Consider the following 56,758-nt stretch of genomic DNA (forward strand, 5'->3'; position numbering starts at 1 on the left):
GATGCCCGGCGCGTCATACATGGTTTCGAACATGTCGTCGATCAGACGCTGCAGATCGTCGTCGATCGCCTCTACGGGGGTCGAGATGGTACGCAGGCGCGGATCGGGCGCCTCAAGGATCGGAAGAATGGCCATGGCGAAAACATAGGCGGAACGGGGGAAAATTTCAAGCGAGACGGGCGCGGCCCCACGCGCCGCTTGCCGCCCCGCCCGGCGGGGTCTAGGCGAAGGGGCGTGACCGACGAAACCGCACAGCAGCGCCGCTACAAATCCTTCGAGGATACCCACCAGATGCTGATCGAGCTGGCGGTCGGGCTGATCGCCGATCGCGGCATCGATGCGCTGTCCCTCTCCGCCCTCGCCCGCGCCGCCGGGGTCAACCGCACCACCATCTATTATCATTTCACCGATCGTGACGCCCTGGTCGCGGCGGTGAAGCTCTGGTCCTCGCAGCAGATCGTCGCCGCCTTCCGCCCGGAACTGCCGCGCCAGGCGCGGATCGACTATGTCACCCGCTTCGTGCTCGACAATCCCGCCATCATGTCGCTGTGGATCGAGGATTTCATCGCCCCCGGCGACATCCGCGCGAGCTATCCGCATTGGGACGCCCTGGTATCGGGCATCGGCACCAGCCTTGCCGCCGCCTTCCCCGACGAGCCGATCGACGCCGAAGTCTATTGCGTGATGCTGCTCACCAGCGCGCTGATCGGCCCGCGCGTCTTTCGCCATCGCGTCGCCCCTGATCTCGACACCGAAGCCACCATCGCCCGCTTCCGCCAGGAACAGCAGCGGGTGTTGCGCCGGGATGGCATCGCCGACGACTGACGAAATTTACAACAATAGTGTTGCAAATTCAGACTGACCCGCTCATGCTGTCGAAAAGACAGACAGCGGAGAGCGATGATGCACGGCGAACGGCCCGGCTTTCAGGGCATGAGCGACGACAGTCTGGCTTGGCTCGGCACCGCGCCGATCCCCGCCGCCCCCTATCATGATCCAGCCTGGTTCGAGCTGGAACGGGAAGCGGTGTTCCGCCGCTCCTGGTTGCAGCTCGGCCATGTCTGCGAACTGCCCGACATCGGCAGCTTCATCCGCCGCGAGATCGAGGCACTCAATGTGTCGCTGCTGATCGTGCGCGGCCGCGATGGCGAGATTCGCGCCTTCCACAATGTCTGCACCCATCGCGGTACCCAGTTGGTCGAGGAGGAAAGCGGCAGGCGCGGCACCTTCTCCTGCCCCTATCATCGCTGGTCCTTCGGCACCGATGGGGCGCTACTCGCTGCGCCCGACTTCGATCGTTTCTTCGTCGACAAGGCCGACTGCGCCCTGCCCCGCGTCGCGCTCGACATCTGTGGCGGGCTGATCTTCGTCCATCTCGGCATGCCGGACAAAGGCCTGCGCGACGATCTTGGCCCCTATGCGACGATGCTCGACGGCTTCCCCGCGGCGCAGGCCACCACCTTCTCCGAATATGTCTATGAGATCGACGCCAACTGGAAGCTGACCTACGACAATTTCCAGGAAAACTACCATCTCCGCTTCATCCATCCCCGCTCGGGCGCACCCGCCGTGGGAGAGGATAATCCGTTCGGCTATCCGGTGAAGATGGGCTTTCACGGCCCCCACCGCACCCAGACGATCTGGACCAATCCCGCCCCCGCGCCCAAACCGGTGCAGGCGCAATCCTTCGGCCGCGCCGCCCGCTTCGCGATGGCCGACGGCACGGCAGGAGCGCACAGCCGCGACTATCTCGCGCTCTTCCCCAATTTCTTCATCCTCGGATCGCCGGCTCAGCCCTTCTCCCACACCGTCTGGCCGATCGACGCGCGCCGCTCGCGCGGCGTGATCCGCCTCAACTGGAAGGGCGAGGATGACTGCGCCAGCCGCCGCTATGCCCGCGAATATGCCATGGCCAGCGCGCGCGACATCCATGCCGAGGATCGTGACGTGATCGAGGCGGGGCAGCGCGGCCTCAACAGCGGCGCGCTCAAACATATCCATTTCCAGGCGCAGGAGGCGCTTTGCCGCCACCTCTTCAACGCCATCGACGAAAGGGTGCAGGCTTATCGTGTCGACCTGGCCGGCACTGCGCCCCGGCCCGTCTCGCGGGCGGAGGCAATGGCATGACCACGCTCCTTCCCACTGGTTTCGAGGCGCTTGCCCCCTTTGCCGATCGCTGGGCGATCGACGGCTCGATCACCCGTGCTGCCCGGCGCGGCGATGCCGCCCCCGCCGACCGCACCGCCTTCTTCGCGGCGGCCGCGCCCCTGCTCGACGCCGCCCTCGCCCATCTCGACCGCTACCCGCTCGACGCCCTGCCGCCGGCCGAGCAAAGGCTGATGGACATGATGCTGACCCTCGCCCATGTCTCGCTGACCGAAGAGATATTGGGCGACCAGGAACCCGCCCACGCCCGTCAGCGCCAATCGATGCGCATTACCCTGACCCCGGCGGGGGCCTGAGAGACACAGGTCCGCCCCGTCATTCCGAGCGCAGCAAAGCAATGACGAGGATCGGGTTTTGACCGCTGACGACCATTTTTTGCCATTCACATGGTCGATTCCCTTGCTTGTAAGCGGACGTTGCAGCGCGATCTATTACCGGGTTAAATGGATCGGCCAGCGTGACGGAATTGGTAGACGTATCGCTACAGCGATCCTCGCCAGAAGGTGAAGGTGCGGGTTCGATCCCCTGCCGCTGGCATCAATCGAACAGAAGCTGTCCTTTAACACCTTCTTGCTATCAGGCATTCCGAAGGGGACGCCATGTCATTCCGAATGCCAATTCTTGCATATGTGACGCTCCTCGCAGGGTGCGGCCCAAAGCCGCCGGAAACAGTTCACGTTGGCAATGCGCATCTCCGCTTTCCCCGACACGACTTTTATCGAAGTATCACGGATGATGGGGCGTCTCGCCCCTCTTTTGTTGCCTATGTGACGCCCGAGAAAGACCGACGCCAAAGCATTGGACTCGAATACGACGGCAGAGAAAATATCACCGACAGGATTAATGCTGAACGGAACGGGTTACCCTATATTTTCCGAGGGAGCTTTCAATTCAGGTATGCGCCTGATGCCTTCATAGTTACGCGCGAATGGGGAACATCGATCTGCCTGAGAGACTCGATAAAGGTCGGATCGCTTGGCAACTGCGCGACCAACGTGACCTATCGAGCAGCGCGTTGGAACGTATATTTCCAATATGGAATGTTAGACGACCGAGTGAACGTAAAGGAGCGCGGTCTGTCCGTTTTAAGAGCCTACACTATCAAATCCTGATGTCGTAAGCCGCCATTCCGGTAACCACCCATCCTGACCATTTAGCCGGCATCGTGCCGATGCCCTCCCATATCCGGGGCAGTCGCCCCATGGCTCCGGATGTTGCTTGCTCCGCGCCAGGGACGCTGGCCTTCGGCTTCGTGACTGCGCAATCCGCTATTTCTTCGGGAACAGCAGGGTGAAGATCATGCGAATGCCCCATTCGGGGCCGCCGTCGGGCGAGACGGCATAATATTTGCCGCCAAGGCCCACCTGCACCGCCTGATCGCCGACCTTGGTCAGTTGCGTGACGGTGAGATTGACCGGGATCAGCCAGTCCTTGCCCTTCCAGTCATAGGCGGCTTCGGCATTGATGCCATAGGTGGTGGCGTGGGACGTGGTGTGGCTGAAGAAGGGTTGCATGAAGCTGGCGCTGACGTCGGAACGGTCGTCCTTGCCGGCGATCGACCAGATATGGTTGCCGAGGAAACCAACCGTGTTCTGGCCCATCTGCTTGAGCAGCACGACGGTCGGGCCAGCGCCCCACTTGTCCCCGCCCAGATAGCGATCGGTTGCCGAGGGATAGAGGATGGCGGGGCCAACGCCCCAGATGATGCCCTTATTCTCCTTGGGCGAGAAGAAGAAGCTCTGGGTGATATCGCCAAGGCCGAAGGCATCCGTGCCCGGTCCCTGATAGCTATTCTGCGCGACGACCGGCACGATGGTGCGCACGATCATGTTCCAGTCCTTGCCGACGCTGATCGGCACCACCGGCTGGATATTCAGCGTCGACTTGATGCCGTCATCCCCGGCGCCGAAGTCGAGATTTTCCTGGAACGGCACGCTGATCAGCGAGGCGACCGGGTTGGACAATTGCAGCGCCAGATCCTGATCACTGCCGCCGGCCGGCGGTGGGCCGGAGGTGATGGCAGGCGCTGCCGACGATCCCGCATCCTGCGCGATCGCCGGCAGCGGCGCCATGGCGACCAGGCCTGCGAGCCAGGCGATCTTGCGATGATATCCGGTCTGCATGGCCAAGCGCCTTCCCCTTTCGAACATTCTGCGCGGGGACAGAATGGCCCGAACGAGAGCGGGGGCCAATCGCGGGCTTTGCGGAGATCGGCCGGGAATAATCCCTAGGGGCGCTCGTCCCAGCGCAGCAGCCGCACCTGCCCCGGCGCATCGACGACCAGTTCGCTAAAGGCCCCGGTGCGCAGCTTGAGCTGGTCATGGGTGAGGCCCAGCGCGAGCAGGGCGAAGCGGGCGGCGCCGTTGCTGGTGACCAGCAATTCCGTCCCCTCCCCTTCTGCGGCGAACCAAGTGCGCCAGGCAGCGATGCGCGCGGGGGCGTCGACGGTCCAGCCATCGGGCACGATCCCGTCCCGGTCCCAGGCGGCGATCGCCGCTTCGCCAAGACGCGCCACCACGGCCGCCTCCGGCTGCCCTTCGTCCGGGCCATGGTCGATCTCGTCGAGCCAGGGCAGGATGGCATCAACCGGATGGTCGAGCGCAGCCGCGATCGGCGCCGCGGTCTGGCGCGCGCGCTGCAACGGGCCGCTGTAGAGGCGCACGGGGTCCAGCGACCGGGCCGCGAAATAGCTGGCGAGACGCTGGGCCTGGGCCATGCCGCTGTCGACCAGCGGAATGTCGGTGCCGGCCCCGACCCGGCGCGCATCGGCGCTGGAGGCGAAGGTGTTGCCGTGGCGGATGACGAAGATGCGCCGGCTCATGACAGGGCCGGCGTCGGGTCTCCATGGGCGGCGATCAGCGCCTCGACCCGCTGGATATCGGCCTCGGTATCGATGCCGCTGCTGTCAAAGACGGGCGGATCAACCGGGACGGTCATGATATCGATGCCCAGTTCCAGCAGCCGCAACTGCTCCAGCCCTTCCAGATTTTCGAGCGCCGTGGGCGGCGATGCCTCAAACCGGGCGAGCGCATCATGGGCATAGCCATAAAGGCCGACATGGCGCCAGACGGGGGATATGGGACCGGCGGCACGCAGCCTGTCCTCATCACGGATGGCGGGAATGATCGTCTTGGAGAACCAGAGCGCCCGGCCATCCGCACCGCGCGCGCAGGTGGTGCCGCTGAAGGGCGAGCGTTGCTTATGGTCGCGCAGCGCATCGAGCGCGGCCCAGTCGAGCCCGATCACCGGGGTCGCGACCTGCGCGCCGGCATCCAGCGCCTCGATCACCGCGCCCAGCGCTCCCTTGGGCTGGAAAGGCGAATCCCCCTGGAGATTGACGACGAAGTCGGGCTGGGTGGCCTGCGCGCGGGCAGCAGCGAGCGCGCGGCCGGAGCCGGTAGCGATCGCGCTGTCGGTCATCACCGCGTCGCAGCCGGCGGCCTGCGCATGGGCCGCAATCTCGTCATCATCGGTGGCGACGACCAGAGCGACGCCAGCGCGCACGCCGATCGCCGCGCGCGCCATGGCGATCGTGCGATGCAGCAGGCTGCGCCCCGCAATGAGGCGCAGCGGCTTGCGCGGCAGGCGGGACGACCCCGCCCGCGCCGGAATGACCACCAATATGGTCAGGCGACCCCGGCGTGCAGCAGATCATGCATGTGAAGCGCGCCGACCAGATCGCCATCCTCGCACACGAACAGCAGGGTGATGTTGCGATCGTGCATGATGCGCAGCGCTTCCGACGCCAGTTCGTCGGGACCGATCGACTGCGGCGTCACGGTCATGAAACGGCCGACCGCATCGGTCAGATTCTGCTTGCCGGTCACGGCTCGGCGCAGATCGCCATCGGTGAAGGCGCCGATCAGCTGGCCACCCTGGTCGACGATGGCCGTGCCGCCAAGGCGCGCACGCGTCATCTCGATCGTGGCGTCGAGCAGCGAGGAATCCTCGCACACCCGCGGCACGTCGCTGCCCGCCGACATCAGTTCGCGCACCTTGACGAGCTGCGCCCCGAGACGGCCATTGGGGTGGAATTTGTAGAAATCGTCGGCCGAAAAGCCGCGCATTTCCATCAGCGACATCGCCAGTGCGTCACCAAAGGCCATCTGCAAGGTGGTCGATGTGGTGGGCGCCAGCATATTGGGGCAGGCTTCGCGCACCGCCGGCATCAGCATGCAGACATCGGCAGCCTCGGCCACGGTGCTCTGCGCCTGCGCCGTCATCGCCAGCAGCGGGACGCCGAAGCGCTTGCAATAATGGATGATCGGCCCGAGTTCGGTGGATTCACCCGAATGGGACAGCATCAACACGACATCGTCCGGCGTCACCATGCCCAGATCGCCATGGCCGGCATCGGCCGGATGCAGGAACAGCGCCGGCGTGCCGGTGGAGGTGAGCGTCGCCGTCATCTTGCGCGCGACGATGCCGCTCTTGCCGATGCCGGTGACGATCACCCGTCCCCGGACATTGATGATGATACCGACGAGCCGCAGGAAGGCGGCGGAAAATTCCCGGTCGGAAAATTTGGCTTCGAGTGTATTGAGCCCCCTGGCTGCCAGGGCGAGACTGCTGCACGCCGTCTCCACAATATGCGCACCCGAGCCGAAAGGAACGATCTTCGAAACTGTCGACACGCTTCTTGCCCTTTTTTCCGCGTATCGCCGCCGACATGCTCCGGCTGACGCCCGCGGTGTCGATGCGCCTTGCCAGCGCAGCGTCCATCCCTTGTTCCGCGACCCCAGGCCGATTTCGCAATCAGCACCCTGCAACTGTCTACGCCGTTTCAGGCACTTATGGCAATCCATTTCGCAAGTGCGGCAAGGGGCACTGAAGTCGGAAGGCAGGGGGAATGGGGCAGAAATACAAGATGAAATGAGCTAAATTATCGACAAGCCGAGGAACTTTTCGACAGCTCGACATATGCCGCAACACTCAGAGGCGATGATAGTCGCGATACCAGTTGACGAATCGGGGCACGCCCGACTCGATCCCGGTGGTGGGCGCAAAGCCGATATCCTGGGCAATCGCACTGATGTCGGCGAAGGTCGCCGGCACGTCGCCCGGCTGCATCGGCTGGAAGTCCAGCTGCGCCTTGCGCCCCACAGCCTCCTCCAGCACGGCGATCAGGTGCATCAGTTCCTCGGGCCGATTATTGCCGATATTGTAGAGCCGATGCGGCGCCCGGCTGCCGCCCGCCTTGAGCGCGCCATCATCGCCCGGCGGGGAATCAAGACAGCCGATCACCCCGGCGACGATGTCGTCGATATAGGTGAAGTCGCGCTGCATCCGGCCATGGTTGAAGACCGGGATCGGTTCGCCGGCGAGGATTTTCTGGGTGAAGATCCACATCGCCATGTCGGGCCGGCCCCAGGGACCATAGACGGTGAAGAAGCGCAGTCCCGTCATCGGCACGCGGAACAGATGGGCATAGGTCTCGCTCATCAGCTCGTCGGCCCGCTTGGTCGCGGCATAGAGGGAGACCGGATGATCGGTGCGATCCTCCACCCGGAAGGGCAAGCTCTCGTTGCCGCCATAGACGGACGAGGAGGAGGCGTAGACCAGATGACGCACCCGCCGTTCCCGCGCCAGTTCGAGCATGTTCACATGGCCGGCAAGGTTGGAGCGGACATAGGCATGGGGGTTGATCAACGAATAGCGCACGCCGGCCTGGGCGCCGAGATGGACGATCGCCTCGATCGGATGATCGGCGAGCAGCGCCTGAAGTGCCGGCATGTCGGCAAAGTCCAGTTCGGCGAAGGTGAACAGCTTGCCATGGCGCTGTTCGAGCGCTGCGATCCGATCGCGCTTGAGCGAGACCTGATAATAGTCGTTGAGATTGTCGATGCCGATCACGGCGCGCCCGTCGGCCAGCAGCCGGTCGGCCACCGCCATGCCGATGAAGCCGGCCGCGCCGGTTACCAGGATCGTCAAAGCGTCATCCTCCTTGATCGGGCCGACAGGCGGGTCGCCGCCAGAGCCATGGCGGTTCACAGACAATCCGACGCGCGATGTAAAGCCCTTTCCCTCATAAGCCGTTCGATACAGGCTTCCATGCGGCGGAATACTTAGGCATTCCCTAATCTTTCCCGGCTAAGGCGAGGCGATGGACATGGCAGCGCACCCATCTCCCCCCTTTGCATCCGACAGCCTGGCGCTGACGGACCCGCGCGCGCGCTGGGCGGCGCTGGCGGAGGGTGCGGCCGAACCCAATGCCTTCTACGCGCCCGACCTGCTGGCGGCGGCGATCGACCATCTGGCCGGCAGTGGTGACGTGCGTTTGATCGAGGCGCAGGCGGATGGCGAACTGATCGGCCTGTTGCCGGTGACGGTGCAGGCGCGCCATGGCCGCTTGCCGATCGGCTGCGTCGCCAACTGGATGCACGACCATTGTTTCTTCGGCGCGCCGCTGATCCGGCGGGGCCAGGAGATGGCGGCGTGGCGCAGCCTGCTGGCGCAGCTGGACGCGGCGGAATGGGCGCCCCATTTCCTGCATCTGCGCGCACTGGATGCGGCCGGCGCCAATGCCGCCGCGCTGGAAGCACTGTGCGTCGAACAAGGGCGCGGCCGGCGCGAGGTGCATCGCCATGACCGGGCGATGCTGCGATCCGACCTGTCGGCCGACGCCTATTGGGAAACCCATGTCCGCGCCAAGAAGCGCAAGGAAATCCGCCGCTTGCAGAAGCGACTGGCGGAACTGGGAACGGTCGAGCAGCGATTGCTGGACGATGGTGCCGACCTGCCGCGCTGGTGTGGCGACTTCCTGGCGCTGGAAGCGTCCGGGTGGAAGGGTCGCGAGGGCAGCGCACTGGCGAGCAGGCCCGATGACATCGCCTTCTTCCGCGCCGCCTGCGCCGCGGCCTTTGCGGCGGGACGGCTCCATTTCCTGCGCATCGACCTGGATGGCCGGGCGATCGCGATGCTGGTCAATTTCCGCCATGGCGACGGCGCCTTTTCCTTCAAGATCGCCTTTGACGAGGAGATGGGCCGCTTTTCGCCCGGCGTGCTGATCGAGATCGCCAATCTGCACGCGGTGCAGGATGATCCGGCGATCGGCTGGATGGACAGCTGCGCCGCCGCCGATCATCCGATGATCGACAGCCTGTGGGCCGAGCGCCGCAGCATCGTCCAATATCGTATCGCCCTGCAGGGCAAGGGCGCGACGCGCCTGCGCCGGACAGCGGCCTTTGCATTGGCCGGCGGGGTCGAACGGATCGCCAGCCGCATGAAAGGACAGGAATGACCGTGCATAGCCCGATGGCGCCGGCCACCGACGCGCCGCATTTTTCGGACAGCGCGCGCGCCGCCTTTGCCGCCGCCTATCCCGACCAGCCGACCAAGCTGACGCATCAACTGGTCGGGCATGAATTGCTGACACTGGATGCGCTGGCGACGCTGGCCGAGCGGATGCCGGCAAGCGCGGTCGAATATAATCTCGGCAAGCTGCCGCTGGGCGTGCGGCCGGAGGATACGCCGTCCAATGGGCTGAGCCTGGGCGAGACGATCCGCACGATCGAGAGCAATGGCAGCTGGGCGGTGCTCAAGAATGTCGAGCGCGACCCGGCCTATGGCGCGTTGCTGGACGCGGCGCTGGCGGAGCTGGAGCCGATCGTCGCGCGCAGCACCGGGCCGATGCTGCACCGCGAGGCCTTCATCTTCCTGACCTCCCCCGGCAGCGTCACCCCGTTCCACATGGACCCGGAGCATAATATCCTGCTGCAGATCATGGGGACCAAGGTGATGACCGTGTTCCCGGCGCGCGACGAGGAACTGGTGCCGGCGCGCAAGAGCGAGGAATTTCACAATGGCGGCCATCGCAACCTGATCTGGCAGGACGGGTTCAAGGCGCGTGGCACCCCCTTCCCGCTCAGCCCCGGCGAGGCCGTGCATGTGCCGGTCAAGGCACCGCATTTCGTGGAAAATGGCCCGGCCGTGTCGATCAGCCTGTCGATCACCTGGCGGTCCGACCGCAGCGTGGCGGAAGGCGAACTGCACAGTTTCAACGCCCTGCTGCGCAAGCGCGGCTTGCCGACCGGCGCGGTGAGCGAACGCCCCGAACAACAGGGCATTCGCCGCTTCGTCTATCGCGTCATGCGGAAGCTGGGCGTTTAAGCAGCTTGCGCGCCAGCGCCTCGGCCTCCAGCCGGGGACTGAAACGCTCCACATGCCACCATTCCAGCGCTTCCTCGCGCGTGGAGAGGCTCTGCTTGTAGCGATCCTTGCCGGCGAGCAGCGAATAGAGCCGGAAATCCTGCGCGGCATAATGGCCGACGGCGGCGGCGTGACAGAGCAGGCCCGGCTTGTCCTTGGCCGTGCGCGGCTGGGCAAAGGCGGACTGATAGTTCATCGCCTGCCCGTCCTGCACGAAATTGACCAGCAGGCCGACCGCGCCGCCGACATCGGCAAAGCGCAGCAGTTCGACCGCGCCCGACGGCAGGCCGCGGGCCGCGATGGTGGCGACGAACTGGCGAAAGCCCTGATCATCCCAGGCATTATCGGCGTGACGCCCCATGTTGAGCGCGGCCATCTCGTCCAGCCAGGGGGCGATGTCATCCAGCGTGCCGACCGTGACGTCGGGCAGCGGCCCGCCATGATCCTTCATCGCGCGGCGGATCTGGCTGCGCGTATTGCTGCTGAGCAGCGCGAGATAATCGCCGTCGGCGGCGCGCACGGCGTCAAGATCGACCTGGTAGACGGGCGCGGCATCGACCCGCAATTTCCGCCGGGCCGGCAGGTCAAGCAGCGGCGAATCCGGGGCGATGCCGCTCAGCCGCAACACACGCCAGTCACGGCGCCGGGCGATGGCGTCGAGCGCGGCAGCGACGGCCGCCACCTCCTGCCCGCGCGCGGCGAGCAGGCCATTATATTCGACATAGGGCCGGTCGATCGCCGGATCGCCCGACTGGTTGAGGCTGAGCGTCGCCACCGGGCCGAGCAGGCGCGGGCGCATCGCATGGCCGACCAGCGCCAGCGCGACATCCTGTCCGCTTTCATCGGTGACGGCGAGCAGTTCGGGCCGCACGCCATAGCTGTCGAGCCAGGCGCCCACCCAGGTCCAGCGCAGGAAGAAGGACGCATCGCTACGCGCCTCCAGCGCCTGCCAGCGGGCGGCCAGCGCCGACCGGTCGGTCGGCAGGGAGAATGTCGCGGTGAGCCCCATCGCGCCCCTCTTGTGACAGAGCGGCGGCGGGAATCAAGCGCTTGCGCGGTGGCTAAAGCCTGTTCCCCCGCCCAACCACCCGATCCAATATCATCCTGTCGGGTGGTTGGGCGGGGGAGCGGGCTGGAACCGGCCTCCTCAATCGGACTCTCAGCCGCGAATGCGGCGCTGCGGATCGACCGTGCCGTCGGCGCGGATGCCGGCACGGACCAGATCGCGGCGCATATGACCGGTCAGGAAGCGCTGGAGCATCACAAAATCGGCGCGCAGCGACCAGAGCGGGTAACGGAAGGTGGCCGGGCGATTGCGCTCGATCAGCATATGGCTGACCCAGGCGAAGCCATAGCCGGCGATCGGCAGGGCGGTAGCCAGCCACCAATGTCCCGTCACGGCCGTAGCGGCGGCAAGGCCGACCACCAGGCTGGTCCCGGCATAATGCATGGCGCGCGTCGCGGGCCGGGCATGTTCCTGCAGATAATAGGGCCAGAAGTCCCGGAACCGGGTGATCTGGGTCATAAGGGGCATCCTCTCTGTTATGCCCCATCTTTTATACGTGGACGTTCAACTTGTTAAGCGCCACGCGCCGCTTGGGCGCAAAGAGGAAATAATCATAGGCCGCGCGGGCGGCCTGGGCCATGATCTGGTCTCGCAAGACATGGCCCCGGCTGTCCTTCATCACGAAGACGGTGATGGCGAAGCGGCGACCATCGGGCAAGCCGATGATGCCGACATCATTACCGACGCCGTTGAGCGACCCGGTCTTGTGCGCGACCGGGGTGCCGGGCGGCAACATGCCCGACAGGCGCAGCTTGCCGGTCTGGCAATGGCCCATGATGGTGAAGAGCAGCTGCGTGCTTTCCGGCTTCAATGCCTTGCCCGATTCATAGGCGACCAGCAGCTGGTTCATCGCCAGCGGCGTCGCCGTGTCGCGCGGATCGAGCATGAAATCCATGTTCGGCAGGTCGCGCACGTCGCGCCGCTGGATCATCGGATCGGCGCGGCGGGCGGCGCCGGCATTCTGCTGGAAGGTGCCGGACTGGGGATTGATACCCATGGCGCGGTAGAGAAGATGCGCGGTATCGCTGTCGACGCGCAGGCCATGGATGCCGAGGCCAGCGACGAAATCGCTGACCGCCTTCGGCCCGCCGGCACGGGCGACCAGCACGTCGGTCGCATTATTGTCGCTGCGCGTCAGCATCAGGTCGAGCAACTGGCTGACCGGCAGGGTCGCGCCGGGGCGCGAGAACATCCAGGCGATGCCGCCCTCGCTCGCCAGCGCGGGATCGAGTGCGAGCCGGTCGTCGAGCCTCAGGCTGCCGGCATCGACCAGCGAGAGGATACGGCCCGCGACCGCAACCTTGTAGGCGCTGGCCATGGGAAAGAGCGTGTCGCCATTGCGCGACTGGACCTCGCCGGTCTGCAGATCCTGCACCGCGACGCCGACCGTGCCGTCCGACAAAGCGGCGAAGCGATCAAATTCGGCCAGGAGATGCGCCTCCGCCGTCAGCAGCACCTGTGGCCGGGGCGGCGGACCGAAGGCATCGGCGCTCGGCAAGGGCGCAAAGAACAGGCCAAGGGCGGCGCAGCTGGCGCCAATTTGACGGAGAGACGGCATGGCCCGTCTGTCGCCCATCATGGGTCGGGTGGCAAGATATTTGATCGGCTTTTCCCGCGGTTGACGCAGGCATGCCGGGGGTTCATCACGCCGGCCATGAACGACACCATCAAGCTGCACGAAAGCTGGCGCGCGCCGCTGCGCGACCAGTTCGCCAGCCCCCATATGCAGGGCCTGAAACAGTTCATCGAAGCGGAAAAGGCGGCCGGCAAGCGCATCTTCCCCAAGGGGAATGAATATTTCCGGGCGCTGGACCTGACGCCGCTGGACCGGGTGAAGGTGGTGGTGCTGGGGCAAGACCCCTATCATGGAGAGGGCCAGGCGCATGGCCTGTGCTTTTCGGTTCAGCCCGGCGTGCGGACGCCGCCATCGCTGGTCAATATCTACAAGGAGCTGGAGAGCGACCTCGGCCTGCCCCGCGCGCGGCACGGCTTCCTGGAGCATTGGGCGCGGCAGGGCGTGCTGCTGCTCAACAGCGTGTTGACGGTCGAGATGGGCCGCGCCGCGTCGCACCAGGGCAAGGGCTGGGAGACGTTCACCGACGCGATCGTCCGGCTGGTGGCGCAGAAGGAGGAGCCGGTCGTGTTCCTGCTGTGGGGCGCCTATGCCCAGCGCAAGGCCGGCTTCGTCGATTCCGGGCGCCATCTGGTGCTGAAGGCCGCCCATCCTTCGCCGCTGTCGGCGCATAACGGCTTTCTGGGATGCCGCCATTTCTCGCAGGCCAACGACTTTCTGGAGGCCAAGGGGCGCGGCGCGATCGACTGGCGCCTGCCGGAGGTGGTAGCATGAGCGGGCCGGCGGTCGCCCTTCTCTACCAGGCGCTGCCGCCGCCGGTGATCGACGGGCTGCGCAAGGATGCCAAGCCCGGCGGCTATTCCGACGGTGGGGCGGATATCGGCTTTGCATTGAAGGGGCTGGGCCGCACGGTGGTAACGCCGGTGCCCGCGCCCGATCCGGCGCAGGCGATGCAATGGGTGTTCCCCGACACGGCGGACGGCATAACAGCCGTGATCGCGGCGGGCGCCGACACGATCTGGGCCAACAGCGTGCTGTTCGAGGGGCATCCGATCGAGGCCGTGATGGGCCAGGTCGCGATCGTCGGCCAGACCCCGGCCGCCACGCAGAAATATGACGACAAGTTCGCCACCAACCGGATGCTGGAACAGGCCGGCTTGCCGGTGGCGCGCGGCTTTGTGCTGGCTGATCGGCCGAGCGAAGGCGTGCATGCGCTGGCCGATGTCGGGCAGGTTCTGAACGATCTGGCCATCCCCTTCCCGCTGATCGTGAAGCCCGTGCGTGGCCGGGGCAGCCAGGGCGTGACGCTGGTGCGCGATGGTGATGCGCTGAACGCCGCGGCCCGCAGCCTGATCGACGAGGGCAAGTTCGGCACGCTGCTGATGGTCGAGGAATTTCTGGACGGCGAGGAAATGACCATCACCGTCCTGCCGCCCACCGCGCCGCGCCCGTCAGGCGAAAGGGGCGACCGCCATTTCGCGCTGCGCCCGGTGCTGCGCTTCGACCAGAAGGACGGTGTCGCCCCCTATAATGGCGATGTCGCGGTGACGCAGAACAGCGTCGCGATCAGCCCGGAACGGATGGAGGAAGCCCCGGTGCTGGCGATGCTGGATGCCTGTGTGAAGGCGGCGGAGCTGGTGGAATCGCGCGCAGTGATCCGCATCGACTGCCGCGCCGATGCCAGCGGCCAGTTCAAGCTGTTCGACCTCAACATGAAACCGAACATGACCGGTGCGGGCCGGCCGGGCCGCGCAGACCAGGATTGCCTGTCGGCGATCGCCGCGCGGGCCGATGGCTGGTCCTATGCCGACATGCTCGACGCGATGCTGGCGACGGCCTGGAAATAACGCACCAGAATCCAGTGCCCAGAATCATTGAGGCCCGGTCCCGCTTGCGCGGGCCGGACCCCTTCCCTCTCCAAACCGGAAAGTGGAAAAATCAGCCGTCGTAATCGCCGCCGATATTCTGGTTGCGCGGCGGAGCCGCTGCGGTCAGGCGCAGGGCCTCCGCCGACTGGGCGATCGAACCGATTTCATCGGGCGTATCGTCGTCGTCAATCTGGACCTTCTGCAGCGACGCAACGACCGAATCATGCAGGTCGGCGGGCAGAATGGTTTCCTCGGCGATTTCGCGCAGGGCGACGACCGGATTCTTGTCGCGGTCACGCTCAAGCGTCAGCTCGGCGCCACCGGAAATTTCACGCGCGCGCTGGGCGGCGAGCAGGACGAGATCGAAACGGTTGGTAACCTTGTCGACGCAATCTTCGACGGTGACGCGGGCCAATCGGGCCTCCTGAAAAATCAATAGGGAATCTTGAACTTGGCGCCTAGCAGTGGCGGCCTGTCGAGTCAATGAAAAGCCCATAAAGCCATGGCGCGCCGCGGCAAAGCGGCGCATGAAGGGGCCATGGCGTCGCGACAACAGGAAGCCCCGACCAGCCCGATCAGCGTCACGCTGAACGGCAACCGACTGACCGTCATCGAAGAAGGCGCGGCGCTGCGCGACGCGCTGGTCAGACTGATCGACGGTGCGCGCACGAGCCTGAAACTCTATTATTATATCTTCGCCGACGATGGCAGCGGCCGGCTGATCTGCGAGCGGCTGGTGGCGGCGCGGGCGCGCGGCGTGGCCGTGACGCTGATGATCGACGGTTTCGGATCGTCCGATACGCCCGACAGCCTGTTCGCCCCGCTGATCGCGGCGGGCGGCCATTTCGGCCGGTTCGGGACGCGCCGGTCGACCCGCTACCTGATCCGCAATCATCAGAAGATCGCCCTGGCCGACGACAAAAGGCTGATGATCGGTGGCTTCAATGTCGAGGATGGCTATTTCGGCATACCCGCCGACGATTGCTGGCGCGACCTGGGGCTGCTGCTGGAAGGGCCGCAGGCCGAGGCGATGGCGCGCTGGTATGGCCAGCTATGGCGCTGGGTCACGAGCAAGGGGCAAAGGTTCCGCACCCTTCGGGCGATGGTGCGGCACTGGCACCCATCGCTGCACCATGATCCGGCCGATCCGTTCCGCTGGCTGATCGGCGGGCCGACCCGGCGGCTGAGCCCCTGGGCACAGGTGGTGAAGCATGACATGGACCGGGCGCAGCGGCTGGACATGGTCGAGGCCTATTTCTCGCCCGGCCGGGGCATGATGAAGCGGATCGCCCGCGCTGCCCGGCGCAAGGGCGCGCGCCTGATCCTGCCGGCCCTGTCGGACAATGGCGCGACGATCGCGGCGGCACGGCTGCTCTATGGTCCGCTGCTGCGACGCGGCGTCGAGATACATGAATATCAGCCCTGCAAGCTGCACATGAAGCTGATCGTGATCGACGATGCGGTCTATATCGGATCGGCCAATTTCGACATGCGCAGCCTGTTCCTGAACCTGGAGCTGATGCTGCGGGTGGAGGATGCCGGCTTTGCCGAGGCGATGCGCGGCTTCATCACCCAGCGGACGGGCGAGAGCCGGCAGATTTCGCTGGAAACCTATCGCGCCAGCCGCACCGGCCTGACGCTGATCAAGCAGTGGATCAGCTATCTGCTGGTCGGCGTGCTGGACTATACCGTCACGCGGCGGCTGAATTTTCGCGATCCCGACGCGGACTGAGCGGAATATCGGGCGCGATGTTGCGGCGCAGGCTGGTGAGCGCCAGCAGCGCCAGCCGCCGATCATCGACCGCGCCGTTCCGGCCGATGGTGGCGAGCGCCGTGTCGATGGCCCGCACCAGCGCCGGGTCGGGGTCGCCCTGCCCCCTGGCGCCAAGCCGATCGAAATGCTGGCGCACCCGCCCCAGCACGACATCGAGCAGCCGATCGTCGCGGGCATGGGCGCGCACCCGGAAGCGGTGGAGATCGTCGAGCGACATGCCCACGCGCGTGTCGCGCAGGATATCGAGCAAGGGCGCGGTGGTGTCGCTGCCCAGTTCGGCAAGCCGCGGCGTCAGCAGGCCGATACGGTCGAGCATGGTGTTGATCCATTTGACCGTGTCAGGCTGCTGCCGCGGATCGGTGCGCAGGGCAAGATCGCGCCAGCCCGCGCGCAATAGGCGCAGTGCGGATTGTTCGGCGCCCACGGTGCGGACCATCTTGAGCGCCCAGACCGCGAGCAAGGCGCCCAGCATCTGGGCGATGGCGGCATTGGCGAAACTGTCGAATTGCCCGGTATAATAGCCATCGAGGCCCATCAGGCCGGGCAGCGAGAGGATCATGCCGATCGCCATCGCCGCCAGCCGCCGCCGCACCATCATCGCACCGACCAGCAGGAAGGCCGGCGCCAGCACCGCGACCAGCACCGGAAAGTCGGACACGCGCGGCAGGATGGCAAAGGCATAGGGCGCGGCCACCAGCACCGCGCAGCAGGTGCCCTGCCACACTTTCCAGGCAGCAGGCGCGGGATCATCCATATTGCTGAACAGGGCGCAGATGATGCTGGCGATGACGACCGCCCCTGCCCCGGCCGGCCAGGCCGACAATATCCAGAGCAGGCAGCCGATCAGCACGGTGAGGCTGGTCGCCAGCGCACCGCGCAGCGCCAAGCCATAATCGCGGTGCAGGACGCGGCGGCGGGCGTTGCGGATCGCTTCCCGCGCGGGCGGTGACAGGGGGATGCGGTCGGCGCCCATCGCCGCCTGCAACTCGCGGCAGATGGCATGGACGGCGACCAGTTCGGCCAGCCGGTCGAGCATGCTCAGTTGCAGCGCCGCATGCCAGGCGAAGGGCAAGCGGCAATCGGGCTCGCAGGCACGGGCGCGGGCGCGCAGCGCTTCAGGCGAGCCCCCCTTCCCGTCCGGCGCGCCCAGCCAGGCGACGACATCGTCCAGCAGGACATGGACGGCCGGCGGCAAAGCATCGGCGCGCTGCAACTGGCGACAGCGATCCTCGACCGCGCTGGCCAGCGGCAGCAGCAGGCAAAGCTGCGTCTCCAGCGCGCGCAGCACCCCGGCCTTCAGCCGCAGCGCGCTGCTTTCGAACGGCAAATGGGTGGCAAGCTGGTGCAGTTCGTGGATGTCGGTCGCCAATTGCCGGCGGTCGCGGGTCACGATCGCATCGCCATGGTCGACCCGCAGGGAATCGCGCGACCAGCGTTCGGCGTCGATCATGATCGCGTCGATCCGCGCCTGGAGGCGAGCCGACACGGTGCGCGGGAAGACGAGGCTGTGGACCAGCGTGGCCGAGGCGATGCCGATGCCGATTTCCTGCGCGCGCAGGCTGGCGGCGGTGAAGATCGTCGCCTGCGCCTCGACCGCCGGGAAGGCGACGATGCCGGCGGTATAGCCCGCCAGCAGGAAGGTATAGGCGCGCGGGGTCCGGTCGAGCAGCGCGACGAAGGTGCAGAGCCCAAGCCACAGCGCCAGCGCGAGCGAGAGAAGTTCGGGGGCATTGCCGAGCAACGGCACCAGCAGGATCGCCACGCCCGCGCCGATGACGGTGCCGAGCAGGCGGAACATCGCCTTCGACGACACCGCGCCAGCGAGCGGCTGGGCAACGATATAGGCGGTGATGATCGCCCAATAGGGCCGCTCCAGCCCGATCCGCAGCGCGATATAATAGGCCAGCATCGCCGCGAGAAAAGCCTTGAGCGTGAACAGCGCGTCATGGCCGCCGTAGCGATCGGCCATCCAGCGCGCTTGAGGCAAGGCAGGCGTCACGCGGCACATCCAGCATCATCGGGCGGGGCCAGGCAGGGCGGCGACGCCGGTCGGGAGAATGAAAGCCGGACGCGTCGGCCCGCCACGCCGGATCGGGCGCGCATTGCTGGAGCTTCAGGCAAACCCTCTATGCGCCTGTCCATGTGGCGAAACAATATGAGCCCAAGGCACAGCCATTGTGCATGATATGCACAACCAAACAGGGCCGGCAGGCATCAATCATCCCCTTGCCGCCGCCCCCGGCTTTCTGCACAGTCGCGCCGCCCAGCCGGGCCAGGGAGACGCATTTCCAAGCGTCGAACAATCAGAACAAGGACATCGCCCCATGCCATCCCGTCGCTTAGTTGCCGCCTTGCCCGCCGCCGCGCTGCTGGCCGCCAGCCTCAGCCCGCTGCACGCCGCTACCGCGGCCGATACGCAGGCCCGCGCCGGCGAGGCCGCCTTCCGCACCCTCTACAAGGAACTGGTGGAGACCGATTCGAGCTGGCCCAATGGCAGCTGCACGCTCGCCGCCGAACAGATTGCGACGCGGCTGAAGGCGGCGGGCTACGCCGATGGCGACCTAAGCGTCGTGGTCGATCCGGCCCATCCCAAGGAAGGCAATCTGACCGCCGTGCTGCGCGGTTCCGATGCCAAGCTGCCCGCGCTGCTGCTGCTCGCCCATATCGACGTGGTCGCGGCCAAGCGCGCCGACTGGACCCGCGATCCCTTCACCCTGATCGAGGAAGGCGGCTACTTCTATGGCCGGGGCACGTCGGACGACAAGGCGATGGCGGCGAGCTTCGCCGACGCCATGATCCGCTTCAAGCAGGAAGGCTACAAGCCCAAGCGCACGATCAAGATGGCGCTGACCTGTGGCGAGGAGACGGAGAAGGCGCTGAACGGCGTCGAATATCTGCTGAAGAACAAGCCCGATGCGATGGCGGCCGGATGGGCGCTCAACGAAGGCGGCGGCGGGTCGCTGGACGAGAATGGCAAGCCGGTCAGCCATGGCGTGCAGGCGGGCGAGAAGGTCTATCAGGACTTCACCTTCACCGCGACCGCGCCGGGCGGCCACAGTTCGCGCCAGGAACCGCATTTCAACGCGATCGGCTGGATGGCGCAGGCGCTGGCCAATGTGAATGCCTATGACTTCCCGGTGAACCTGACCCCGGCGGCCAAGGCCTATTTCGGCGCGTCGGCGCCGCTCTATCCCAAGCTGTCGCAGCCGATGGCGGCGGTCGGCGCGGGCAAGGCGACCGAAGCGGACTATGCCGCGATCTCGGCCGCCAATCCGAGCTGGAACGCTACCCTGCGCACCACCTGCATCCCGACCCTGATCAATGGCGGCCATGCCCCCAATGCCCAGCCCCAGTCGGTGACCGCGAACGTCAATTGCCGCATCATTCCGGGCGAGGATGTCGAGGCGGTGCGCGCGAAGCTGGCGCAGGTCGGCGGCGACGAGAAGGTCAAGGTGACGCTGGCCGATCCGCCGCAGCCCAAATCGTCGGCGCCGCAGCTGACGCCGCAGATCATGGCGCCCATCGAGGCGCTGACCAAGGAGATGTGGCCGGGCGTGCCGGTGATCCCGCGGCTCGCCACCGGGGCGACCGACGGGCGCTTCACCAATGCGGCGGGCATCCCCACCTATGGCGTGTCGGGCATGTTCGCCGACCCCGATGGCCAGGGGGTCCATGGCCTCAATGAGCGCATCCGGGTCAAGTCGCTGCTCGACGGCCGCGCCTTCCTCTATCGCCTGACCAAGGCTTACACACAGTAATGCGAAAAGGGCTGGCCCGGATGACCGGACCAGCCCTTTCTATATTTGGATCAGCGCCGCGCGGATCAGCGGCCGCTGCTGCCCAGCACCCGGACTTCGCCGACCGGATAGCCCTTCTCGGCCATTTCCTTGGCATAGTCGCCACGGGCATCGGCCAGTTCGGTGCGATATTCCTCCCAGGCGTCGCGATTATCCTCCGCATCGCTGGAATGGCGCAGATCCTTGGTCAGTTCCTTGCGCGCCTCGGCCAGGTCGGTCTTGTAATTGAACCAGTAGTTGTTCTCCACGCCGGCGATCGGCGCTTCATAGACAAGCTGGTCCTCGACCGACGCCAGTTGTTCCTCATAGCTCACCGGGCCTTCACCCGGAGCCGGGCCACGCGCCTGGGGCTGGGCCATGGCGGCGATCGGGGTCATGCCGACCATGGCGATGGCGGTCAGAAGCATCGAACGGTTCATGACGTTTCTCCTCTTTCCTCATCGAACCTGCGGCAATAACGCACCGGGACCGGCATTTTGCGCCTGAACGGATGTGCAGAATGGACGAAGCGAGGCGCGGCGGCGGTGGGCCGCAGCGCCCAAAAGGGCCTAATATCGGGCTTTTCCGCCCTGTTTTCAGGTGATTGGGATCAGATCAGCGGATCACCAGATAGAAGGTCGCCGGCGCGCTGCCGCCATTTTCTATCTCGATCGCATAGCGTTCGGTGAACAGCGGCAGCCAGGCGCAATCGGCCTGCGGCGCGGCCACCGGCTTGGCGCACAGCGTGCCGCCATCGGCATTGCGCACCCGGACCGACAGGGATGCGGCGATGCCGGTGGCGCGTGCCACCGAAATCTGCGCGCGCTGGCCGGCAAGGAACAGCTGGCGCAGCGTCACCCGCCCGCCCGCCGCCAGAGACCCGCGGCGATAGGCGGGGCCGAGCGCGCGGCCGCGATAGACTGGCCCGGCATGGACGGCACCGCCGGCCTGCGCCTGCTGCGACCAGAGGGTGGACAGGTCATCCTGCCCCTCGGCCGGGCGCGCGCCGAGCAGCTTGAGAGTGTCGGCCGCCGCCGCGAGTGCGGCTTGATCGCCGCGCGCCTGCGCCAGATCACCCTCCGCCAGGGTGCGCATCAGCGCATCGGTCGGCATCGGCTCCTCGACCACCGCGACCGGGCCGACGCCCAGCATCAGCAGGGGCAGGAAGAGCCTAATCATCCGCCATCTCCGGCTGCACCACGAAGCGGGCGCCGGGCGCGGCATCCTCGACATGGATGGTCAGGCCATGGCGTTCGGCGATCGCACGGGCCAGCGCCAGCCCCAGACCATGGCCGCTGCCGGGCGACGGATCGAGCCGGACATAGCGGTCGAAGACCAGTTCGCGCGCGTCGGCCGGTATGCCCCGGCCATTATCCTGCACGATGATCAGCGGCCCCGGCGCCAGGCTGAGCAGCACGCTGCCGCCGCGCGGCACATATTTGAAGGCATTGTCGAGCAGGTTGGACAAGAGCCGGGTGATCTGCATCGGATCGGCGCGGAAGGATATCCCCGGCGCCACCATCGCGTTGAAGGCGATGCCCAGATCCTCCGCGCTGGCGCCATACAGGTCCGCCAGATTGTCGGCGATCTCGCTGAGATCGACATCGGCGAGACCCCGGCGATCGCCGCGCAATGCCTGGGTGCCGGCAATGTCGAGCAGGGAATCGAGCAGCCGGACGACACTGCGTATCTCGTCGCGCGACCGGCCCAGGGTCCGCAACAGCCCCTCATCCCCGGTCCGTTCCATCGCTTTCAGGATACGCGTGTCGAGATGCATCAGCGGGGTGCGGATCTCGTGCGCGGTCTGATCCGACACGGAGCGCTGGGCCTCCATCAGCCGCTGCACCTGATCCAGCATCGCATTGGTGTTCGCCGCCAGTTCGGCCAGTTCGTCGCTCGCCCCGGTGGCGCGTGCGCGCGCACCGATATCGCCGGCACGCACCGCGTCGAAGACATGGTTGATCCGTTCGACCCGGCGGCGCAGGCGGCGCGCGGCGAAATGGCCGGCGGCAAGGCTGAGCAGGGCGACGATGGCGCCGGCAATGGCAAAGGCGATGGCGAGCCGGGTCTGCAGCGCCCGCGCCCGAACATTGCTGCGCCCGACGATCAGCCGGGTGTCGGGGCCAAGCAGCGTCGCCCGCGCAAACATGCGGTCGCCGCCCGGCAGGCGGATCAGCCGGGCCTCGGACACTTCGGACGCCAGGGCGGGCCAATGGTCGATATTGCCCGCCACCCGGCGCCCGGCCGCATCGGCGAGCAGATAATAGGCCTTTTCGCTGTCCCCGCGCTCCATCGCCAGCCGATCGACGATGCGCGCCCTCAGTTCCGCCTCGCCGCTGCTGACATAGATGTCGGCCAGGCCCGCCAGATCGGTATCGACCTCCCGCCCCAGCATCACGCGCCCGTCGGTCTCGACGATCCGTTCGACCACCAGGAACAACACCAGCGTGGACGCCAGGCTGACCAGCAGGGCCGACAGCGTAACCCGGCCGAAAACCGAGCGCAGCAGGCCGAACCTAGCCATGGGCGGCGATCAGCCGATAGCCGGTGCCCCAGACCGTCTCCAGCACGGCGCTGTCGAACCCTTCCTCCAGCTTGCGGCGCAGGCGACCGACATTGACGTCGACCACATTGGTCTGGGGATCGAAGCTGAGTTTCCACACATGGCGCAGCAGCATCTCGCGCGTGACCACTTCGCCGGCATGTTCCATGAGGTAGCGGAACAGCGCGAATTCCTTGGGCGACAGCGGCACATGGCGGCCGCCGCGATGGGCGGTGCGCGCCTTCACATGGCATTCCAGATCGCCGAACAGCAGCACCGAATCCTGCTGCAACCGGCCGGCCCGGCGCCACAAAGCGCGCACGCGGGCGATCAGTTCGTCCGGCTCGAAGGGCTTGGCCATATAGTCATCGACGCCGCTTTCCAGCCCCTCGACCCGATGCTCGCTGCGGCCGAGCGCGGACAGCATCAGCACCGGCGCCTCGATCCCGGCAACGCGCATGCGCGTCACCACGTCGATACCCGAAAGATGCGGCAGGGTGCGATCGAGGATGATGACATGATAGCGGCCCGATGCCGCGCGTTTGAGCCCTTCGGCGCCATCCTCGGCCAGGTCGACGACCATGCCGGCCCGGACGAGGATTTCGGCAATATTGGCGCGGGCCGCAGGGTCATCTTCCACCAGCAGCACGGAAATCGGGTCGGTTTGCGCCATCTTCACCGCCTGTCAGATAGCGCGAACGGCCGCCAGTGACAAAGCCTGTTAAGGCGGTCACTGGCGGCCGTTAAGAGCCTGTTTGAAAAATCGCGAAAGAGCGATTTTTCGGTACGGTACCAGCCCGCCCCCCCGCCCAACCACCCGATCCAGTGTCATCCTGTCGGGTGGTTGGGCGGGGGAGCGGGCTGGTACCGGCTTTCTCAAACAGCCAGATTATCAGATCATTATCAGATCTTGAGCCCCGCGCGCAGCATCAGCGCACCGATGATCAGCAGATAGACGCCGAAGATCTTCTTCAGCGGCCCGGCGGGCAGGCTATGGGCGGCGGCCACGCCCAGCGGCGCGGTCAGCATCGACATGGATGCGATCGCTATCGTCGCGGGGATGTTGATATAGCCCAGCGACCCCCAGGGCAGGCCGCCTTCGCGGAAGCCGATGATGGCAAAGCCGATGGTGGTCGGGATGGCGATCAGCGTGCCGATGCCCGATGCGGTGGCGATGGCGCGGTGGATGGTGCGGCCACACAGCGTCATCGTCATGATGGCAATGGTGCCGCCGCCGATGCCCAGCAGCGAGGAAAAGGTGCCCAGCCCGCCTGCAATGCCGATGCGCGCCAGCCCCGACGGCATCTGGTCGCTGATCACCTTGCCGTTCAGCACCGGGATCAGGAAGTTGAGCGACATCAGGATAACGCCTGCGCCGAAGATCATCTTGAGCGTGCGGCCATCGACATGGCCCGCCAGCACGACGCCTGCGCCGCAGCCCAATATGATCCAGGGCGCCCATGTCTTGAGGACGTCGAACTCCACCGCCCCGCGCTTGGAATGCGCCAGCAGCGATCGGATGGAGGTCAGGATGATCGTCGCAGCCGACGTGCCGATCGCGACATGGGCGATGCCGTCCTTCGTCCCGCCCAGCAGCGGCAGCACGACCAGCAGCGCCGGCACGACGACGAAGCCACCGCCGATGCCGAAGATGCCGGCGGCAAAGCCGGCGAGCAGGCCGGCGGCCAGCATGGCAACCAGCGGCACGAGCCAGGTCATGATATCACCGGACATCAGCACGCCCCTTTCTGCAGTGCGCGACCGGCGCGCATGATGGAGCGATCGCCTTTTTGGATCAAGGCGGCGAATGTGGGGAAATCGACCATGATGTTAAACCATGCCTCTCTTCGGCGGAACCAGGATGCATGGGGGGCATGTGGTCATGTCCCCCTGCCCGACTAGACGAACGAGATCTTGGAACCCGCAAGAGAATCCATGGCGTTTATTTGACAATCGGGAAACAAAGCCCGGCGACGCGACGTCGCGCCAGACGAAAAACGGGGCAAAATAAAAGGACGCCAGCCCCGCAAGGGAGGGCTGGCGTCCTTTTGCCCGGCGCCTGTCGGGGACGCCGGGAAACAGGGGGCGGCGCGATCAGGCGATCGCGTCTTCCGCCGGGGTGTAGGGCAGGCCCAGATCGTCGGCGACGGCCTTGTAGGTGACCTTGCCGTCCCAGACATTGAGGCCCGCGAGCAGGTGCGGATCGCGGCGCAGCGCATCCTTCCAGCCCAGTTCGGCGATGCGCAGCGCATGCGGCAGGGTCACATTGTTGAGCGCATAGGTGCTGGTACGGGCGACCGCGCCGGGCATGTTGGCGACGCAATAATGGACAATGCCGTCGATGATGTAGGTCGGGTCGGCATGGGTGGTGGCATGGCTGGTTTCGAAGCAGCCGCCCTGGTCGATCGCGACGTCGACCAGCACCGCGCCCTTCTTCATGGTCTTGAGCATGTCGGCGCTGACCAGCTTGGGCGCGGCGGCGCCCGGAATCAGCACTGCGCCGATCACCAGATCCGCCTCGGCCACGCATTCGGCCAGGTTTGCGCGGTTCGAGAAACGGGTCTTGGCGCGCGCCTCGAAATACATGCCCAGCTTTTCGAGCACTTCGGGATTGCGGTCGAGAATGGTGACGTCGGCGCCAAGGCCGGCCGCCATCTGCGCCGCGTTGAAGCCGACGACGCCGCCGCCGATCACGACGACCTTAGCCGGCAGCACGCCCGGCACGCCGCCCAGCAGCACGCCGCGGCCGCCATGCGCCTTTTCCAGCGCGGTCGCGCCGGCCTGGATCGACATGCGGCCGGCCACCTGGCTCATGGGCTTCAGCAGCGGCAGGCCGCCGCTGGCGTCGGTCACGGTTTCATAGGCGATGCAGGTCGCACCTGAGGCGATCAGGTCGCGGGTCTGCTCCGGATCGGGCGCGAGGTGGAGATAGGTGTAGAGGATCTGGCCGGGGCGCAGCATCGCGCGCTCTACGGCCTGGGGCTCCTTCACCTTGACGATCATCTCGGCACGCGCAAACACTTCGGCGGCCGTCGCGATGATGGTGGCGCCGGCCCGCTCATAGAGCGCGTCATGCGCGCCGATGCCCTCACCCGCGCCGGTCTCGACCAGAACCTCATGGCCGTGGGCCGTCAGTTCATGGACGCTCTCGGGGGTCAGGCCGACGCGATATTCGTGATTCTTGATTTCCTTGACGGTGCCGACGATCATGAGACGCTCTCCATTTTGCAGCGGGATGGCCCATCCTGAAAGGACAACGCAGCCCCGCCGGTTGTGGCCCCATCATATCGCCAAGCAGGTGGCGATTGTTCCCTGATTTGCGCTTGCGATCGTCCGCATGCAGGACGATATATCGCGAAATCTTATTTCATCGGGATGACATTGCATGGATCGGTTCGACATCGCGTTGCTGGAGGCGCTGCAGAGCGATTCCCGCCGGTCGATGAATGAACTGGGCGAGCAGATCGGCCTCTCCTCCTCCGCCTGCCATCGTCGCATCCGCGCGCTGGAGGATGCCGGCATGATCGAGGGCTATGCCGCCCGGCTCGATCCGGCGGCGCTCGGCCTGACGCTCCAGGCCTTCGTCGAGATTTCGCTGACCAGCCAGAGCCGCGAGGCGATGGAACGGTTCGAGACGGCGGTCGCGGGCTTCCCGGAAATATTGGAATGCCATCTGATGGCGGGCCAGGCCGACTATCTGCTGCGGGTCGCCGCCGCCGACCTCAAGGGCTTCGACGCGGTCCATCGCGACTGCCTCGCCCGCCTGCCGGGCGTGTCGGCGATCCGCACCAGCTTCGCCATCCGCCGCATCCGCGACTGGCGCGGCTATCGGCTGCGCGATCTTCCTCTTTAAGGCGCCAATCGCACCGGCACCGGCGCATTGCACAGATCGACGCCACCCGCCGGCCGGTCGTAGAAATCATCCTTCCGGTTGGCGCGCAGCCGCAGATAGTCGGCGAAGCTGGCCGAGCCGGTATCCATCACCTGGACATGTGGCTGCTCCGCCTGCGGCAGATCGCTGGCCAGCCGCACCGAGACGATCGGCAGCTTGCGCTCGGCGTCGGTGTAGAAGCCCAGCTCACCACTGCCGCGCGGCAGGCTGGTGAGCGCCGCCATCCCCTCGACGATGCGGCCGACGACGGCGATGTTGCGATCGAGCTGGCGCGGCGCCTGGCCGATCACGGTGTAGAGTTCCGCGCCCGTGCCGGCGTCGGGCGACATGTTGCGACCGACGCCGATCATGCCATAGCAGTGCGGCAGCCAGGCGGCCTCCCCGTCGATCGCCACCGGCCAGCCATCGATGAAGCCGGTCGCCGACGCATAGGGATCGGGATAGGGCAGCGGCGTCAGCTTCGCCTTCACGCCCCCAAGCGGCTGGACATAGTCGGCCGGACTGGTCGGCGCGAGGCCGGCGGGCAGCGGCTTCTTCTCGGTCGCGTCGCCCCATTGGACGACATAATTATCCTGCACCCGGTTGATGCTGGTGCCGTCCCACCAATGGGCGGTGGCGAGCGCGCGGATATTGGCGACATGGCGCGGACCGAATTGCGGCGCCAGCTGGATCAGCACGCGCTTGCCACCCTCGATCGTCATCACCAGCAGATCCTGCGCCGGGACGGCGCGCCAGGCACTGGCCGGCGCCTGCGCCACGACCGCGCTGGGCGTGGCCGGCGGATCGGCCGCATCGGCAGCGGCAAGGGGCAGGATGGCGATGAAGGGCGCAAGCAGCGCGGCACGGCGGCGAAGGGTCATGAGGCGATCAAACAATTGCTGCGCAAGAAAGTAAAGCACCCCTTGCCTAGTGCGTTGTCGCGCGATAGGGAGCCGCCTCCAGTGCGATGGAATATGAACCCGATTCACGCCGCTTACAGCGACGATGGGGTTCCTGCGGAGCGGTGGCCGAGTGGTCGAAGGCGCTCGCCTGGAAAGTGAGTATACGTCAAAAGCGTATCGAGGGTTCGAATCCCTCCCGCTCCGCCATCATCCTGTTATTTCACATCCGTTTCGAATCAGAAAAGCCCAGCTTTTCTGCGGCTTTCAGCGTGCTTCGCATCCACGTTCATCCCTGCCAGTCCACCGGTGACCGATTGGAAATGTGGGAGATTTGGTGGCATGGGAAAACTTTCCGCAACCGCTGTGAAAGCAGCAACATGACCTGGGCGGCTTAGCGATGGCGATGGCCTGTTCCTCTTCATCAAACCCGGCGGTGGGAAAAGCTGGATGTGCCGGGCGCAGAAGGATGGGAATCGAGGCGATTTTGGTTTGGGGAGCGCGTCGAAAGTCTCGCTGGCAACCGCTCGGGAGCGGGCGCGAGAAATCCGAACCTGGGTGGAGCTAGGGCTGGATCCAATCTTCGAGCGGCGCAAGGCACAGGGCATCCCCACATTTCGCCAGGCGGCTGCCAAGGTGATCGCGGCGCACAGCAAGACAGGCGGAACCAGAAGCACGAGAAACAGTGGCTCCAGACGCTCGAGGCTTATGTGTTCCCGCACATCGGCCATGTGCGGGCCAATGAGATTACAGGGACCATGATCCGCAACGCGCTGGCGGATATCAGGCTCGCCAAGCCCGAGACGGCGCGACGGGTCCGGCAACGGATCGGCACTGTTCTCCATTGGACATATGCGTCGGACTATCGCCAGACTGAAGCACCCATGCGCGCGATCACCAAGGGGCTGCCGCGACAACCCAAGCAAGAAGGGCATTTCGCAGCCATGCCTTTACCGGCATGGGCCAGGATGTTTTCCAGCAGATTGGCGACTGGGTGCTTGAGCGATTGCGCATCGCCCCGCACCTCTACCGCCTGCAGGTCCACTGTCAGACCGCGACCATCATCGTCGAAGGCCGGCCGAGCATCTGGTTGAGGATGGTCGATATCCGGTCGAACTCGCTGCCCGTTCAACGACCGGCATCCGGCGGACATAGTCGCCTTCGATGATCCCCTGCGCCGTGCCGCTACTCAACACCATATAGCCCGATCCCCGGACCGTGCGGATCGCATCCCCACGTCCACCCTCGTTCAACTTGGTGCGCAGTCGGCTCATATGGGTTTCGACCAGCCGGGATTCTCCCGCGACATAGGCCTCGCGCCACCAGGGACCGATAGAGATAGCGCCGCCCCTCCACCTCATGGGCGAACGCCCTTGTTAACGAGCCGGGCGAGCAGCGTCTTGACGGTCTGCAAGCTGATCCTCGCAAGGCAGTGGATAGACCTTTTCTGAACCAAAAGGTCTGTCTCCGATCCATCCGTCAAGCCTACGTCCTGATCCTTTCGATGGAGGCCCAGCCATGCAGGATGGGCCGGAATGGTCTGATCCGTCGTGAGCCATATCGTCTGGGCACCGGCGCGCTACCCTGACAGCCTTGACCAGGGAGGCCGCGCTCTTGGAGACCTGCAACGTTCTTCTCGTGAAAGATGGGCCGCAAGATCCGTTCGACGCTATCGGGCAACGACTTGCACTCGACCCCAATGTCACCCTGGCGAGCGAGGCCCCCGTCAGCGTGGAGCAGGCCGTCGTCATGATCTGGGAGCAACCCGAGATCGCTGTAATCCTCATCATCGGGCAGGAATCCGCCATTCCGGCGATCGTGTCGGCCATCCGTGCGGCCCGTAGCGACGTTCACATGCTGGCCGTTTCCATCGAGAGCGGCATCACCAACCTGTCGATGCGCAATCTCAGTTTCGATCAGCTCAGCCGCATCATTCACATGCTCGCCCGCCCCGCGGCTCCCGCGAACGAAGGGCGTGTCCTTCGCTTTCATCTGCGCACCGAACCGAACGATGCCGAAGAAGCGGAAGAGGCCGCGCCGGCCGCCTATCCTCCCGCCCCGCTAGCCGTCGAAGTGGACGGGCGGATCGCGGACCTGATTGATCAGTCGCTCGACTGGGTTGAAGCAGCGACGCGCGTGCTGCTTGATGTCTGGTCGCCCCGGAAGGATGAGGCACCCGGCTTTGTCCCAAGCCTGGAACTGATGGAACGGCTTCTCGAGGGCTTCGTCAGCCTGTTCGGCGAAGCGCCGGAGCGGCCCGAAAAGCTGTTCCGTAAGCTGGTCGCGTCGCTGCGTGCCCCCGAGAACGCTCAAGCGCCGCTCGCTATCCTGTTCCGCAAGATCGATGATGATCAGCAGGCGCTCAAATTCTTGCTGCTCGCAGGCGCGAGCGATTTCGACATTCGCTTCCACCGCCTGTTCGGCACGCTACACGACGATCTCTCGCGGCGTTATCCGTCAGTCGGGCTGGCCTGTGCGATCATCGCTGCGGGCATTCGCAAGACGACGCCTGCGAGCATTCGCGGCGCATTTGCGCTGAACGACCCGCTGCGCCGGCTCGGCATCGTTCCGCGTGCCGGGCCGGCCACGTTGGCGGGCGACATGCCGCTGCGCCTGCCGCCGGCCTTGGCCGACTGGCTAGTAACCGGCGATTCCGATGCCCTGCTGGGCGCTGAGATCCGGTGGCTGTATCGGCTCGCGCCGGAAGACGCCGCTGCTTTGCTCTCTGCCGACCGCAAACGGCGGATCCGTGCGGCCGTGCGCCATGCGCTGATCGGCCGCGATCCGGTATCCGCGATTTTCCTGACCGGATCGTCGCCCGGCTGGACAGTGGCCGAAGCGGCCGCCATCGCCGATAAGCCACTCGTCCTGGCGCCGCCCCCGCGCCCGTTCGCGCCCGAAATGCTCGCAGAGACTCTTGCCGAACTCGCCAGCGCCGCGCGACTGGCGGGATGGACCTTGATCTTCGATCTGGGCGGAAAAAGTCCGGAAAGCGATGCGTTGTGGAGCGCGTTGAATGCTGCCTGGCCGCAGTTCGCGCAGCCGCCCTATCTCATCGCCGCCAATGCGACCGAGCGGCTTGCGGGCATGGCCGAATCCCACATCGTCTCCGCGGACCTCCCTGTGGTGACGCGTCATGATCGGCAGGAAGTCATCGCCAACGCCTTGTCGAGTCACAATGTCGAAGACGACGCGCTGGCCGAACATATTGCTGACGCCTTCCCCATTGCACTCGATCGCATTCCCCAGGCGATTGCGCTCGCGCTGACGCTGGCGGCTGCCAATGGCCGGCCCAGCAGACCGGGGGCGGATGACTGGCTCGGCGGCTTCCGCCGCATGGCGGGCGCGCGCCTGCCCAGCCTCGCCCGCCGCGTCGAGCCTGCGCCCCGCGTCGCGGGCGCGCCGCCGGCAATCGAGGCGGTCGTCCTGCCCGCCATCCAGCGCGGCCAGCTTCGCGAACTGGTCAGCCATGTTCGCCACACGCGCGAAGTGCTGGAGGACTGGGGTTTCGCCGATCTCACCGACGGGCGCGGCGTCGCGGCGCTGTTTTCCGGCGAAAGCGGCACCGGCAAGACCACCGCCGCCCACGCCGTCGCGACCGAACTCGGCGCCGACCTCTACGTCATCGAACTGGCTCAGGTGGTCAGTAAATATATCGGCGAGACGGAGAAGAATCTCGACCTCATCTTCGGCGATGCGCAGGACGCCGGCGCCGTGCTGCTGTTCGACGAGGCCGACGCCCTGTTCGGCAAGCGCAGCAGCATCACCGACGCGCACGACCGCTACGCCAATATCGAGGTCGCCTATCTCCTCCAGCGCATTCAACGCTTCACAGGCCTCGCCATCCTCACCAGCAACCATGCGGAATCGATCGACGCCGCCTTCACCCGTCGCCTGCGTTTCAAGGTGGAGTTTCCGCGGCCCTCGGCCGGCGACCGGCTGCTGATCTGGGAACAGTCGATCCCCGTTCCCCTGCGCGCCAAGCCGCTCGCCCTGCGCCCACTCGCCCTCGCCCTCGACGTCACCGGCGGCGTCATTCGTCAGATGGCGCTGCACGCCGCCATGCTCGCCGCCGAGGCGGATCGACTGATCCTGATGGAGGACGTGCTGGCCGGCGCGCGCAGCCAGTTCGTGCGGCTCGGCCGCTTCGCCGATCTCGCCCGCGTCGACGCCATAGAGGCGGCGTATGGCAGGGAGGCGGCGTGATGGCGCTCGACCTCGTCACCGCAGCGATCATCGACATGCTGCGGCTGTCGCTCGCCAATCAGCCTGGCGTGCCGCCCAGCGCCTATAAGATCAGCCTCGCCTCACCCAATGAAGGCGCGGCGGACGCCGACCTCGTGCTGTTCCTCTACCTGGTGACGCCCGCCGCCGACCTGCGCAACGCGCAGCGCATCCGCCCTTGGCCCACAGCCAATGACAGCCCGGTGCTGCTGGAACCCGCCGTTCCGCTGGAGTTGCACTATCTGCTCACCGTCGGCGCCGGCGCGCCGGCGGGCGCGGACGGGCTCGGCCGTCTGGCCGACGCGGTGCGCGCGATCGAGACGGGATCGCCCCTCGCCGTGCCCCTCGCCTTTCAGGAGGCAGTGTGGCTGTCGCTCCTCTCGCTTAATTCGGACGAGATGGCGCGCATCTGGGGCCTGTTCCCCAATGAAAATTGCCGCTCCTCCATCGCCTTTCGCGCCAGCCCGGTCTGGATTGACCCGCGCGCGCCGGCCCCGTCCGCCGCGCCGGTCACGGACGGCGACATGCGCCACGCCTGGATGGAAAGCGCATGACCGCGCTCTTCCCCCTCGCGCATGCGGACCGCGTCAAGCGGCGCGTGCTGCTCGCGCTGGAACTGGTCGATCCCGTCACCGGCCAGTTGGCCGGCGAGCAGATGACGGTCACGGCGCCGGGCTTCCGGCCGCCCACCATCACGAAACTCGGCCAGTTCGTCTGGATCGATCCGGAGCCACCCGCCAACCGGACCGTGACGATAGAGGCGGTTGCGACGCGCGGCCAGTTCGCCCCCTATAGCGCCACCGTCGCGGTGCCGATGCGCGCGCCGCAGACTCCCGTCCTCGTCCAGCGCGCCACGCTGACGCCCACCGGCCTTTACGAGCCGCCGGCCGGCCGGCTCGGCGTGGCGGGCATGCTGGTGGAGGATGCGGCCGTCGATCCGCCCGTCCCCGTCGCCGACGCCAAGGTGAAGATCATGCTCCAGTCCGCCAGCGACGCCGGCCCGCTCGACGGCGCCTATACCGGCGTCACCGACGTCCGCGGCGGCTTCGTCGCGATGGTCGGATCGCTGGGCGACGACGCGCCGATGCCGCGCGTCCCCACGACCGCCGACCCTCGCGTCGCGGACGGCGCGATCATCGGCTGGATCAGCGTGGAGCGCGCCGGCGCGCCCCGCTTTTCGGCCCTACTGCCGATGCGCCGCAACCAACTGTTTCGTGCCCCCGCCCCGTTCGGCTGGGCCGCCCTTTCCGCCACCGAGCCAACCCTGCCTCCGGCACCGTGAGGCGATGAGGAGAATTCGCATGACCGGCGACACTGACACCATCGGCTCCGCAACGACCGCCCTCCCCGCGGGCGGCGATCAGACCGTTACGCCCCCCGGAGCGGCCGGGGGAGGCGCTGCTGCGGCGCCCGCCCCTCCGCCTCCGCTTGATTATGTCCGCGACATCGCGATCAGCCGCGCGCTCGCGGACCTGATGAAGCCCATCGAAACGGCGGCGACGGACCTGTTCGCGCTGGAGAAGCAGGCCGCCCGCGACGCCATCGTCGAATCCTATCGGGCGGCGTTTGCGACCGACGGCGCGCTGCGCGTCAAGATGAAGCAGGCGGACAAGGAGTTCGACCGCGCGGCGGCCGACATGCTGGTCGCGCTCGACAACTGGACGCCGCTGATCGGCGATGTGACCAAACCACTCGGCAAGCTGCTCAAGGCCCGCGCCGCGCTGGCGACGAAAATGGCCACCTTCGTCGGTGCGAAGGAAAAGGCGCGCACCGACGCGCAGCAGGCGACCAAGGACTGGGCCGCGCGCCACGCCGACTGGTCCGCGCCCGAAGCCGCGATCGGCAAGATCGTCGACGGCTATCTGCCGCAGATCAACACGCTCAGCGCCGCGATCAACACCGCGGACACTACGGACGCCCCGATCCTGAGCTTCTGGCTGGAGGTCGCGCCCAGACATCTTCAGATCAGCGACGGAACCCTGAGCGCCAACGCCAAATCGGCGCTCAACAAGGTGACGGGCGCCCTCAAGACCGCCGGCTATGATGATCTCGCCGACTGGCTCGACCCCGCCAAGAGCCAGGCCAATGGCGCGGTCCATCTGATCGACCCGGACGCGCTCGACCAGAAGCGCAAGGACGTCTTCGCCGGCTGGAAGGCCGCCGCCGAGACGCAGGCCGCCGCCGAATATGACTTCAAGCTCGACCCCGACGACCTCGCGACGCTCAAGGCCGCATGGGACAAGCTGAAAGGCGACGTCTGGATCAAGGACGCCAAGGCGTCGCTCACTCCCGCATCCTGAGATTGAACGGAGGCTGACATGGCAGAATATCTGGCGCCCGGCGTCTTTATCGAGGAAATCGAGCGTGGTCCCCGCCCCATAGAGGGCGTCGCGACCAGCACCTCCGCCTTTCTGGGCGAGACGGAGCGCGGGTGGACCAAGCCCCGGCTCGTCACCAGCTTCAACGACTATCGCCGGCATTTCGGTTCGGTCTTCGCGGACGGCAAATATATGCCCGACGCGGTGTCTGGCTTCTTCGAAAATGGCGGCCGACGCGCCTTCATCTGCCGTATCGTCGGTGCCGACGCGACCGTCTCCACGCGGACCGCGGGCGGGCTGCAGATCGACGCGATCGGTCCCGGCGCCTGGGGCGACCGGGTGTTCGTGAAGATCGTGGAGAGCAGCACCAAGAAGGGCGACACGCCGATCGGCTTCCGCCTGCAGGTCGCCTATTGGCAGACGCCCTCGCCCGACGGCAATTACGCCGATCCGTTCGACCGCACCCAGCCGCCGCGCCTGCCGCTGCCCACGCTCGCGGAGGATTTCGACAATCTCGTCTGGGACGACCGCACCTCGCCCGATTATTTCGAGAAACGGCTTCAGGACAACAGCGCGCTCGTCACCGTCACCGCGCCGGCGCCGCTCACCACGCTGCCTTCCGCCGGCTTCGACAAGCTGACCGGCGGCGCGGACGCCAGCGCCGCGCCCGGCGTCAACCAGTTCAAGGGCGAGGACGCCGACAGCAATCTGCGCACCGGCCTCTCGGCGCTCGACCTCGACGATTATCGCGAGGTCGCGCTGGTGCAGGCGCCCGCCGCGCCCGACGACGTCGTCGCCGCCGTCATCACCCATTGCGAAAAGAGCCAGTTCCGCTTCGCCGTCGTCGACACCGCGAAGAATATGGGCGACCCCAATTCGGTCGATCCGCGCAGCAAGTGGGACACGCAATACGCCGCCTTTTATTATCCGTGGATCTGGGTGTCGGATCTGCAGAGCGGCCAGCGCAAGCTCGTCCCCCCCGGCGGCCACACGCTCGGCCTCTACGCCCGCACGGACACCGACCGCGGCGTGTGGAAGGCGCCCGCCAACGACACGCTGCGCGGCGTCTTCGACCTTGAATATCTGGTCGACGACAATGTGCAGGAGGTGCTGAACCCACGCGGGGTCAACGCCATCCGCCGCTTTCCCGGCCGCGGCATCCGCGTCTGGGGCGCGCGCACGCTCTCGTCCAACTCGCTGTGGAAATATGTCAGCGTCCGGCGCCTGTTCATCTTCCTCGAGCGTTCGATCTACGAGGGCACGCAATGGGTGGTGTTCGAGCCGAATGACGAACGCCTGTGGGAGCGGGTGAAGGACACCATCCGCCTATTCCTGCGCACCCAGTGGCGCGCCGGCGCGCTGATGGGCGTGACGGAGGAGCAGGCCTTCACCATCGCCTGCGACCGCTCGACGATGACGCAGGACGACATCCTGAACGGCCGCCTGATCTGCGAGATCGGCATCGCGCCCGTGCGCCCCGCCGAATTCGTGATCTTCCGCATCTTCCAGAACACCGCCGAAGCACAGAGCTGACCGGCGCGCAAGGAGACGCAGCATGGCACGCAACGACCCGATCCGGAACATGCGCTTCCGGGTGGAGATCGACCAGATCACCCAGGCCTATTTCAGCGAGGTGATGATCGGCGAGACCACCAACGAGGCGATCGACTATCGCGAGGGCATCGACCCCACCCATGTCCGCAAGCTGCCGGGCCTGACCAAGTACGGCAACATCACCCTCAAATGGGGCGTGACGGACTCGCAGGAACTCTACGAGTGGCACAAGAAGATCGTCGGCGGCGGCATCAAGGAAGGCCGCAAGTCCGTGAAGATCATCGTCATCGACGAATCCGGCACGGACAAGGCGAGCTTCCTCGTCTCGGAGGCCTGGCCCACCAAATACGATCCCAGCGACCTCAACGCCAAGGGCAATGAGGTGTTCATCGAGCTTCTCGAGCTGGTGAACGAAGGCATCGAGCGGACCCGCTGACGGCCGCGAGAGGAGAGCAGACATGGACCGCATATCCGCCGCCGGCTTCCGCACCGAAGTCGATTTCACTTTGCCCAAGGGCTATATCGACGAGACCGGCCTTCTCCACAAACGCGGCGTCATGCGCCTCGCCACGGCGGCGGACGAGATCCTGCCGCTGCGCGATCCGCGCGTGCAGTCGAACCCGGCCTATCTCACCGTCATCATCCTCGCGCGCGTCATCACCCGGCTCGGCAATATGCCGCATGTCGACACCGCGCTGGTCGAGGGGCTGTTCGCCTGCGACATCGAATATCTGCGCCAGCTCTACGAGGACATCAATTCGGCCGAGGAACCCGATGGCGTCCCCGCCGCGCCCGTCGCCGCAGCATCCTCCAATGGCCGCACCGTCGGCGGGATGCCCGTGCTGGGGGAAGCCTGATGGCCTACCCCGTGGCCGAACTTTACGGGGAAATGGCGTTCATCGCCGCGCATTTCCACTGGAGCAGCGAGACGCTGATGACCATGGAGCATGGCGAGCGCCGCCGCTGGTGCCGGGAGATTTCCGGCATCAACCGCCGGCTCGGCGGCGCGCCCGACGATCCGTTCGCGGGGCTGTAGGCAATGGCGCTGCACGATCCCTATGCGGGCTTCCGCTTCACGGTTCTGGTGGACCAGATCGTCAAGGGCGGCTTCACCAAGGTGCGCGGCCTGACCCGCGAGACGAAGGTGGAGAGCTTCCGCGAGGGCGGCGTCAACGACCATGAGCACAAGCTCGCCTCGCTCACCAGCTATGGCAATTTGGTGCTGGAGCGCGGCCTCGCCGACCCCTTTCTCTACATCTGGCATCAGGCGGTGGTGGAGGGCGTCATCAAGCGCGCGGTCATCACCGTCACGCTCAAGGATCCGCAGGGCAAGGACGCCTGGAGCTGGAACATCCTGAACGCCTATCCGGTCAAATGGTCGGTGGCGGACTTCGACGCCAATTCGGGGCAGGTCGCGGCGGAATCGGTGGAGTTCGCCCATCATGGCTATCTGCTGCGGCCCGGCCTCGGCAGCCTGACGAGCGCCTTTTGATGACGCCGCGCCCGCCCCTCGGCCTCGTCCGCCCGCTGACCCCGGTCACCGCCCCGCCGGCCACGCCCCCGTCGGCCACGCTTTTGCAGGACGCCCGCGCCGCTCCGCAGCCGCGCCGGGGCCTGCTGCTCCACTGGCGGCGCATCGCCCGCCACCGCGCTGCGCGGGCCACGCCGATCGCCGCCCCGCAAAGCTCGCCGATCGCGATCCACCTCCATTGCCGCACCCATGTCCACGCCGCGCCGATCCTGCCCACGCCCGCGCCGGATCGCATCCAGCCGACGCCCGCATCGCCCGCCGCCGCCGTCCGCCTGCACTGGCTCCGCGCGCCGGACCATCGCTTCCCGGCCGCCGCCTTCGCCACGCCCGCTCCGCGCAGCGCCCGGGCGGCCCCGGCGCCCGACGCGGCCGCGCCGCACGCCCAGCGCCGGCGAACCGCGCAGCGCCTGCCCTCGCCGGCTGCGATCCTCTGGCGTCCGGCGGCGGAGGCCCACGTCTTGAGCAGTCGCACGACCCTGCGCCTCGCCACGCTGACGCACCGCACCGAACGGCGCTCCGTGGCCACCGCCACCACCCAGATCCACCACGCGAAGCGCCGCCGCATCGTCGCCGTCCTTCCGCAACGACACCTCGCCACGCCCCAGCTTCCCCTGTCCGCTCCCGCACGGCGTGCCCGCCTCGCTTTGCCCTACGCCGCCCAGAGCATGCACCCGCTCGCGCCGCCCCCGTCCGCCACGCCGCAACAGCCCCCCCGTCCGACCCAGGAAAGCCCCGCCCAAACCCGCACCCCGCTCCGTCTCGTCCACCGCGCGCATGCGCCCGTCGATCGCCCCCGCCTCGCCGCGCGTGGCCGGGCGGGCGCCGACATCCTCTGGGCCGATCCGAAATCCGGCGGCGCGCTCCCCGGCTTCGGAACCGCCTTCCAGCCGACCTTCTCGCCTGCGACCGCCTCCGCGCCGCTCGCGCCGTCGCACGCACCCGCCTTCGCGCCGCCCCCGTCCGCGCCGCCGCCCGACGTCGACCGCCTCGTCACGGAGGTGATGCGCCGCATCGAACGCCATGGCCGCACCGAAAAGCTGAGAAGGGGTCTTTAGATGTTCGGAAAATCCCTTGAAAAAGCCTATATAGAGGTGCTGGCGGGCGTCCGGCAGGGAACGCGCATCAAGGTGCTGTTCAACCCCGCCGAATATAGCCTCGAACGCGCCAACGCCTATAAGGCGACCGCCCTTCCCGGCCTTGGCAGCCCGCTCATCCAGTTCGTCAACGGCGACGCCGCAACCCTGTCGATGGACCTGTTCCTCGACGACTGGACCGACCCCAACGGCCCGCCCAGCGACATCCCGCTCCTCGGCGGCGCCGACGGGGCCAAGAGCGTCAAGGACCGCATCGACGAGATCATCGCGCTGCTCGACATCGACCGGACGCTGCACGCGCCGCCGCCGGTGCGCTTCGTCTGGGGACCGCTGCGCTTCGAGGCGGTGATCGAGAAGATCGGCCGCAAGACCAGCCTGTTCCGTCCGGACGGCACGCCGGCGCGCGCTTCGCTCTCGATTTCCTTCAAGGAATTTCGCGCCGCCTTCGACATCCGCCTGGAATCGCCGGACAAGACCAAGCGCCGCCAGATCGACGTGTCCGAATCCATCTGGACCATCGCCGACAAGGAGTTCGGCGATCCGCGCCGCTGGCGCGTCATAGCCGCCGCCAGCGACGTGGACGATCCGCGATCGCTGCGCCCGGGCGACTGGCTGCGCGTCCCCCCGCTGGAGGTGAGCAATGCTCTTAACCGAACGCAATAGCGCCCCCGGCGACTTCTACGTCCCCGGCGCGTCGATCTGCATCGGCATGGACGGCGCGAACATGCGGGAACGCTATGGCCTGCATTTCACGCAGGTGGAGGTGGACCTGCAGGTGAGCGTGCAGGGAACCTTCCGCTTCACCATCCCGCGCGCCTTCGACAATGAACGCAGCGACTTCTTCACCCCCTCGGGCGATCCGCTGATGCCCCTCATCAAGCTGGGCGCGCGGGTCTGGATCCGCATGGGCTATGGCGATCTGCGCGCTACGACGCCGCTCATCTCCGGCTACATCACCGCCGTCTCCACCGGCTTCGCGGAGGGCGGCGCGCCGGACATAGAGGTGACGGGCATGGACGCCACCTTCGTGATGACGCTGGGCACCAGCGAGCATCGGCTGGAAAACCGCACGGTGCAGGACGCGGTGCAGGAGGTCGCGCAGAAGAACGGCCTCTCGCTCGACTTCTCCGGCAATGCGCCCGCCAACATCACGCTCGACTCCAACCTCCAGTCGGACCTCGACTTCCTTCGCAAGGTGGTGGAGATCTTCTCCAAGTCGGGCGCGAAATGGGAGTTTTTCGCGCGCTCCTCTTTCGGGCGGGACATGCTCGTCGTCCGTCCCCGCACCGCGCTCGAACGCCCGCTGCTCACCCTCGTCTGGGGCGGCGACCTCATCAGCTTCAAGCCGGAGATCAACCTCGGCAATCAGGTCCAGAGCGTGAAGGTCTATGGCTGGGACGAGGTTAAGAAGAAGGAGATCATCGGGACGGCGCCCACCGCGTCGGGTCCGAAAAGCGAACCCTCCGGCGGCGACATCCTGCGCAGCGCCTTCGGCCGCGACGCGGTGCTGGAACTGCGCCTGCCGGTGAAGACCCAGCAGGAGGCGGACCAGCGCGCCGCCGCCGCCTTCGCCAACCGCTCCAACGATCTGCTGAAGGGCGAAGGGGAGACGTTCGGCCGGCCCGACCTGCTGCCCGACAGCTGCATCGAACTGACCGGCATCGGCCAGCAATTCTCGACCACTTATTATGTCGCCAAGACCGTGCACCGCTACGACACCTCGGGCTATCGCACGCGCTTCTCCGTCGAAAGGCCGGTCGCATGAGCGCGCTCGCCTTCGAGCTGGAGGTCAACCGCGAGTCCGGCGGCGCGGTCGCCGGCGTCGCGGTCGCCACCGTCACCGCCAATGACGATCCGCAGGGGCTTGGCCGGGTGAAGCTGAGCTTCCCGTGGCGCGACAAGAGCTTCACCTCGGACTGGGCGCGCGTCCTCGCCCCCATGGGCGGCAAGGATCGCGGCGCCTATTTCCTGCCCGAAGTGGGGGATGAGGTGCTCGTCGCCTTCGACCGCGACGACATACGCTACCCCTATGTGCTGGGCGCGCTGTGGAGCGACGCGGACAAACCGCCCGAGGCCAATTCGAGCAAGAAGAACGACATTCGCGTCATCAAGTCGCGCAAGGGCCATATGCTGCGCTTCGACGACGCCGACGCGAAGGGCGTCATCACCATCCAGCTGAGCGACGGCAAGAAGATCGAGGTGGATGACGACGGCATCCGCATCACCGACAAGAGCAACAGCATCACCATCGACACCAAGGGCGGGTCGATCAACGTCAGCGCGCAGACCTCGCTGTCGCTCAAGGCTCCGCAGATCAGCATCGAGGCGTCCGGCACGCTCGACCTCAAGGGCGGGTCGAGCCTCAGCGCGTCCGCCGGCGTGGTGAGGATAAACTGATGGCGAGGATCAACTGATGGGCCAGCCCGCAGCCCGCGTCGGCGACACCACCGGCCATGGCACGCCGCTCGGCCCCGGCCCCGGCGCGCCCACGGTGCTGATCGCCGGCATGCCCGCCTGGCGCGCGGCGGCGGATGTGCATGTCTGCCCGCTGGTCGACGGGGTGAAGCCGCATGTCGGCGGCGTGGTGGCGAAGGGGAGCGCGACCGTACTGATCGCCGGGCTGCCGGCGGCGCGGCAGGGCGACATGATCGTGGAGGCTGGCGCGCCCAATCCCATCGCCATGGGCGCCCCAACCGTGCTGATCGGAGGATGAGGATGGACCGGCAGGGACAGCGCGACTTCCTCGGCGTCGGCTGGCGCTTCCCGGTGGCGACCGCCCCCGCCACGGGCGACATCGCGCTGTCCGCTTATGCGCGCGACATCAAGGAGGCGATCCGCATCATCCTCCTGACCGCGCCCGGCGAGCGCGTCATGCGGCCCCGCTTCGGCTGCGGGATACATGATCTGGTGTTCGAGGAGATGAGCACCACCGTGCTGTTCGCGGTGGAGGCGGCCGTGCGCGACGCGCTCACCGTCTATGAACCGCGCATCGACCTCATCAGCGTCGCGGTGGACCCGATCGGCGCGCTCGACGGCGTGCTGCTGATCGTCCTCGACTATCGCGTCCGGCGCACCAACCAGACCGACAATCTCGTCTACCCCTTCTATTTCAAGGAGAGCGGAGCGCCATGACGCCGAAGCTCGACGGACGCTCGCAGGCGGACATCGCGCAGCGGCTGCTGCGCGACGCCGCCGCGCTTCTTGGCCACAATGGCGAGCCGGTGGAGCCGGGCCGCATCGGCGGCGCGATCATCGCCAGCGCCGCGCGCCTGTTCGAGGAGGTGACGCGCCGCCTCGACCGCGCGCCGGACAAGCAGGCGGACAATTTCTACACCGCCATGGGCCTCGGCCGCGACCCTGCGCAGCCGGCCGGCGTCCCCGTCGCCATCGCGCTTTCGGACAATGCGCCGGACGGTCTGGTCGCGGAGGCCGGCACGAAGCTGACCGCCGATGTCGGCGGCGATCCGGCGATCTTCGAGACGCAGGCCGGGATCGCCCTCGCGCGCGGCAAGGTGACGGCGCTGACCGCCGCCGATCTGACCGGGGACCGCATCTTCCTCGCGGCCGGCGCGGTCGTCACGCCCGTCCTGCCCCGCCCCGTCGCCGTCTCCCGCTTCGTGCGCAGCGCCGCCGGCGCGGGCGCGACGATGCTCCAGATCGACCCGGCGCAGGGTCTCGCTCCCGGCATGCCCCTGCGTTTCGGTTCCGATCCGGCCTCGCCCGAATATGACGTCACAAAGGTCGAGAACGACGTCGTCACCATCACCCCCGCGCTGGAGGCTGCGGTGGCCGAACGCGCGCCCGTCACCGAAGTCGCCAGCTTCGCGCCCTTCGCGCCCGGCGCCCGCGATCGCCAGTCGCACAGCCTCTATCTCAGCCACCCGACCCTGCTCGACGTCCCCGCCGCGCTCACCATCAGCGTCGGCGGCGTCGCCAGCACGCAGACGATCGACTGGCGCTGGTTCGGCCGCAAGGCCACCGATCCCGAAGGCAGCGCCCCCGACTGGCAGGATTTCGACAAGTCCGAATTTGTGGCCGGCGCGTGGCGCCTCACCAAGGCGAAGGGCAAGCCGGAGAAGACCGACGTCAACGCGCGGAACGGCCTGTGGCTGCGCGGCCGCCTCACCTCCAGCCCCGCCCGCACCGAAAGCGTCGGCCAGATCACCCTGGCGGTCGCGAGCGAGGTCTGCTCGGACGAGCATCACTTGCGCTGCGAAGCGCCGAAAATGGACGCGATCGACTATGAGGCAGTCGCCGTCACCACGCCGGTCGTGCCCAACAAGCCTTATTATCCCTTCGGCCGCGAACCCCGGCTGTTCGACGCCTTCTACATCGGCTGCGCGGAGGCGTTCGGCAAGGCGGGGGCGGAGGCGAGCCTGTGCTTCACCATCGGCGGCGCCTCGCTCGGCGCGCTCACCGCGGTGTTCGCCGGCCGCAGCGCGCTCGTCTTCGGGGTCGGCACCGACCGCCAGCTCTACCTCGCCCGCTTCACGCCCTATCGCCCCAGCTTCGCGCCGATGCCCGGGCCGAAGCTCGCCGGCCAGCCCGTCTTCCTCGCCTCGCAGGCCCCGCTCTCCGCCAGCGCGACCTTCGACGGCATGGTCCGCCTCGCAGTCGCGGGCGAAGGCGCGGTCCATGTCGCCGAATTTCCCTTCGCCGGCCCCTTCACCGACGGCCTCATCCCATGGCGCAGCCTCGCGCTGGATGAGGCCGACGCCGCCAAGCCGGTCCGCGCCCTGTTCGTCAGCACGGACGACGCGGGCAGCGTCCACGCCCTTGTCGGCGACCGCATCCTCATCTGGACGCGTGGGCCACGGGGCGAACTGACCGCGCGGCCGCCGATCCCGAACGCCGTCGACCTCCTCCCGCTTCAGGGACCGGGAGCAGACGCCGCCCTCCTCATCAGCGCGGCGAAGGACGGCTCCTGGACCATGGAGGCCAAGATCGCCTCCGTCACGGCGCTCCACCCGCTCGGCTCGCTCGAAGCCAATGCGCTCCCCAGCCTCCAGCGCGCCGCCTGGGCCTCGCAGAGCGACCTGACGCGGGCGGACATCGTCATCGCCGGCTATGAGAAGCGCACCGACGCCAGCACGCATCTCGTCGTCCGCCGCATCGACGCCGACGCGCCCGCCTCGCGGCCGACCGTGGACGACAGCGAAGCCCCGCCGCTGCCGATCGCCTTCGAGGCCGGCATCGGGACGCTCCCCACCATCCTCATCGCCGATGCGGAGCCGATCCGCTTCCTCGCGCGCGGAAGCCGATACACTCGCGCCGGCGGCGTCACCGGCATCGGCGCCAGCGCGAACGGCCAGCGCCGTTTCCTCGACGCCGGCTGGACGGTCGTGCAGGACGCCGATCAGGGCCTTCTCTACCGCAGCAGCCCGGCCGGCGGCCTGCTCGCGGTCGATCGCTTCCACGGGGTCAAGCGCACCGCCGTCGCCGCCGCGGACATCCCGACCGGCGCGACATGGTTCATCGCGGCCAATGGAGCCAATGGCGAAGGCTTCGTCCTCGCCGACAGCGCCGGCGGAAACGCCCTGCTCCTGCCGCTCATCGGCGACATCAGCCCCCCCACTTCGCAGGGCCGCCTGCGCGGCCGCTTCTTTGCGCCCACTGGCGTCACCGGCACGATCAGGCAAACCGCCGGAACCATCAGCCTCGCCGTCATGACGGGCCAGGCCTCCGATGTCGAACGATCCGTCATCCTCGCGCTGGCGAACGCCAACCGCCAGCCGCTCGGCCTGTGGGCGCTCGATTACACCGCCGCCAATGGCTGGACGCTTCCAACCGGCTCGCCCGCCCTGCCCGCCGCAGCCACGGCCTTCGTCCTTCTGCGCTACGCCCCGGACGACAGCCTCGCGAACATCCCCGCGCTCGACTATTTCGCACCCGACAGCGCTGACCTTCTGCGTCTCGACGCCCGCCTCGCCGCCGGCCCGCTCAGCACCTATTATGGCGACCGGCCCGTCACCGCGATCGAACTGTTCGACGGCGTCTCCGCCATCGCCATCGACCATGACGAGGTCGCCGGCGCGCTCATCACCCTCGCCTTGCCGCAGACCGCATGGTCCGCGCTCGGCCCCGACGAGCCGGCCAACCCCGCCTTGTCGTGGGAATATTGGAACGGCTCCTCCTGGTGGGCGCTCGACAGCGCGGCGTCGAATTTTCTCGACCGCACCGGCAATCTTCTGGTCGACGGCGGCGTCTATTTCCGCGTTCCCGCCGATCTTCAGGAAACGGAGGTGGGCGGGCGCAAAAACCGCTGGATCCGCGCCCGGCTGGTCGGCGGCGATTATGGCGAGGCGCGCGTCAGCGTCCACACCGTCGGCCCGCCCGACGACCAGACGCAGACCATCACCCGCGATCTCAGCGTCATCCGCGCGCCTTATGTGGTGCGCCTGCGCATCGGCTATTGCGCCGGCACGCCCACCCCGCCGGACATCGTGCTGACCGCCGACAATCTGGATGCGCTGGACCAGAGCGAGGCGAACAAGCAGGGCCTGCCCATCCGCATCTTCCAGACCGTCGCGGACGCGCTCGCCCCCGCGCCGCAACCGGTCGAGGCGAATGCGGAGATCGCGGACTGCTGCCGCCCTGCGGCGCCGCTCCCTCCGGAACCCTATCCCGAGCCGCCCTGCTCCTGCGAGGCGGAAAACGCAGCGGCCGCCCCCGCCGCCGCCCGCACGATCCTGATCGGCTTCGACCAGCCGGTGCGCGGAACGCCCTTGTCGCTCTATGTCGACGCGGTCCCGGTCAGCGGCGACTGGACGGTGTCGGCGGAGGTCTATCGCAAAGGCCGCTTCACCCCCGCGCGCGTCATTTCGGACAGCAGCAGCGGCCTTGGCGAAAGCGGCGTCATCGCCATGGAGATGCTGGAGCCGCCCGACCGCGCGCAACTGCTCGGGGCCAGCGCCTGCTGGCTGCGCCTCTCGCCGGTCGCCGATGCGGCAAACTGGTCGCCCCGGCTGCGCGGCGTCTATCTGAACGGCGTCATGGTCGCCTCGGTCGAAACCCGGTCGATGGAGACGATCGGCACGTCGGACGGCTCGCCCGACCAGAGCTTCCGCCTGTTCGCCGATCCGGTGGACGGCGCCAGCCTCGACCTCTGGCTGTCCGAACAGGTCGGCGAAGACGAAGGCGCCGCCCTCGGCGCGGAAGCCGCCATTTCCGGCATGCCCGGCCCCTGGGTTCGGTGGACGCAGGTTCGCGAATTTCCATCCGAGGATCAGGATGCGCCCGCGCGCCTCTATGCCGTGGACGAACAAAGCGGCCTCATCAGCTTCGGCAATGGCCGCAACGCGCTGGCGCCGCCGATGGGCAGCGCGATCCTCGCGCGCAGCTACCGCCATGTCACCGGAACCGCGGCCAACGCCGTGGCGCCGGGCGACAAGCTGCAACCCATCTCGCCCGTCGCCGGCGTGGATCAGGTGATCGCGCTCGACGGCGCGCAGGGCGGAACCGATGTCGAGGCGCCGGAACAGGCCCGCGCCCGCGCGCCGGTGAAGCTGCTGAACGGCGGCCGCATCGTCACGCTCGGCGATGTGGAGAATTACGTCCGCGCCCGCTTCCCCACCGTCGCGCAGGCCAGCGCCGTCCCGTGGCGGGGCGCCAGCCGCCTCATCGTGGTCGGCCGGGGCGACGCGCTCATCCCGCCGCCCGCCGCGCTGAAGGCGGTCGCCGCGCGGCTGCATGGGGTCGCCAGCTTCGGCCTCCTCGCCCCCGGCCGGCTCGTCCTCGCGCCCCCGCGCCTTCTGAACGCCAGCATCGACCTCAGCGTCGATGTCGACCCCGGCGTCGATTATTCGGGCGTGGAGCAGGACGCCAAGAGCGCGCTCGCCGCCTTCTTCCATCCCGAAACCGGCGGCCATGCCGGGCAGGGCTGGCCGGTCGGCGCGTCGCCCACTACCACGGACGTCGCCGCCGCGCTGGCGGATCTGGGCGACCGTGCTGTCATCAGCGCCATCGTCATCGTCCGCGCCGATACCGGCGCCCCGCTGCCCGATCCGCTGCCCGCCGACGTGCTCGTCCTCGTCGCCCGCGCCGCCGTCACCGTCCATCTGTTTGCGGAGGCCGGCGCATGATCCCCCTCGCCACCAATCTCGACGACGCCGATTTCGACCGGCTGATGGCGGCCGCGCGCGGCCGCCTGCCCGCGCTCGCGCCGGAATGGACGGACTATAACATCCACGATCCGGGCATCATGCTCATCGAACTGCTGGCGTGGCTGGTCGACACCCAGATCTATTCGGTCGCGCGCGACCGGCTCGACGAGCGCCTCGCCATGACCCGGTTGCTCGGCGCGCCGCCACGCGCCGCCATCCCCGCCAGCGGCGTCGTCTATCCCGTGGAGGCGCCCACCGCAGCGCAGGCCATAGACGCCGGCATGGTCCTCCTGCCCCGGACCAGCTCGGTTCAGCGCGTCGAGACGACGCAGGCCATCACCCTCCTGCCCCACGCCATCGCGCGCATCGCCACCGTCGCGCCGGATGGCCGCGCGACCGACCAGACGCAGATCAACGATCGCGCCCGCGCCGGCTTCTCGCCTTTTGGCGACGCCAATGACGGCGCGCTGCGCATCAGCCTGACCGGCCCCGCACTCCCGGCCCCCTCACTTCCTGGCGGCACGACCATCCGCCTGTCGCTGGGCTTCGAGGTGGAGGGCGCGCCGCCATTCCAGCCGACGCTTGACCTTGGGGCGCTCAGCGTCACCGACGCGGCGGGCGCCCCGATCGCCGTCGCGCTGGACGGCACGGCCGGGCTTCAGCGCAGCGGCGCGCTGATCCTCAGCCTGCCCGCCGGCGCGGTCCCGCCCGCCATCATCCTGCGCCCGTCCCAGCATTATGTGCTGACCCCGCGCCTCATCCGCGTGGCGCTCAACGCGCTGCCCGTCGAACAGCGCGCCACGATTGCGCTGCCGTTGCGGGAGGGGAACAACCGCCCCGGCCAGACCATAGAGGTCGATCCCTCCACGCTCTTTCCGGCGGACGAGCATGGCGACGGCCCGATCTGGCGGCTCATTGACGCGCCGACGGTCGAGAGCCTCGACGCCGTCCCGGGCATAGCGTGGGACAATGGCCCGCTCGATCCCGCCGGCCCCGCCGACCGCCGCTTCGCTTATGAGGAACGGGCCGACGGCGCGCTCGTCCGCATCCACTTCGGCAATGGCGTCAACGGCCGCAAGCCGGCGCTCGGCGAACCGCTCGGCGTGACCCTCCGCCTCACCTGCGGCGACGGCGGCATGGCTCGCCAGCCGGTCGACTGGGTGCTGGACGGCGCCCGCACGCTCTGGCGCAACCGCGAGGCGATCGGCGGCGGCGCGAACACGCAGACGGTCGAGGACGCGCTGGCCGGCATCCGCGCCATGCTGGATGACAACCGCCTGCTGGCCACATCGGCTCAGGTCGCGAAGGCCGCCCTCACCCTCGGCCCCGCGCTGGGCGTCGTCCGCGCCGCCGTCGAGGAAGGCTGGCAGCGCGGCCGGACATCGCCCGCCATCGCCGCCACCCGCACGCTCATCGTCGGCCATCGGTCGCCGGGGCGGGAGACGCCGGACTGGCTCGCCCGCATCGCCGCCGCGTTGCGCCCGCGCATCGCCATCGGCGAACGTCTGCTCGTCGTCGCCCCCGTCTACCGCCCCTTCACCCTCGCCATCGCCGCCGGCCTCGCGCCGGGGCAGAACGGCGTGATGGTCAAGGCAGCCGTCGCGCAGATGATCGCAGACCGTTTCGCGCTCAGCGACCCCCGCTGGCCGCTCGGCCGCGATGTGGAGGCCGCCGCGATCACAGGGTGGGTCCGCCGGATCGCCGGCGTGGCGGCGCCCGTCACGGTGTCGATCATCACCGACACCGGTCCCGTGGAGCGCCTCTCCGTCGGTCGCGGCGAACTGCCCCGGCTGGGCGCTTCGGCCGTCATCAGCATCGGGGGCGCAGCATGAGCAACGACGGCCTCGCCTATCGCTTCGAAACCGCCGCGCAGCAGGCGCTCTGCCTCGTCATGGCCGCGCCCGAACGCCATGATCTGGACCGCGCCGATGGGGAGGTCGTCACGACCTTGGCCGGCGCCGTCAGCGCCTTCCTGATGGCGCCCGGCGGCCATGCGATATGGATCGACGCCGACGGCGCGCTGCGCGGCGACGCCTGCGCGGGGACGCGGGTCGGCTCCGTGCGCCGCATGGCGGCGGGCAGGCGCGCCCTCTGGCTGCTCTCCGACGTCGGCCTTTTTCATTTCGATAATGAAACATTGCAGCTGATGGAGATGCTGGACGCCGGCGGCGCGAGCGACATCGCCATCGGCGCGGACGGCGTCTGGCTGCTCCTGCCCGACGGCCTGCTGCGCCTCGGCCCCACGCCGCTGCGTCGTCCCCTCCCCGCCGGCGCGGCCATCGACCGCATCGCCATTCATGGCGACAGCCTCGCTTTGCTCGACCGCGCGGCGAACCGCCTCATCCTGCAACGGCCGGACAAGCCGGACCTTGCGCTCGATCTCGCCGATCCGCTGGGCGCCGGCCAACCCGCCTTCACCGCCCGCGACATCCAATCCGCCCCGGCCGGCTTCCTGCTCTCCGGCGACTGGGACGGCGCGGCCGGCTATCTCATGCTCGATCCCAATGGCGAGCCGGGCGCATGGGGCCGGTTCGATGTCGCGCCCATCGCCTTCGCCGCGCAGGACGACGCGCTCTATCTCCTCTATCAGGACGGCGCGGTCGCCAGCCTGCTCCGCTTCCCCGGCGCGGCGGTACTCGGCGGCCAGCTCTGGCTGACGCCGGCGCTGGAGAGCGATACGCTGGCGGGCGACTGGCTGCAGGCCAGCATCGCCGCGACCCTGCCCGAGGGCGCGACGCTGTCGCTGCGCTGGGCCGCCAGCCGCGACGCCGCGCTGCGCCTCTCGGCCGACGCCCTGTTGGACGACGACAGCCTCCTCCTCGGCCAGCGCGCCCGCATCCTTGGCGCCCTGTTGGATTGGTCGCCCATCACCCGAACCTTCGCTGAGACCGCGCATAACGTGCTTAAGTCCAACCCCTGTTGCTTCTCCCTGGCCGGCGCGGATGGCAGTTTCCTCTGGCTGGAGGTCCGCCTCGACCGCAACAACGCGGCCAGCGCGCCCGTCCTCCACAGCCTCGTGGTCAGCCATGACCAGCCCGGCCTGATGCAATGGCTCCCCGCCGTCTACGCAACGCCGCAGGGCGATCTCGACGGAACCCTCGGCCGTCTCGTCGGCCTGTTCCAGGCGGTCGGCGGGGAACTGGACGACGCCATCGACTCGCTCGCACTCCTGTTCGATCCGAAGGCCGCGCCCGCCGCCTGGCTCCCCCGTCTCGCCGGCCTCCTCGACCTGCCCTTTGACGAGACGCTGCCCGAAGCGGCGCAGCGCGCCATCATCGCCGCCGCCCCGCATCTGCTGCTACAGCGCGGCGCCCGCGCGGCGATCCTGACGCTGCTCGCGGCCACGCTCGGCGACCGCCCTTATCGCGTCATCGACCGCACCGGCGAATTCGCCCCCATCACCCTCGGCGGTCCCACCCTCGGCGGCTCGGCGCTGCCCGCCTTGCTTGCCGGCCCCTCCGCCGCCAGCCCGGCGTTGAACGCCCGCCTCATCCTCGGCCGCACCCCTATCGGCTGCCCCGGCGCGCCGAACGTCAGCCGCGCGCCCGAGCTGTTCGTGGAGATCCCCGCCACCCCCGCCGAAACCCGCCGCTACCGCATGGTGATCGAGGCGATGCTTGGCCGCCTCGTCCCCGCCGGCGTCCGCCTTCGGACCCGCTGGACCGCGCTGGCGGCGGCGACGGGCGCAGATGTCCTTACCGTCCTCAATGATGGCCGCCCCATCATCCTCGGCGACGCCCATCCGCTCGGGATCGCGCCGCTCGGCGGCGACGACAGCCTGATCGGCGGCGCAGGCTCGTCCATCCCGGTGACATTACCATGATCCAGCAGGAGACATCATCATGAGCTGCGACCCGCCAGCCCCAAAGGCCGCGACCACCTGCGGCCCGTGCAGCGCGTCCGAGCGCAACCGTTATTTTCCCGGCCGGCGGCTCAGCGTCGCCGACTATCAGCTCGAACAGCGCCATCTGATCGAACGGCGACGCCTCATCAACCGCGCCATGCTCGGCTGGGGCGTTGTCGAGGGGATGGCGGTCGAAACCATCACGCAGGACGCCGAGAAGAACCGCGGCGTCGTCGTCGGCCCCGGCTTCGCGCTCGACCCGCGCGGCCGCGAACTGGTCGCCTGCGACGCGGTGGAGCTTCGCTCCGCCTGCGACATCCTCTGGCTCGAACGCAGCAAGGGCGGCCTGGAGCCTGCCGAACCGCCACAGCAGGAGGAAGGCGACGCCGCGCCGCGTCATTATCTCCTCAGCGCCCATTACGCCGAACGGCCAGTGGACTCGGTCAGCATCGGCGACGACTGCACGCCCGCCCGCTGCGAGGCGACGCACATCTGCGAGACGGTGGTCTATTCGTTCATCCGCATCGATGCCTGCCCGTCCGGCCTCGCCCCCTGCCCCGACCCGTTCTGGCCGCGCGGCGACTGCCCTTCTGTCGATGAGCGCTGGTGGAGCGTGCCGGAGCCCGGCGCCGATCCCGCCATCGCCAGGATCAGCGACCGCGGCCCGCATCGCCAGCTCGCGAAATGGAGCCTCGAGCGCCTCGACAAGGGGCTGTGCCGCATCGACTGCCTGGACCGCCTCGGTCCGCTCCTCGTCGCGCTCGACGACGGCGTGCCGCTCGCCTGCGTCACCGTCGGCTTTGATTGCGGCAAGCCCTATGCCATGAGCGTGGACAAAAGCTGGTATCCGCGCCGCCTCGCCAGCCCCAACCCGACCCTGTTCGACCTGATCCGCGGCTGCGACCTCACCCGCATCAAGGATGTCGGCTGGGCCGAATGGCTGCCGCACGACAGACGCGTCGTGCCGTTCAACGCCTTCGCGAAGAAGTTCGCGGCCCCGGCTCCGGTCAGCAACCCCAAGGCCAAGCGCTACAAGGGCGAGCCGGTCGCGACCGACTTCTGGCTCTGCTTCACCGGCCCGGTGCAGACCGCCTCGCTGACGCCGGACATTTTCGCCATCACCCTCGTCCAGCGCGACGAGAATGAGGATGTGGGCGAGGTGCGCCGGATGCCGGTACGCGCCATCGACGTCGCGTCGCAGACCGCGGGCGATCCCGACGGCACCACCCGCGCCTGCCGTCCCCGGGTCAGCTTCCGCTTCTGGAACGGCGAGATCAATCCCGACAACAGCTCCGGCTTCGAGCAGGAGACGCTGGTCGAGATCGAGGTGCGCACCGCCTTCATCATCGACGCGCTCGGCCAGAAGGTCGCGGGCGGCGGCCGCTACGTCCCCAGCGACAACTGCGCGCCCGGCGGCCGTTTCCTCAGCAGCTTCGTCGTCGAACCGTCGCCGGAGGAGCCTGACGGCGGAGAGGCCGATGGCGGAGACAAGGACAATGTGCCGGCAGGTCCGCCGGACGTGAAGAAGCAGGACGACCCATCGCAGCGAGCGGCCACGCCGCCAGCGCAGGAGGCTTGAAATGACCCATGACTGCAACTGCCACGGCGGCGGCGACCACCGGCTGGCGACCATCGTTCCCGGCAGCCTCGAACGACCGCTCTACGCTCCCGGCCTCATCCTGCAGGACAGCGACCTGACGGCCGCGGTGGACTATACCCGCGAGTTGAACCGGCTGCTGTTCCGCACCCTGTTCGGCTGCGGCGTGCTGTGCGGCCTTACAGTGTCGATCAGGGAGAATTGCGGCCTCATCGTCACCGTCAACCCCGGCCTTGCGCTTGACGGCTGCGGCGATCCGCTGCATCTGCCCGGTTCGGCTGTGATCAAGCTGGAGGAGCGCGACGGCGTCCTCTCACCCGCCGGAACCAATGGCGCGCCGCGGTTCACCCAATTCTGGGTGCTGGCCTGCGCGAAGGACGGCAAGTGCCGCCCCCGCCCCACCGTCTGCGACGACTCCCTGGACGACCGCACGCAGGCGACGCGGGCGCGCCTCAACACCGAAATCTCGGTGACTTTCGATCCGCCGACCTGCGCCTGCGGCTGCATGGATTTCAGCAATCAGCATGGCGACGAGGAAGGCGGGAGCGAAGAGGAGTTCGGCAGCGGCGATATCGAGATCGACACCCTGCCCGACCGCGTGACAGACTGTTACGACAAGCACAATTATGATCCCGCCTGTCCGGAGGATTGCGGCTGCGGCTCCTCCTGTTCCTGCGGTTGCTGCGTCCTGCTCGCGGAGGTACGCTGGGTGGAAAATGACGGCCAGAATGGCTGGCAGGTGCGCCACAAGGGCGTGCGCCGCTTCGTCCGCCCGGCGCTGATCCCCGACCCCATCTCGTCCTGACGTCCACGGGCGACAGGGGAGACGCGGCGTGGAGCCAGTCCGCAAGCCCGCCAAGACGCTGCCTCCGCCGACGCCGGCGAAGGCGCCGCCAAAGGCCGCGCAGGTTCCGCTGTCGCAGGCGGCCCTGTTGCAAAGTCGGATCGGCGCCGCAGCCGTCGGCAAGCTGATCGCATCGCGCTCGGGTAGCGGCAAGGCGCCGGCCGCCACGCCCGGCGCCCCCTCTCGCCACGCATCCAATGATCAAGCTCCGCAAGGCAAAGGGTCGCATGCCGCAAAGACAAAGAAGGACGCCGACGGCGCACCCGGCAAGGCGCGGGAGGCCGCCCCCGAGGGTGAGGCGCCCGTGGCGGCCGGCGCGGACGGCAAGGATGCGGGCGGCGTCAAGCTCCACATGCCGGAGCCGCCGACCAAGCCGTCCAAGGCTACCATGGACCGGATCGCGGGGGTGCAGAAGCGCGCGGGCGGCGCCGCCACCGCGCAAGGGGCGCTCCCCACCGCCGACAAACAGGTGGCCGACGCGCAGAAGGCGGTGACCGAACCGGACGCGCAGCGCATCGCCGAAGCCCGCGCGCAGCTCATCGCGGAGATGCACGCCGCACCGAGTCCGGACATCGAGAAACTCTGCACCGACATCGCGGACGCCATCCGCCGCCGCCGCCCGCCCGACGAGGACGCGCTGGACAAGGCCGAACCCGCCAAGGAGGCAATGGCGGCGGGCGCGACGCTCAACTCCACGGTCGAGACGCAAAGCAAGAAGGTCACCGACAATTACAGCCCGCTGGACAAGCCGCCCGAGCCGGCGCCGGGCACGCCCGCGCCGCCCCTCGCCCCACAGCCCGCCGCCGCCCCCGCAGCCGCGCCCGCCGCAAAAGCAGCCGTTCCCGATGCAGTGGGCGCCGACAAGCTTTCGCTCGACAAGGACGCAGAGGAAGCGCGCAAAAAGGTCGACGACGCCGGCATGAACAAGCCAGCGGCCGCGCTCGTCCAGTCCGGCCCGGTCGCAGAGGCGCGCGAGGCGCAGGGCGAGCTGGACCAGACAGCGAAGGAAGATCCCGCCAAGATCGTCGCGCAGCAGAAGGAAGCGCTCGCCAAGGCCAATGAGGATATGGGCGCGCTTCAGATGCGGGCGCTGGCCGCCCTCACCGCGCATCGCGCCGGCACGGTCGGCAAGACGATGCAACGCCAGACCGCGATGGTCGGCACCGAAGCGCAGATGCGCGAACAGGCGGGGACGCAGGCCCGCGCCGCCTTCACCAGCGCCAAGGAGGATGTGCAAGGCCTTCTCAAAGACCTTGTTCCCAACGCCATGAACAAGTGGGAGGCGGCGAAGACCGACCTCACCACTACTTTCAAAGCGGACCTCAAGGGCGTCGCCGATCAGGTCAAGAAGCGCCATGAAAGCACGCTCGCCGCGATCGCGGACTATTTCACCGGCCTGCCCGACTGGGCGACCGAGGGCTATGACCGGGCGGAGAAGAACTTCGCCGACGGCGTCATCAAGAAACTGCGCGAAATCTCGACCGAAGTCGACGCGATCATCAAGGCGTGCGAGGCGCGCATCAAGCAGGCGCGCGACGAGATCGCGGTCATCTTCAACTCCCTGCCCGCCTCGCTCAAGGAGTGGGCGACCAAGGAACAGGCCGGCTTCGACACCCAGCTCGACAAGCTGGGGCAGGAAGTCCACCAGACCCGCGACGCATTCAACAAGGATCTGGGCCAGCGCGCGGCGCAGGCAGTGGACGAGGTGCGCGCCGAGATCGCTGAACTGCGCAAGAAGGCGGGCGGCCTCGTCGGGCGCATCGTGGACGCCGTCAAACGCTTCGTCGACGATCCCGTCAAGTTCATCATCGAGGGGCTGCTGGAACTGCTCGGCATCTCCCCGCCCGCTTTCTGGGCGGTGGTCGCGAAGATCAAGAAGGTGGTGCGCGACATCATCGACGACCCGGTGAACTTCGCCAACAACCTCCTGAAGGGCATCGGTCAGGGCTTCAGCCAGTTCTTCGACAATTTCCCCACCCACATGATCAAGGGCTTCCTCGGCTGGCTGCTGGGCGATCTCAAGGACGTGCAGGTTCCCAAGGACTTCTCGCTCAAGAGCGTCATCACCTTCTTCCTCCAGATCATGGGCATTACCTGGCCCAATATCCGCAAGATCATCGCCAAGAAGATTGGCGAGAAGAATGTCGCACTGATCGAGCAGGTCTGGTCGCTCGTCTCAATGCTCATCGACAAGGGGCCGGAAGGCATTTTCGAGATGATCCGGGAGAAGCTCGACCCGCAGTCGATCCTCGACCAGGTGATCCAGATGGCGGTTGACTATATGGTGACTGCCATCGTGAAGGCGGTCGCCGCTCGCCTCATCCTGCTGTTCAACCCGGCGGGCGCGATCCTTCAGGCGATCGAGGCGATCTACAAGGTCCTGAAATGGGTGTTCGAGAACGCCGCGCGCATCTTCACGCTTATCGAGACGATCGTGAACGGTCTGGCGGACATCATCGCGGGCAATGTCGCGGGCTTCGCCAATGCCGTGGAGAAGGGACTGGCGATGCTGATCGCGCCGGTGTTGGGCTTCATCGCGGACTATCTCGGCTTTGGCGACCTGCCCAAGGCTGTCGCCAAGCAGATCAAGAGCTTCCAGAAATGGATACTCGGCATCATCGAGAAGGCGTTCGACTGGCTGATTGCGAAGGGCAAGGCGCTGCTGGCGGCCCTCGGGATCGGAGGGAAGAAGGACAAGGATAAGGAGAAAAAAACCAATCAGGGTGTGGCTATTGGCGAGGACATACCGTTCGAGGCAGGCGGGGAAGCGCACCATGTCTGGGTGGACGTATCAGGCGGCAACGCCACGCTCATGGTCGCGAGCAAGCAGCAAACCGTCGCAGCGTTCCTCAACGAGGTGGAACAGGATGGCGGCGAAATGGCCGCGAAGGCGAAGCGCGCAAAGACGTTGTTGGGCAAGACGGACAAAGCCGCAGACGAACTGGCGAAGATCGCTGCAAAGCCATCTACTGACGACAAGGCGCCTGCCACCGGCAAAGCCGACGCCAAAAACAAGGCGCTCACCGAGGACGAGAAGGCGCTCGTGTCCGTGCTAGCGGAAATATTTCAGAGCCAGTCTCGATCGATCCAGCGCTATATCGGCAAAGGCGTCGACACCATCGACGACAAGGCGACCCCGCTCGGCTATGATGTTTGGCAAGACAACGGCGTTTACGAATATGGCGGCACCTACGACAATCGCGAGATTCAGCGCGCCGGCGGATATGGCTCGGCGGATACCAAGAAATTCCCGAAAGTCCATGTCGATCAAGGTGGCTTGGTGCAGGAGGGGGCAGACATTTTGCGGTCTGACTGGGAGGTTATCCGCGAATATGAGCAGGCGATCCGGCCCCTGAAAGTCAAGGCTGGCGGCTCCTTCCAAGGCGTGGACGGCGCGCCGACGATCTGGACGACCTCGGGCGCCGACAGCCTACCCAATAATCTGAAGAACAGTCAGAACAAGAAACGGCAGTTCAATCGAGGCGTCCGCAAGCAGATGGAAGCTATCATCCAAGCGATCCATACCGGCACGGACATCCGCGGGATCGAGGTGACGATCCCTCAGAGCAGGATCGACTACGTCGCGAGGTTAAAAATAGACGGCAAGACGCAGGACGTCATGGTCGAGTACAAGCACTGGACCGGCAATCTGCCTGAAGGCCGCGCGCTGCTGCTCGCGGAAAAACTGGAGGACCAGTTGGCTCGGCATATCTCAGGGGGCGCAGGACGCTTCAAGGTGCTGATCATCCGCTGGCCGGCCTTCAACCACCTCGACGCCGCGTCGCAAGCCGATTTCAAAGGCGTGATCGAGGATGCGCGCGAAATGGGTAGGCGGTTCGACATCAAAGTCATCTTCACGCGATTGTAGGAACGATCATGGAAGCGACGCAATCCTATGCGGTCTACCTGATGCTGCTGATCGAGAGAGACCGGCAGGCGGCCGACGGCGAGCTGCTTCGGCATGCCG

General features: G+C 67.3%; 53 protein-coding genes and 2 tRNA genes (2 of these 55 only partly in view). 36 read left to right on the forward strand and 19 right to left on the reverse strand.

From position 1 onward, the window contains the following. Positions 1 to 135: the start of a peptide deformylase gene (def, locus tag JQK15_RS19405; RefSeq protein ID WP_004210855.1), read on the reverse strand. 396 nt of this gene lie to the left of the window's left edge; the window shows 135 of its 531 coding nt (coding positions 1-135); its start codon is at positions 133 to 135; its stop codon lies beyond the left edge, outside the window. Positions 136 to 234: 99 nt separating this feature from the next. Between def and JQK15_RS19410 the strand changes: the two genes are divergently transcribed. From JQK15_RS19410 to JQK15_RS19425, 4 genes are all read left to right on the forward strand, one after another. Then, positions 235 to 825 carry a TetR/AcrR family transcriptional regulator gene (locus JQK15_RS19410; RefSeq protein ID WP_010337563.1) on the forward strand — a complete coding sequence of 197 codons (591 nt, stop codon included), beginning with the start codon at positions 235 to 237 and terminating at the stop codon, positions 823 to 825. A 108-nt stretch (positions 826 to 933) separates the two neighbouring features. Beyond that, complete coding sequence (locus JQK15_RS19415; RefSeq protein ID WP_251007878.1) at positions 934 to 2,127, forward strand: aromatic ring-hydroxylating oxygenase subunit alpha; 1,194 nt, start codon at positions 934 to 936, stop codon at positions 2,125 to 2,127. Next, complete coding sequence (locus JQK15_RS19420) at positions 2,124 to 2,462, forward strand: hypothetical protein (RefSeq protein WP_214867016.1); 339 nt, start codon at positions 2,124 to 2,126, stop codon at positions 2,460 to 2,462. Before JQK15_RS19415 ends, JQK15_RS19420 begins: the two co-directional genes overlap by 4 nt. A gap of 155 nt (positions 2,463 to 2,617) precedes the next feature. Next, a tRNA-Trp gene (locus JQK15_RS19425) sits at positions 2,618 to 2,703 on the forward strand. 731 nt (positions 2,704 to 3,434) lie between these two features. On the opposite strand, the gene JQK15_RS19430 is transcribed toward JQK15_RS19425, so the two are convergent. The 5 genes from JQK15_RS19430 to JQK15_RS19450 form a co-directional block, all read right to left on the reverse strand. Beyond that, positions 3,435 to 4,289, reverse strand: coding sequence for a hypothetical protein (locus JQK15_RS19430; RefSeq protein ID WP_185704260.1), 855 nt, complete (start codon positions 4,287 to 4,289; stop codon positions 3,435 to 3,437). Between the two features lie 104 nt (positions 4,290 to 4,393). Then, complete coding sequence (locus tag JQK15_RS19435) at positions 4,394 to 4,987, reverse strand: histidine phosphatase family protein (RefSeq protein ID WP_214867018.1); 594 nt, start codon at positions 4,985 to 4,987, stop codon at positions 4,394 to 4,396. Next, the gene (gene kdsB, locus JQK15_RS19440; protein WP_214867159.1) at positions 4,984 to 5,784 is read right to left on the reverse strand and encodes a 3-deoxy-manno-octulosonate cytidylyltransferase; all 801 of its coding nucleotides are present in this window, start codon (positions 5,782 to 5,784) and stop codon (positions 4,984 to 4,986) included. The genes JQK15_RS19435 and kdsB overlap by 4 nt, the downstream gene beginning before the upstream one ends. 8 nt (positions 5,785 to 5,792) lie before the next feature. After that, complete coding sequence (locus JQK15_RS19445) at positions 5,793 to 6,800, reverse strand: KpsF/GutQ family sugar-phosphate isomerase (RefSeq protein ID WP_004208270.1); 1,008 nt, start codon at positions 6,798 to 6,800, stop codon at positions 5,793 to 5,795. A gap of 298 nt (positions 6,801 to 7,098) precedes the next feature. Beyond that, entirely contained in the window at positions 7,099 to 8,097 is a 999-nt protein-coding gene (locus JQK15_RS19450) for an NAD-dependent epimerase/dehydratase family protein (protein WP_097385717.1), read from the reverse strand. 172 nt (positions 8,098 to 8,269) lie between these two features. Between JQK15_RS19450 and JQK15_RS19455 the strand changes: the two genes are divergently transcribed. Continuing rightward, on the forward strand, positions 8,270 to 9,406 hold the full coding sequence (locus tag JQK15_RS19455; RefSeq protein ID WP_214867020.1) for a GNAT family N-acetyltransferase: 1,137 nt from the start codon (positions 8,270 to 8,272) through the stop codon (positions 9,404 to 9,406). Further along, on the forward strand, positions 9,403 to 10,275 hold the full coding sequence (locus tag JQK15_RS19460; RefSeq protein WP_214867022.1) for a cupin domain-containing protein: 873 nt from the start codon (positions 9,403 to 9,405) through the stop codon (positions 10,273 to 10,275). The genes JQK15_RS19455 and JQK15_RS19460 overlap by 4 nt, the downstream gene beginning before the upstream one ends. Here the strand turns inward: JQK15_RS19460 and JQK15_RS19465 are convergent. From JQK15_RS19465 to JQK15_RS19475, 3 genes are all read right to left on the reverse strand, one after another. Then, complete coding sequence (locus JQK15_RS19465; protein ID WP_214867024.1) at positions 10,253 to 11,323, reverse strand: GNAT family N-acetyltransferase; 1,071 nt, start codon at positions 11,321 to 11,323, stop codon at positions 10,253 to 10,255. The genes JQK15_RS19460 and JQK15_RS19465 overlap by 23 nt on opposite strands. Positions 11,324 to 11,473: 150 nt before the next feature. Beyond that, the gene (locus JQK15_RS19470) at positions 11,474 to 11,839 is read right to left on the reverse strand and encodes an Mpo1-like protein (protein WP_214867026.1); all 366 of its coding nucleotides are present in this window, start codon (positions 11,837 to 11,839) and stop codon (positions 11,474 to 11,476) included. Between the two features lie 31 nt (positions 11,840 to 11,870). Continuing rightward, complete coding sequence (locus tag JQK15_RS19475) at positions 11,871 to 12,938, reverse strand: serine hydrolase (RefSeq protein WP_251007879.1); 1,068 nt, start codon at positions 12,936 to 12,938, stop codon at positions 11,871 to 11,873. 96 nt (positions 12,939 to 13,034) lie between these two features. Between JQK15_RS19475 and ung the strand changes: the two genes are divergently transcribed. Together ung and JQK15_RS19485 are read left to right on the forward strand one after the other, a co-directional pair. After that, the gene (gene ung / locus JQK15_RS19480; protein ID WP_214867030.1) at positions 13,035 to 13,727 is read left to right on the forward strand and encodes a uracil-DNA glycosylase; all 693 of its coding nucleotides are present in this window, start codon (positions 13,035 to 13,037) and stop codon (positions 13,725 to 13,727) included. Then, positions 13,724 to 14,800: a D-alanine--D-alanine ligase family protein gene (locus JQK15_RS19485; protein ID WP_214867032.1), complete on the forward strand. Its 1,077-nt coding sequence runs from the start codon at positions 13,724 to 13,726 to the stop codon at positions 14,798 to 14,800. Before ung ends, JQK15_RS19485 begins: the two co-directional genes overlap by 4 nt. A 91-nt stretch (positions 14,801 to 14,891) precedes the next feature. Here JQK15_RS19485 and rpoZ read toward each other — a convergent pair whose 3' ends face one another. Beyond that, entirely contained in the window at positions 14,892 to 15,236 is a 345-nt protein-coding gene (gene rpoZ / locus JQK15_RS19490; RefSeq protein WP_004208279.1) for a DNA-directed RNA polymerase subunit omega, read from the reverse strand. Between the two features lie 87 nt (positions 15,237 to 15,323). Here rpoZ and JQK15_RS19495 point away from each other — a divergent pair, with 87 nt between their 5' ends. Further along, a complete protein-coding gene (locus tag JQK15_RS19495) occupies positions 15,324 to 16,553 on the forward strand; it encodes a phospholipase D-like domain-containing protein (RefSeq protein WP_214867034.1) in 1,230 nt (409 codons plus the stop codon). Here JQK15_RS19495 and JQK15_RS19500 read toward each other — a convergent pair. Continuing rightward, positions 16,513 to 18,564, reverse strand: coding sequence for an FUSC family protein (locus tag JQK15_RS19500; protein WP_214867036.1), 2,052 nt, complete (start codon positions 18,562 to 18,564; stop codon positions 16,513 to 16,515). The two genes, JQK15_RS19495 and JQK15_RS19500, sit on opposite strands and share 41 nt — an antisense overlap. Positions 18,565 to 18,919: 355 nt before the next feature. On the opposite strand from JQK15_RS19500, the gene JQK15_RS19505 reads away from it, so the two are divergent. Further along, positions 18,920 to 20,353, forward strand: coding sequence for a M20/M25/M40 family metallo-hydrolase (locus tag JQK15_RS19505; protein ID WP_010338311.1), 1,434 nt, complete (start codon positions 18,920 to 18,922; stop codon positions 20,351 to 20,353). 65 nt (positions 20,354 to 20,418) lie between these two features. Here the strand turns inward: JQK15_RS19505 and JQK15_RS19510 are convergent, their stop codons facing one another. The 6 genes from JQK15_RS19510 to ald all read right to left on the reverse strand — a co-directional run bounded on the left by JQK15_RS19510 (position 20,419) and on the right by ald (position 26,123). Continuing rightward, entirely contained in the window at positions 20,419 to 20,811 is a 393-nt protein-coding gene (locus tag JQK15_RS19510; protein ID WP_214867038.1) for a hypothetical protein, read from the reverse strand. A gap of 175 nt (positions 20,812 to 20,986) precedes the next feature. Further along, positions 20,987 to 21,550 (reverse strand): hypothetical protein, encoded by a 564-nt coding sequence (locus JQK15_RS19515; RefSeq protein WP_097384343.1) that lies wholly within the window; start codon positions 21,548 to 21,550, stop codon positions 20,987 to 20,989. Then, positions 21,543 to 22,895 (reverse strand): sensor histidine kinase, encoded by a 1,353-nt coding sequence (locus JQK15_RS19520; RefSeq protein WP_214867040.1) that lies wholly within the window; start codon positions 22,893 to 22,895, stop codon positions 21,543 to 21,545. The genes JQK15_RS19515 and JQK15_RS19520 overlap by 8 nt, the downstream gene beginning before the upstream one ends. After that, on the reverse strand, positions 22,888 to 23,586 hold the full coding sequence (locus tag JQK15_RS19525) for a response regulator transcription factor (RefSeq protein ID WP_004208287.1): 699 nt from the start codon (positions 23,584 to 23,586) through the stop codon (positions 22,888 to 22,890). Before JQK15_RS19525 ends, JQK15_RS19520 begins: the two co-directional genes overlap by 8 nt. 230 nt (positions 23,587 to 23,816) lie before the next feature. Then, positions 23,817 to 24,647: a sulfite exporter TauE/SafE family protein gene (locus tag JQK15_RS19530; RefSeq protein WP_004208288.1), complete on the reverse strand. Its 831-nt coding sequence runs from the start codon at positions 24,645 to 24,647 to the stop codon at positions 23,817 to 23,819. A 360-nt stretch (positions 24,648 to 25,007) separates the two neighbouring features. After that, positions 25,008 to 26,123 (reverse strand): alanine dehydrogenase, encoded by a 1,116-nt coding sequence (ald, locus tag JQK15_RS19535; RefSeq protein WP_017498976.1) that lies wholly within the window; start codon positions 26,121 to 26,123, stop codon positions 25,008 to 25,010. A gap of 175 nt (positions 26,124 to 26,298) precedes the next feature. Here ald and JQK15_RS19540 point away from each other — a divergent pair, with 175 nt between their 5' ends. Further along, complete coding sequence (locus JQK15_RS19540; protein WP_069338080.1) at positions 26,299 to 26,766, forward strand: Lrp/AsnC family transcriptional regulator; 468 nt, start codon at positions 26,299 to 26,301, stop codon at positions 26,764 to 26,766. Here the strand turns inward: JQK15_RS19540 and JQK15_RS19545 are convergent. Then, positions 26,763 to 27,665: a peptidylprolyl isomerase gene (locus JQK15_RS19545; protein ID WP_214867042.1), complete on the reverse strand. Its 903-nt coding sequence runs from the start codon at positions 27,663 to 27,665 to the stop codon at positions 26,763 to 26,765. The two genes, JQK15_RS19540 and JQK15_RS19545, sit on opposite strands and share 4 nt — an antisense overlap. A 137-nt stretch (positions 27,666 to 27,802) precedes the next feature. Between JQK15_RS19545 and JQK15_RS19550 the strand changes: the two genes are divergently transcribed. The 3 genes from JQK15_RS19550 to JQK15_RS27690 all read left to right on the forward strand — a co-directional run bounded on the left by JQK15_RS19550 (position 27,803) and on the right by JQK15_RS27690 (position 28,777). Beyond that, positions 27,803 to 27,893: transfer RNA gene (locus JQK15_RS19550), tRNA-Ser, on the forward strand. Positions 27,894 to 28,133: 240 nt separating this feature from the next. Then, complete coding sequence (locus JQK15_RS26965) at positions 28,134 to 28,445, forward strand: Arm DNA-binding domain-containing protein (protein WP_251007880.1); 312 nt, start codon at positions 28,134 to 28,136, stop codon at positions 28,443 to 28,445. After that, entirely contained in the window at positions 28,394 to 28,777 is a 384-nt protein-coding gene (locus tag JQK15_RS27690) for a phage integrase central domain-containing protein (protein WP_502956842.1), read from the forward strand. The genes JQK15_RS26965 and JQK15_RS27690 overlap by 52 nt, the downstream gene beginning before the upstream one ends. On the opposite strand, the gene JQK15_RS27515 is transcribed toward JQK15_RS27690, so the two are convergent. After that, the gene (locus tag JQK15_RS27515; RefSeq protein WP_081260945.1) at positions 28,745 to 29,044 is read right to left on the reverse strand and encodes a winged helix-turn-helix domain-containing protein; all 300 of its coding nucleotides are present in this window, start codon (positions 29,042 to 29,044) and stop codon (positions 28,745 to 28,747) included. The two genes, JQK15_RS27690 and JQK15_RS27515, sit on opposite strands and share 33 nt — an antisense overlap. Positions 29,045 to 29,297: 253 nt before the next feature. On the opposite strand from JQK15_RS27515, the gene JQK15_RS19565 reads away from it, so the two are divergent. The 22 genes in view from JQK15_RS19565 to JQK15_RS19670 are tightly spaced (at most 28 nt apart) and all read left to right on the forward strand, a layout consistent with a single transcriptional unit that may run on beyond the window. Continuing rightward, a complete protein-coding gene (locus JQK15_RS19565) occupies positions 29,298 to 31,889 on the forward strand; it encodes an AAA family ATPase (protein WP_214867045.1) in 2,592 nt (863 codons plus the stop codon). After that, complete coding sequence (locus JQK15_RS19570) at positions 31,889 to 32,461, forward strand: Pvc16 family protein (protein ID WP_214867047.1); 573 nt, start codon at positions 31,889 to 31,891, stop codon at positions 32,459 to 32,461. Before JQK15_RS19565 ends, JQK15_RS19570 begins: the two co-directional genes overlap by 1 nt. Next, positions 32,458 to 33,189, forward strand: coding sequence for a hypothetical protein (locus JQK15_RS19575; protein ID WP_214867049.1), 732 nt, complete (start codon positions 32,458 to 32,460; stop codon positions 33,187 to 33,189). Before JQK15_RS19570 ends, JQK15_RS19575 begins: the two co-directional genes overlap by 4 nt. 19 nt (positions 33,190 to 33,208) lie before the next feature. Further along, on the forward strand, positions 33,209 to 34,207 hold the full coding sequence (locus tag JQK15_RS19580; RefSeq protein ID WP_214867051.1) for a hypothetical protein: 999 nt from the start codon (positions 33,209 to 33,211) through the stop codon (positions 34,205 to 34,207). A gap of 18 nt (positions 34,208 to 34,225) precedes the next feature. Next, positions 34,226 to 35,758: a phage tail sheath family protein gene (locus JQK15_RS19585; RefSeq protein ID WP_214867053.1), complete on the forward strand. Its 1,533-nt coding sequence runs from the start codon at positions 34,226 to 34,228 to the stop codon at positions 35,756 to 35,758. A gap of 22 nt (positions 35,759 to 35,780) precedes the next feature. Further along, positions 35,781 to 36,215, forward strand: a complete 435-nt coding sequence (locus tag JQK15_RS19590) for a phage tail protein (protein WP_125987001.1) — start codon at positions 35,781 to 35,783, stop codon at positions 36,213 to 36,215. Positions 36,216 to 36,237: 22 nt separating this feature from the next. After that, positions 36,238 to 36,636, forward strand: a complete 399-nt coding sequence (locus JQK15_RS19595; protein WP_214867055.1) for a hypothetical protein — start codon at positions 36,238 to 36,240, stop codon at positions 36,634 to 36,636. Beyond that, a complete protein-coding gene (locus JQK15_RS19600) occupies positions 36,636 to 36,815 on the forward strand; it encodes a DUF6760 family protein (RefSeq protein WP_017498956.1) in 180 nt (59 codons plus the stop codon). The genes JQK15_RS19595 and JQK15_RS19600 overlap by 1 nt, the downstream gene beginning before the upstream one ends. Positions 36,816 to 36,818: 3 nt before the next feature. Then, positions 36,819 to 37,271: a phage tail protein gene (locus JQK15_RS19605; RefSeq protein WP_017498955.1), complete on the forward strand. Its 453-nt coding sequence runs from the start codon at positions 36,819 to 36,821 to the stop codon at positions 37,269 to 37,271. After that, the gene (locus JQK15_RS19610) at positions 37,271 to 38,365 is read left to right on the forward strand and encodes a hypothetical protein (protein ID WP_214867057.1); all 1,095 of its coding nucleotides are present in this window, start codon (positions 37,271 to 37,273) and stop codon (positions 38,363 to 38,365) included. The genes JQK15_RS19605 and JQK15_RS19610 overlap by 1 nt, the downstream gene beginning before the upstream one ends. Continuing rightward, positions 38,366 to 39,067, forward strand: coding sequence for a CIS tube protein (locus JQK15_RS19615; RefSeq protein WP_214867059.1), 702 nt, complete (start codon positions 38,366 to 38,368; stop codon positions 39,065 to 39,067). Beyond that, positions 39,045 to 40,169, forward strand: a complete 1,125-nt coding sequence (locus JQK15_RS19620) for a phage late control D family protein (protein ID WP_214867061.1) — start codon at positions 39,045 to 39,047, stop codon at positions 40,167 to 40,169. The genes JQK15_RS19615 and JQK15_RS19620 overlap by 23 nt, the downstream gene beginning before the upstream one ends. After that, positions 40,166 to 40,801 (forward strand): phage baseplate assembly protein V, encoded by a 636-nt coding sequence (locus JQK15_RS19625; protein ID WP_125987011.1) that lies wholly within the window; start codon positions 40,166 to 40,168, stop codon positions 40,799 to 40,801. The genes JQK15_RS19620 and JQK15_RS19625 overlap by 4 nt, the downstream gene beginning before the upstream one ends. A gap of 16 nt (positions 40,802 to 40,817) precedes the next feature. Continuing rightward, the gene (locus tag JQK15_RS19630; protein WP_017498951.1) at positions 40,818 to 41,117 is read left to right on the forward strand and encodes a PAAR domain-containing protein; all 300 of its coding nucleotides are present in this window, start codon (positions 40,818 to 40,820) and stop codon (positions 41,115 to 41,117) included. A gap of 2 nt (positions 41,118 to 41,119) precedes the next feature. Continuing rightward, positions 41,120 to 41,536 (forward strand): GPW/gp25 family protein, encoded by a 417-nt coding sequence (locus JQK15_RS19635; RefSeq protein WP_214867064.1) that lies wholly within the window; start codon positions 41,120 to 41,122, stop codon positions 41,534 to 41,536. Continuing rightward, positions 41,533 to 46,485: a baseplate J/gp47 family protein gene (locus JQK15_RS19640; protein ID WP_214867066.1), complete on the forward strand. Its 4,953-nt coding sequence runs from the start codon at positions 41,533 to 41,535 to the stop codon at positions 46,483 to 46,485. The genes JQK15_RS19635 and JQK15_RS19640 overlap by 4 nt, the downstream gene beginning before the upstream one ends. After that, a complete protein-coding gene (locus tag JQK15_RS19645; RefSeq protein ID WP_214867068.1) occupies positions 46,482 to 48,338 on the forward strand; it encodes a baseplate J/gp47 family protein in 1,857 nt (618 codons plus the stop codon). The genes JQK15_RS19640 and JQK15_RS19645 overlap by 4 nt, the downstream gene beginning before the upstream one ends. Continuing rightward, a complete protein-coding gene (locus tag JQK15_RS19650) occupies positions 48,335 to 50,329 on the forward strand; it encodes a phage tail protein (RefSeq protein ID WP_214867070.1) in 1,995 nt (664 codons plus the stop codon). The genes JQK15_RS19645 and JQK15_RS19650 overlap by 4 nt, the downstream gene beginning before the upstream one ends. A 19-nt stretch (positions 50,330 to 50,348) precedes the next feature. After that, positions 50,349 to 51,929: a hypothetical protein gene (locus JQK15_RS19655; RefSeq protein ID WP_214867072.1), complete on the forward strand. Its 1,581-nt coding sequence runs from the start codon at positions 50,349 to 50,351 to the stop codon at positions 51,927 to 51,929. Between the two features lies 1 nt (position 51,930). Next, positions 51,931 to 52,752, forward strand: coding sequence for a hypothetical protein (locus JQK15_RS19660; protein WP_214867074.1), 822 nt, complete (start codon positions 51,931 to 51,933; stop codon positions 52,750 to 52,752). Positions 52,753 to 52,780: 28 nt separating this feature from the next. Next, positions 52,781 to 56,659, forward strand: coding sequence for a hypothetical protein (locus JQK15_RS19665; protein WP_214867076.1), 3,879 nt, complete (start codon positions 52,781 to 52,783; stop codon positions 56,657 to 56,659). Between the two features lie 8 nt (positions 56,660 to 56,667). Next, positions 56,668 to 56,758: the 5' end (the start) of a hypothetical protein gene (locus JQK15_RS19670; RefSeq protein ID WP_214867078.1), read on the forward strand. Its footprint extends 602 nt past the window's final position; the window shows 91 of its 693 coding nt (coding positions 1-91); the start codon lies at positions 56,668 to 56,670; its stop codon lies off the right edge, out of view.

Origin of the sequence: Sphingobium sp. BHU LFT2, assembly GCF_018604485.1 — a bacterium.
Classification (GTDB): Bacteria; Pseudomonadota; Alphaproteobacteria; order Sphingomonadales; family Sphingomonadaceae; genus Sphingobium; species Sphingobium yanoikuyae_A.

Excerpts from the sequence above, each read along its gene's own strand:
- JQK15_RS19615 (WP_214867059.1), top strand. The coding sequence starts at position 38,366 with ATGTTCGGAAAATCCCTTGAAAAAGCCTATATAGAGGTGCTGGCGGGC.
- JQK15_RS19625 (WP_125987011.1), top strand. The coding sequence starts at position 40,166 with ATGAGCGCGCTCGCCTTCGAGCTGGAGGTCAACCGCGAGTCCGGCGGC.
- JQK15_RS19650 (WP_214867070.1), top strand. The coding sequence starts at position 48,335 with ATGAGCAACGACGGCCTCGCCTATCGCTTCGAAACCGCCGCGCAGCAG.
- JQK15_RS19470 (WP_214867026.1), bottom strand. The coding sequence starts at position 11,839 with ATGACCCAGATCACCCGGTTCCGGGACTTCTGGCCCTATTATCTGCAG.
- JQK15_RS19520 (WP_214867040.1), bottom strand. The coding sequence starts at position 22,895 with ATGGCTAGGTTCGGCCTGCTGCGCTCGGTTTTCGGCCGGGTTACGCTG.
- JQK15_RS19580 (WP_214867051.1), top strand. The coding sequence starts at position 33,209 with ATGACCGGCGACACTGACACCATCGGCTCCGCAACGACCGCCCTCCCC.
- JQK15_RS19515 (WP_097384343.1), bottom strand. The coding sequence starts at position 21,550 with ATGATTAGGCTCTTCCTGCCCCTGCTGATGCTGGGCGTCGGCCCGGTC.
- JQK15_RS19455 (WP_214867020.1), top strand. The coding sequence starts at position 8,270 with ATGGACATGGCAGCGCACCCATCTCCCCCCTTTGCATCCGACAGCCTG.
- JQK15_RS19660 (WP_214867074.1), top strand. The coding sequence starts at position 51,931 with ATGACCCATGACTGCAACTGCCACGGCGGCGGCGACCACCGGCTGGCG.
- JQK15_RS19645 (WP_214867068.1), top strand. The coding sequence starts at position 46,482 with ATGATCCCCCTCGCCACCAATCTCGACGACGCCGATTTCGACCGGCTG.
- JQK15_RS19505 (WP_010338311.1), top strand. The coding sequence starts at position 18,920 with ATGCCATCCCGTCGCTTAGTTGCCGCCTTGCCCGCCGCCGCGCTGCTG.
- JQK15_RS19585 (WP_214867053.1), top strand. The coding sequence starts at position 34,226 with ATGGCAGAATATCTGGCGCCCGGCGTCTTTATCGAGGAAATCGAGCGT.
- JQK15_RS19610 (WP_214867057.1), top strand. The coding sequence starts at position 37,271 with ATGACGCCGCGCCCGCCCCTCGGCCTCGTCCGCCCGCTGACCCCGGTC.
- JQK15_RS26965 (WP_251007880.1), top strand. The coding sequence starts at position 28,134 with ATGTGCCGGGCGCAGAAGGATGGGAATCGAGGCGATTTTGGTTTGGGG.
- JQK15_RS19635 (WP_214867064.1), top strand. The coding sequence starts at position 41,120 with ATGGACCGGCAGGGACAGCGCGACTTCCTCGGCGTCGGCTGGCGCTTC.
- JQK15_RS19465 (WP_214867024.1), bottom strand. The coding sequence starts at position 11,323 with ATGGGGCTCACCGCGACATTCTCCCTGCCGACCGACCGGTCGGCGCTG.
- JQK15_RS19460 (WP_214867022.1), top strand. The coding sequence starts at position 9,403 with ATGACCGTGCATAGCCCGATGGCGCCGGCCACCGACGCGCCGCATTTT.
- JQK15_RS19485 (WP_214867032.1), top strand. The coding sequence starts at position 13,724 with ATGAGCGGGCCGGCGGTCGCCCTTCTCTACCAGGCGCTGCCGCCGCCG.
- JQK15_RS19655 (WP_214867072.1), top strand. The coding sequence starts at position 50,349 with ATGAGCTGCGACCCGCCAGCCCCAAAGGCCGCGACCACCTGCGGCCCG.
- JQK15_RS19500 (WP_214867036.1), bottom strand. The coding sequence starts at position 18,564 with ATGGCCGATCGCTACGGCGGCCATGACGCGCTGTTCACGCTCAAGGCT.
- JQK15_RS19525 (WP_004208287.1), bottom strand. The coding sequence starts at position 23,586 with ATGGCGCAAACCGACCCGATTTCCGTGCTGCTGGTGGAAGATGACCCT.
- JQK15_RS19495 (WP_214867034.1), top strand. The coding sequence starts at position 15,324 with ATGGCGCGCCGCGGCAAAGCGGCGCATGAAGGGGCCATGGCGTCGCGA.
- JQK15_RS19590 (WP_125987001.1), top strand. The coding sequence starts at position 35,781 with ATGGCACGCAACGACCCGATCCGGAACATGCGCTTCCGGGTGGAGATC.
- JQK15_RS19510 (WP_214867038.1), bottom strand. The coding sequence starts at position 20,811 with ATGAACCGTTCGATGCTTCTGACCGCCATCGCCATGGTCGGCATGACC.
- JQK15_RS19540 (WP_069338080.1), top strand. The coding sequence starts at position 26,299 with ATGGATCGGTTCGACATCGCGTTGCTGGAGGCGCTGCAGAGCGATTCC.
- JQK15_RS19620 (WP_214867061.1), top strand. The coding sequence starts at position 39,045 with ATGCTCTTAACCGAACGCAATAGCGCCCCCGGCGACTTCTACGTCCCC.
- JQK15_RS19595 (WP_214867055.1), top strand. The coding sequence starts at position 36,238 with ATGGACCGCATATCCGCCGCCGGCTTCCGCACCGAAGTCGATTTCACT.
- JQK15_RS19575 (WP_214867049.1), top strand. The coding sequence starts at position 32,458 with ATGACCGCGCTCTTCCCCCTCGCGCATGCGGACCGCGTCAAGCGGCGC.
- ald (WP_017498976.1), bottom strand. The coding sequence starts at position 26,123 with ATGATCGTCGGCACCGTCAAGGAAATCAAGAATCACGAATATCGCGTC.
- JQK15_RS19640 (WP_214867066.1), top strand. The coding sequence starts at position 41,533 with ATGACGCCGAAGCTCGACGGACGCTCGCAGGCGGACATCGCGCAGCGG.
- JQK15_RS19475 (WP_251007879.1), bottom strand. The coding sequence starts at position 12,938 with ATGCCGTCTCTCCGTCAAATTGGCGCCAGCTGCGCCGCCCTTGGCCTG.
- JQK15_RS19430 (WP_185704260.1), bottom strand. The coding sequence starts at position 4,289 with ATGCAGACCGGATATCATCGCAAGATCGCCTGGCTCGCAGGCCTGGTC.
- JQK15_RS19420 (WP_214867016.1), top strand. The coding sequence starts at position 2,124 with ATGACCACGCTCCTTCCCACTGGTTTCGAGGCGCTTGCCCCCTTTGCC.
- JQK15_RS19570 (WP_214867047.1), top strand. The coding sequence starts at position 31,889 with ATGGCGCTCGACCTCGTCACCGCAGCGATCATCGACATGCTGCGGCTG.
- JQK15_RS19415 (WP_251007878.1), top strand. The coding sequence starts at position 934 with ATGAGCGACGACAGTCTGGCTTGGCTCGGCACCGCGCCGATCCCCGCC.
- ung (WP_214867030.1), top strand. The coding sequence starts at position 13,035 with ATGAACGACACCATCAAGCTGCACGAAAGCTGGCGCGCGCCGCTGCGC.
- JQK15_RS19600 (WP_017498956.1), top strand. The coding sequence starts at position 36,636 with ATGGCCTACCCCGTGGCCGAACTTTACGGGGAAATGGCGTTCATCGCC.
- JQK15_RS19630 (WP_017498951.1), top strand. The coding sequence starts at position 40,818 with ATGGGCCAGCCCGCAGCCCGCGTCGGCGACACCACCGGCCATGGCACG.
- JQK15_RS19530 (WP_004208288.1), bottom strand. The coding sequence starts at position 24,647 with ATGTCCGGTGATATCATGACCTGGCTCGTGCCGCTGGTTGCCATGCTG.
- JQK15_RS27515 (WP_081260945.1), bottom strand. The coding sequence starts at position 29,044 with ATGAGGTGGAGGGGCGGCGCTATCTCTATCGGTCCCTGGTGGCGCGAG.
- JQK15_RS19605 (WP_017498955.1), top strand. The coding sequence starts at position 36,819 with ATGGCGCTGCACGATCCCTATGCGGGCTTCCGCTTCACGGTTCTGGTG.
- JQK15_RS19435 (WP_214867018.1), bottom strand. The coding sequence starts at position 4,987 with ATGAGCCGGCGCATCTTCGTCATCCGCCACGGCAACACCTTCGCCTCC.
- JQK15_RS19545 (WP_214867042.1), bottom strand. The coding sequence starts at position 27,665 with ATGACCCTTCGCCGCCGTGCCGCGCTGCTTGCGCCCTTCATCGCCATC.